Here is a 48,188-nt window from a genome sequence, read left to right as displayed (position 1 = left end):
GCGCCGCCATTCGACGTCGTCAGCCCTTGAAGGTGTCCTTGATCTTCTCCTTGGCCTGCCGGGCGTTGCCCTTGGTCTTCTCGGCGCGGCCCTCGGCGGTCAAGCGCTCGTTGCCGACCGCGCGGCCCGCGGTCTCCTTGAGCTTGCCCTTGGCCTGTTCGGCCTTGGCCCGGCTCTTCTCCTTGTCGGACACGAATGATCACTCCCTGGAGCTCGGGGTACGGATGCGTCGTACATCGCGTCGTACACCCCGCTTCTGACCGCGATCCCCGGTGGCAAACACGGCCCGCCCGATTCCACGGGGACCGAAATGACCGCCCGGACCCGCGGTGGGACGATGGGGTGGCCGGGGGTGGGGCCGGGAGAGGGCGAGAGGGTGAGTGCCACCGTGGCGGAGCTGGACGCGTTCACCGACGTACTCGACTACCCCGTGTACGTGGTGACGGCGGCGGCCGGGGAGCGGCGCGCCGGGTGTCTGGTGGGCTTCGCCTCCCAGTGCTCCATCGATCCGCCCCGGTTCATGGTGTGGCTCTCCAAGGCCAACCACACCTACACGGTCGCCCGGACCGCCTCCCACCTCGCGGTGCACGCCCTGAGGGAGGACCAGAAACGCACCGCCGAGCTCTTCGGCGGCCGGACCGGTGACGACACCGACAAGTTCGCGCACCTCGCGTGGCGGCGGTCGGCACACACCCCCGCGCCGATCCTGACGGACGCCGCCGCCTGGTTCGTCGGCCGGATCGAAGGGCGCACCGACGGCGGGGACCACACCGGATTCCTGCTCGCTCCGGTCGAGGCGGGGCCGCCCGGCCCGGAACGGCCGCCGCTGCTGCTCCTCAGCGACGTCGCGGACCTCACACCCGGCCACCCGGCCTGACGGCCCGGCCCGCACCGGCCGCGCAGGGCCCGGATCCGCGTCGATCCCGTACGGGCGTCCGAGCCGCACGTGCCCGGCTCCCCCCGGACCCGAACGAGGTCCCGTCGCCGTGCCCGCCGGGGGAGAAGCGCCCCGGACCGCCCGCACGCGCTCCGCCCGACCGCCGACTTCCGGACAGGTGCGGCGGTCACCTCGTCGCCCCTGGTTCCCCATTCGCCCGCGCGGGTGAAAATGGGGGTCGGCCACGGACGTGTGGGGGGCGGCATGCCGGTGTTGCTCGTACGGGAGAACGGCCGCGTGCGCGGCTGGCCGGCCTACGTGGGCGCGGTCGGCCTGGGCGCGGCGGCCCTGGCCCTGGCCTCGCTGTGGACCAGCGGGGCATGGGCCACGGGCATCGGCGCCGCCGTCACCACGTTCTCCGGGCTGGCCGCCGAACGCCTGCAGCCCCGGCGCCGCGCGGCGCCGGGCGGGAACGCCGCCGCGAGCGGAGCGGACGTGCTGCTGCGCACCGCGGCGGGCCGCATCCCCACCCTGCGCCGGCTGGACCGACCCGAGCCGGCCGGCGCCCACCACGCGGACGGGCATCCCGCCGACGGGAGCCGCACCCCGGCCGCGCCCCCGGCGTACATCCGCCGGGACGTGGAGCCGCAGTTGCGCGAGGCGCTCGGCCGGGGCGGATTCGTCCTGCTGGTGGGGGAGTCCACCGCGGGCAAGTCCCGGCTGGCGTACGAGACGGCCCGTGCGCTCTTCCCCCGCCACGCCTTCGTCCGCCCCCTGGGCAGGGGCGCGCTCCCGGAGGCGCTGCGTGTGGCGGGCCAGCGGCGCCGGGCCGTGCTCTGGCTCGACGACCTGGAGGAGTTCCTCGGCGCGGGAGGACTCACGGCCACCATGCTGGCCGCCCTGCCGGTGCCGGGACGCCGGGTGGTGCTGGCGACCATGCGCACCCAGGAGTTCCGCCGCTTCGACGCCCGCGAGGAGAGCCGGCTGACGGGCTCCGACCGCGACGCCTGGCGCACCCAGCGGGACGTCCTCCGACAGGCGGAAGTGGTGCGGCTGGCCCGGCACTGGTCGCCCGAGGAGCGGCGGCGGGCCGCCGCGCACGGACAGGACCCGCGGATCAGGGCGGCGCTGCGGGCGGGCGAACGCTTCGGCATCGCGGAAGTCCTGGCTGCTGGACCGGAGTTACTGGCTGCCTGGCACAACGCCTGGGCGCCCGGCACCAATCCGCGCGGTGCGGCCGTGGTAGCGGCTGCCGTCGACTGCCGGCGCGCCGGGCTGCGCACCCCGGTGAGCCGGGACCGGCTGCGCGAACTGCACCGGCCCTACCTGGTGGCGCGCGGAGGCGGTGATCTCCAGCCGGAACCCTTCGACGAGGCGATGAACTGGGCCTGCACGGCCGTCTACGCCACCAGTGGGCTGCTCATCGGCAACTACTCCCAGGGATACACGGCCTTCGACTACCTCCTCAACGCGCCCGGCCTGCCACCGGTGCCGGAACACCTGTGGCAGACCCTCGTCACCAGGGTCACGCCGGCCGAGTCCTACGACATCGGCCTGCTGGCCCACCAGGAGGGGAGGCCGCGCCGGGCCGCCGAAGCGCTGTCCCGGGCCCGCCTGGGCGCCGTCCCCGGAGCCGACTTCCTGCTCGCCATCACGGTCGGGGACGCGGGACGCCCCCGCCGGGCCGCGGCCGACCTCGCCGGGATCACCCGGCGGCGCGAGGACCGGCTGGGCCCGGACCATCCGGACACCCTGGCCGCCCGCCACCAGCTGGCCTTCTTCACCGGTGAGGCCGGCAACCCGCACGCCGCGGCCGGCCGGTTCGCCGCCCTGGCCGCCCACGCCGGGGCCGTCCTCGGCGCGGACCATCCGGACACCCTGGCCGCCCGTCACGAACTGGCCTACTTCACGGGCGAGTCGGGCGCCCCGGCCGAGGCGGCCCGGCAGCTGACCCGGCTGCTCGCCGACCGGCTCCGGGTGCAGGGCCCGGACGAGCCCCAGGTACTCGCCACCCGGCGCAGCCTGATCTGGTACCGGGCCGGCGAACCGGCCCGCACCGAAGCGGAGCTGGCCGAGCTGCTGACCGACGCGGAACGCTGCCTCGGCCCGGACGACCCGCACACCCTCGCCGTCCGCAGCAGCCGTGCCGCCTTCACGGCACGGGCCGGCCGGGCCGCCGAGGCCGCGGCCGCCTGGGAGTCGCTCGTGGCCGACCGCACCCGGGTCATGGGCCCCGATCACCCGCACACGATCTACGCCCGCCTGGAATGGGCCCGGGCCCTGGCCGCAACGGGCCGGCCCGAGCAGGCCCGCACGCTGCTCACCCGGACCCTCGGCGACGCCCGGACCCTGCTGGAGCCGGGCCACCGCCATCTGCGCCTGGCCCGGGAGCTGCTGGCCGGTCTCCCGCCGGCGGGGCGGCAGCAGGCGTAGCCCGCGGGCCGTCCGCGCCGGGGGAGGGGCGACTCAGGCGGCGGCCGGCTGCGTGCGCTGCGCGAGGCCGGTGGCTGCGAGGCGCCCGCTGCGGTGCAGCCAACGGACCACGGCGGCGCACAGGGCGCCCAGAGCGGCCAGGGACAGCCACGGCAGCGCCGGCGCACCCGAGGACCGGGCCGCGTCGAGGGCCGCACCGGTGAGCAGGTTGCCCACGGTGATGCCGATGCCGCAGACCGTGTTGTAGAGCCCGTAGTGGGTCGCGACGAGACGGTCCCCGGAGAGCCGGATGATGGTGTCCATCTCGAACGGGTAGGCGATCATCGTGCCGAGGGCGAGCAGCAGGGCCGCCGCCACCGGCGGCCCGGCGGCGAGCAGCCACCGTCCCGCACCCCCGTCCGGCACCGGCACGGCCGCCGCCAGGAGCAGCGGCAAGAACGCGCCGCCCATCACCAGCAGGCCCCGTGTCAGCGCCCGGCCGGGCTCCGTGTGCGCCCTGAACCAGGCGGTCACCCGCGTCTGGAACAGGACGGTGCTCAGCCCCGACACGGCGAACAGCCCGGCCGTCACGGCCCCCGAGAACGCCCCGTCGCCGCCGACCCGCCGGACCTCCAGCGGCAGTGCCAGGTACACCTGGAAGGTCAGCACGTACGAGCCGGTCATCGCGGCCGCGAACAGCAGGAACGGCCGATTGGCGAGGATCTGCCGCCATTGGGCCCGTACGCTTTCCGGTGCGCCGCCGGGCCCCGTGCCCGCCCGGTCCGCCCCGCGTGCGGGCAGGCCGCGGATCTGCACGAGGCTCAGTACGGCGAAGATCCCGGCCGCCGTCAGGCAGGTGACGCGGAAACCGGCCCCGGTCAGCACCATTCCCACCAGCGGCCCGAGCAGGATGCCGGCCTGATAGAAGACGTTGAACAGGGCGAACGCCTCCACCCGGCGGTCGGCCGCGTCCGCGGCCAGGTAGGCCCGGGACGCCGGGTTGAACAGGGCCCCCGCCAGGCCGGTGGCCGCCGAGGCCGCCAGCAGGGCGGGCACGGAGTCGACGACTCCGAGGGCGGCGAAGCCGACGACGCGCAGCAGCAGACCGGCGACGATCATGGGTTTGTAGCCGAGCCGGTCGGCCAGGGTGCCGCCGATCAGGAACATCCCCTGCTGGCTGAAGTTGCGTACGCCGAGGACCAGGCCGACGAGCCAGCCGGCCAGCCCCAGCGAGCCGGACAGGTGCGCGGCCAGGTACGGCATCAGCATGTAGAAGCCGAGGTTGATGGTGAACTGGTTCACCATCAACAGCCGGACGGAGCGGTCGTAGGAGCGGACCTGCGTGAGGAACCCCTTCACCGGCCGGACCCCTCCGCCCGCTCAGGTGACCGGGGGGCCCGCTCCTCGGCGGTCAGCGGATCGACCACGGCGGCGCACCGCGTCCACCGGGTGACCTCCTTCTCGTCGACGCGTCCCACGACCTCCGGTTCGGCGGCCGGCGGGCCGTCGAGGAGCCCGTGGGCGGCGCAGTAGTCGTCGTCGTAGACGGTGCCGAGGTAGCGCTGGGGTCCGTCGGGGAAGACCGCGGCGATACGGGTGTCCGCCGCCCGGGTCCGGGCCAGCCAGCCGGCGACCAGGGCCACCGCACCGACGCTCCAGCCGCCCGTGGCGTAGTGCGAGCCCGCGAGCTGCCGGCAGGCCCACACCGCTTCGGACGGGGCCACCCAGTGCACCTCGCCGAAGTCGCCGTAGGCGACGTTGCGGGGGTAGATGCTCGATCCCAGCCCGCGCATCAGGCGGGGCCGCGCGGGCTGGCCGAAGATGGTCGAGCCGATCGTGTCCACGCCGACCAGTTCCAGTTGCGGGTAGAGCTGGCGCAGCACGCGGGAGACGCCCGCGGAGTGCCCGCCGGTGCCCACGCTGCACACGAGGACGTCGATGTGCCCCAGTGCGGTGGCGAGTTCGAGGGCGAGCGGTGTGTAGGCGGCAGTGTTGTCGGGGTTGTTGTACTGATCGGGACACCAGGATCCGGGATGCCGGGCCATCAGCTGCCGTACCCGTTCGCGTCGGGCCTCCTGCCACCCGCCGGCGGGGTGCGGCTCGGCCACGACGTTGACCTGGGCTCCGTAGGCGGTCAGCAGTTTGGTCATGGACGGCTCCAGACCCGGGTCGGTGACCAGGGTGACCGGATGTCCGTGGACCATGCCGGCCAGGGCGAGCCCCAGGCCGAGGGTGCCGCTGGTGGACTCGATGATCCGGGCGCCGGGCAGCAGGTCGCCGCGGGCGCGGGCGCGTTCGACCATGTGCAGGCCCGGCCGGTCCTTGATGCCACCGGGATTGAAGCCCTCCAGCTTGGCCCAGAAGCCGTGGCCCTCGGGGGCGAAGGGTTCGGACACGCGCAGGAGAGGGGTGTTGCCGACGAGCCCGGACAGGGCGGCGCCGCGGGCGGGCGGGGTGGTCTGCGTGGACGGAGAGGACATCTTCCTCGGCTCTCGTTCGTAGACGGCTGTTTCCGTGCACATCTCGTCCGTCTCCGTCGCGCCGCGGTGTCGGCCCGCGGGTGACGGAGTCGGACGGCGGCCTTGGGTCAAGGCCGCACGAACGGCTGCTAGATCCGCCAGCAGCAGATCCGGTTCCTGGTTCTGCGTCCCGTGAGCGCGGTGCCGGGAGACGGAGAGGCGCCGCGCCGCGCCGGGCCGGGCGGCGCGGCGGCGAGCAGCGCGAGGAGTACCGCGAACAGCACCGGGAAGGCGGCCGGGCGCTGCACCGCGACGTCGGGTACGCCGCGGGGCGCGAGGTGGAGGACGCAGGGGTCGTCGGGGTGGGGCACTCCCGGGGAGTCGTCGGCGGCGCTCTCGTGGTGGTGGACCGGGGCGGACGGCGCCGAGGCCTGCCGCTGGGACGGCGCGCCCTCGTGGACGAGGCAGCCGACCAGCGCGGCGGTGAAGGCGGACAGCGCGAGCAGCGCGGACAGCACGAGCAGCGGCCGTACGAGGGCACCCGTGCGGCGGGCGGAGGGGGAAGGACGGAAGGACACGGCTCCTCCGGGAGGTGCGTCGGACCGTGGGCGGGGACGGGGGAGCCCGGTACGGGCAGGCGGGTGGTGCCGTGGGGTCATGCGGAGTGTTCCGCCGATGCCCGGGGCACCGGTTGGCGCGCCCCCTGAACACCCGGGAAGGGTGAACGCCCTGGGCCGCGTGGCCCAGCCGGCCCGTGGCGGCGTGGAGACGGTCGAGGAAGGGTTGCGCATGTGGCGCCGTCCGCCCTCGTACCGGGCGTACTCCGGTGATCCCGACAACGCGCGAGGGTGCGTGCAGGCGCCGCGCGGGACGTTCGCGACACGGCCTAGAGGCGCAGCACTCCGTGCGCGGGCGGGAGCGGGGCGCCACAGGTCCGCGGGGTCGTCTGCGGCGGCGCGGAAGCGTCTGCCCGCCGGGCGCGCGTGGCCGGGCCGGCGCTCGCCTGCGGGTGGCCCGCGGGAGCCGTACCGCGCTCGGAGCGGCCGGGCATGCACTGCTCGGCCGGATGCGCGGCGGTGTCCGCGCCGAACACGAGGGCCTGCGAGGGCACGGCGGAGGCGGAGACCGAACGGCCGTGGTGCAGGTCGCCGCTCCCCGCGCCGATCCCGTGCGCGTCGAGCAGCCCGAGCAGGAGCAGGGCCGACCACAGGAGCAGCAGCGGACTCCGGCTTCCCCGGGTCCGCGGCGCGCCGGAGGACGACCGAGCCGTGATCATGCCGTGATCCTAGCCACCCGTGCGTGGTCGGCGGCAAGCGTGTCCGCGTGAATGGCTCGAAAGGGGCGGGGGCTCCGGCGGCGCAGGGGCAGCCCAACGCGGCACACGCCGCCTTCGCCCGGCCGACGGCTCCCCGCCCCGCCGACCGCGCGCGAGCCCTCCCGAGGGCTGGGGGACAGCGCTCGGCGCCCGGAAAACGCGTGGACCGCCCCGGCGCCCATACGGGACACTCCGACTCCTGTCCTGCCGGTCCGACCACACAGGGTTGGGGATGGATTCACCGAAATCACCCGAGAACAAGCCGAGCCGGGGCTCGGTCCTCCTCGCACTTCGCTCCTACGGACGCGAGCTGGCGCGCCTGCGCGGGCTGACCGCTCCGGCCATGCTGCTCCCGGCGCTGGGCAACATCGGCATCTTCTACGTCGCGCCGCTGGTCGTCGCGAAACTCGTCGGCCGGGTCGCCGACGGAGGCTCCGCCGGAATCGACGCGATGCTGCCCTACGTCCTCGGCTTCGCCGGCGTCCTGCTGCTCGCCGAGGTGCTGTGGCGGATCGGACTGCACTGCCTCAACCGCCTTGACGCCCGCGGCATCGAGCACCTCTACGTCATCGGAATGGACGAGCTGTTCGCGAAGGACGCGGCGTTCTTCCACGACAACTTCGCCGGGTCGCTGACCAAGCGCGTCCTGAGCTTCGCCTCCCGCTTCGAGGAGTTCGTCGACACGCTGACGTTCTCCGTCATGGGCAGCTTCGTGCCGCTGCTCTTCGCTTCCGTGGTGCTCTGGCAGTACGAACCGATGCTCGTGGTCGGCCTCCTCGCGCTGATCGTTCTGACGGCGTTCTGTGTCACCCCCCTCATCCGCCGCCGCCAGACCCTCGTCGCCCAGCGCGAGGAGGCGATCGCCCGGGTCTCGGGCCACGTCGCCGACAGCCTGATGAACATGGACACGGTGCGGGCGTTCGCCGCCGAGGGCCGTGAGGCCGCCGAGCACCAGTCCCGCGTCGCGGAGTCGCGGCGGCTGACACTCCGCTCGTGGGACTACGGCAACCTGCGCATCGACACGCTGGTCGCGCCCCTGTCCGTGCTGACGAACGTGCTGGGACTGCTGATCGCCGTCGCCCTCGGCGCGGGCGAGCATGGCGTGGAGGCGATCATCGTCACCTTCACCTACTACGCCAACGCGACCCGCATCATGTTCGAGTTCAACCAGATCTACCGGCGCCTGGAGAGCTCGATGACGGAGGCGGCGCAGTTCACCGAACTGCTGCTGGAGCCGCCCACGGTGCTCGACCCGGCGGTGCCGGAGCCGCTGCGCTCCGAGAGCGCCGACGTCCGGTTCGAACGGGTGGACTTCTCCCACGGCGGAGCGCGGCCGCTCTTCGAGGGCCTCGACCTGGACGTGCCCAGCGGATCGAAGATCGGTCTCGTCGGCCGGTCCGGCGGCGGCAAGACCACGCTCACCCGGCTGCTGCTGCGGATGACGGACGTCGACGGCGGCCGGATCATGATCGGCGGCCAGGACATCAGCCGGCTGCGGCAGGCCGACCTGCGCAGCCGGCTCGCCTACGTGCCCCAGGACCCGGCGATGTTCCACCGGACACTGCGGGAGAACATCGCCTTCGCCCGGCCCGGCGCCACCGAGGCAGAGGTCCGCCGCGCCGCCGAGGCGGCGCACGTCACGGAGTTCGCCGACGCGCTGCCGGACGGTTTCGACACCATGGTCGGCGAACGCGGCGTCAAACTGTCCGGCGGACAGCGCCAGCGGGTCGCCCTCGCCCGAGCCATCCTGCGCGACGCGCCGATCCTGCTGCTCGACGAGGCGACCAGCGCCCTGGACTCCGAGAGCGAGATCCTGGTGCAGGAGGCACTATGGCGGCTCATGGAGGGCCGGACCGCCCTCGTGGTGGCCCACCGGCTGAGCACCGTGGCCACCATGGACCGGCTCGTCGTCCTGGACCGGGGCCGCATCGTGGAGCAGGGCTCGCACCGGGAACTCCTTGCCGCAGAGGGCGCTTACGCGCGGCTGTGGAAACACCAGTCGGGCGGCTTCCTCCACGACACCGTCCACGCCACCGACCCCGAAGCGCGCTCGGGGCTCGACTGAACCGGGGCCGTGTCCTGCGGAGCCGGCGAGTCGCAAGTGAATAGTTTGTCCTGATATGAGTGTCGAGGCTGAAGGTCGAGAGGTCCCGGGCCGGCGGCGGCTGGCCCGGGCGGTGCTGACGGGCGTGGCCGCCGTGGGGGCTGGGCTGGTGGCGGGCTCCGCCCGCGTGCCCATGGCCGCTCCGCCCGGGGGCGGGGCCGGATCGAGGCCCACCACCCCCGAGTCGGCGCTGCGTGAACTGGTGACGGGAAACGGGCGCTGGCGGACCTACCACGAGCGCCATCCCGACCAGACGCGCACCGTGCGGCGCACGCTGGTCGCCGGCCAGCACCCGTTCGCCGTCGTCCTCGGCTGCGTCGACTCCCGGGTCCCGCCGGAACTGGTCTTCGACCAGGGCCTCGGTGACCTGCTCACCGTGCGCTCGGCGGGCGAGGTCCTGGACGAGGCGGTCCTCGGGAGCATCGCCTACGGAGTCCTGGAGCTGCGCATCCCGCTGGTCGTCATCCTGGGACACCAGTCCTGCGGGGCCGTCGGCGCAGCGGTGCGGGCCGCCGAGGGCGGACCGCCGCTCCCGGGCCACATGCAGTATCTGGTCGATCAGATCCGCCCCGCCATCGACCGGGGGCTCCGCGGCGCCGCGCGGATCGACGCCGCGATCACCGCGAACGTGCGGCTGGTGCGGGGGCGGCTGGCCGCGGAGCCCGAGATGGCTGCCAGGATCTCCGCCGGGGCGCTTGCCGTCGTGGGCGCCCGCTACGAACTGACCAGCCAGCGCGTACGCCTGGTGCACTGAGCGCCCGCCGCCCGGCCCGTGCCCCGCCGCCCGGCCCGTGCCCCGTGCTGCCGGCGCCGGGCGCCCGGGGCGCACCGTTGGCGTGGCCCTACTGTGAGGGCTGTGAAAAGCCAACCCGATACCGACGCGCACACCACCTCCGACGACGGCACCGTCCTGTTCCACGTCGAGGGACGGACCGGCGTGGTCACCCTCAACCGCCCCGGGGCCCTCAACGCGCTCACCCACACGATGGTGTTGCGGATGGCCGAGGCCCTCGACGCCTGGGCGGACGACGACGCCGTCGGGCAGGTGCTGATCCGCGGAGCGGGCGAGCGCGGACTGTGCGCGGGAGGTGACATCCGGGCCATCCACGACGACGCCAGGGCGGGGACCACCGCCTCCGCCGGCTTCTGGCGCGACGAGTACCGGCTCAACGCCCGTATCGCCCGATACCCCAAGCCGTACGTCGCCCTCATGGACGGCATCGTCATGGGCGGCGGCGTCGGCGTCTCCTCCCACGGCAGCGTCCGCGTCGTCACCGAACGCTCCCGAGTCGCCATGCCCGAGACCGGCATCGGCTTCGTCCCGGACGTCGGCGGCACCTGGCTGCTGGGCCGCGCCCCGGGCCGGCTCGGTACCCATCTCGCCCTCACCGGTGCCGCCGTGGGCGCCGCCGACGCGCTGCTCTGCGGGCTCGCCGACCACTTCGTACCCGCTGCCCGACTCCCGGAGCTGACAGCCGCGCTCGCCACCGCCCCCGCGGGCGAGGTCCTGCCGCGGTACGCCGCCACACCCGCCCCCGGGGTACTCGCCGGACAGCGCTCCTGGATCGACCGCTGCTACGCGGCCGGGACCGTCGAGGAGATCGTCCAGCGGCTGACCGACCAGGGCGATCCGGCGGCGAAGGAGGCCGCGGAGACGATCCTCGCCAAGTCCCCGACCGCGCTGAAGGTCACCCTCGCCTCGGTGCGCCGGGCCGCCGACCTCGGCACACTGGAGCAGGCGCTGGCCCAGGAGTACCGGGTCTCCTGCAACGCGCTGGCCTCACCCGACCTGGTGGAGGGCATCCGGGCGCAGGTCGTCGACAAGGACCGCGCCCCGCGCTGGTCCCCGCCGACCCTGACCGCGGTCACCGAGGCCGACGTGGAGCGGTTCTTCGCCCCGCTCGCCGAAGACCACGGGTCGAGCCTGCCGTAGCCCTCGGCGGGTGGGGCGCGGGCGGGAGCAGCCGCGCAGGCCTACGCGTCGGCGCCGACGTACTCCCGGAGGTGCCGGGCGGTCAGCGTGTCCGCCCCGGCCACCAGGGCGGCCGGGGTGCCCTCGAAGACGACCCGGCCGCCGGAGTGCCCGCCGCCGGGGCCGATGTCGATCAGCCAGTCTGCGTGCGCCATCACGGCCTGGTGGTGCTCGATGACGATCACCGAGTTGCCGTCCTCGACCAGCCGGTCGAGCAGGGCCAGCAGCTTGTCGACGTCGGCCATGTGCAGCCCGGTCGTCGGCTCGTCCAGGATGTACGTCGAGGACTTCTCCGCCATGCTGATCGCCAGTTTCAGCCGCTGCCGCTCACCGCCGGACAGGGTGTTGAGCGGCTGGCCGAGCCGCACGTACGAGAGGCCCACGTCCACCAGCCGCCCCAGGACGGCCCGCGCCTGGCCGCTGGGGAAGAACGCGTACGCCTCCGCGACCGGCATGTTCAGCACCTCGCTGATGTTCTTGCCGCGCAGCCGGTACGTCAGCACCTCGGGGGTGAACCGCCTGCCCTCGCACTCCTCGCATACCGTGGCCACCCCGGCCATCATCGCCAGGTCCGTGTAGACGAGCCCGAGGCCGTTGCACTTGGGGCAGGCACCCTCCGAGTTCGCGCTGAACAGCGCGGCCTTGACGCCGTTGGCCTTGGCGAAGGCGGTCCGGATCGGCCCCAGCAGCCCGGTGTAGGTGGCCGGGTTGGACCGGCGCGAGCCGCGGATCGGGGACTGGTCGGCCACCACCACCCCCTCGCGCCCGGCCAGGTAGCCGTGGATCAGTGAGCTCTTCCCGGACCCCGCGACACCCGTCACCACCGTGAGGACGCCGAGCGGCACGTCCACGCTGACGTCCTTGAGGTTGTGCAGGTCGGCGCCCTTCACCGACAGGTGGCCGCGCGGGCTGCGCACCGACTCCCGCAGTCGTGTTCGGTGTCCGAGGTGGCGCCCGGTGAGAGTGCCGGAGGCGCGCAGCCCCGCGACGTCCCCGCTGTAGCAGAGCTGCCCGCCCGCCGTGCCGGCGCCCGGCCCGAGGTCCACGACGTGGTCGGCCACGGCGATGACCTCCGGCTTGTGCTCCACGACCAGGACGGTGTTGCCCTTGTCGCGCAGCCGCAGCAGCAGGCCGTTCATGCGCTGGATGTCGTGCGGGTGCAGGCCGGTGGTGGGCTCGTCGAAGACGTACGTGACGTCCGTGAGGGAGGATCCCAGGTGGCGGACCATCTTGACGCGTTGGGCCTCCCCGCCGGACAGCGTGCCCGAGGGGCGATCCAGGCTGAGGTAGCCCAGGCCGATCTCGACGAGGGAGTCGAGCAGGCCCCGGAGGTTGGACAGCATCGGCGCCACGGCGGGATCGTCGATCCGGCGCACGAAGCCGGCGAGTTCGCTGATCTGCATCGACGCGCACTCGGCGATGTTCACGCCGTGGATGCGCGAGGACCGGGCGGCCGCCGAGAGGCGGGTGCCTCCGCAGTCCGGGCAGGAGGTGAAGATCACCGCGCGCTCCACGAAGGCGCGGATGTGGGGCTGCATGGACTCGCGGTCCTTGGCGAGGTGGAGGCGGGTGATCTTGGTGATCAGGCCCTCGTAGGTGAAGCCGTTGGAGCCGGCCTTGACCTTCACCGCGCTCTTGTGGAGGAAGTCGGCCCACTCCTGTTCGGTGAAGTCCTTGAGTTTGGTGTCGGGGGAGTAGAAGCCGGAGTTCGCCATGTTCTGCCAGTACCAGGAGTCCACGGCGAAGCCGGGGGCGGTGATCGCGCCCTCGTTGAGCGAGAGTTCGCGGTCGACCAGCTGGTCCACGTCGATGTCGGAGACCTCGCCGACGCCCTCGCAGCGCGGGCACATCCCCTCGGGGTTGTTGAAGCTGAACGCGCTGGACGTGCCGATGTGGGGCGTGCCGACGCGGGAGTAGATGATGCGCAGCATGGTGTAGGCGTCGGTGGCGGTACCCACGGTGGAGCGGGAACCCGCGCCCATCCGCTCCTGGTCGACGACGATGGCGGCGCTCAGGTTGTGCAGTCCGTCCACGTCCGGCCGGCCGAGGCTCGGCATGAAGGACTGGATGAAGGCGGTGTACGTCTCGTTGATCATGCGCTGCGACTCGGCGGCGATGGTGCCGAAGACGAGGGAGGACTTCCCGGAGCCGGAAACGCCGGTGAAGACCGTGAGGCGGCGCTTGGGGATGTCGAGGGATATGTCGGCGAGATTGTTCTCGCGGGCCCCGCGGACCTGGATGACCTGGTGGTTGTCGGCGGCGATGTGCACGGAACTCCTCGAGGTGCGGGGTCTCGGCTGACTCACTGCGCTTTACTCTATACGGTGTATTCTGTACGGCGTAGTGAATTGATGGAGTGTGTGCGGAGGCCGGGACATGGTGCAGGATCGCAGCGGGGCGGGAGACCCCGTCCGCACGCTGGAGCTTTTGTGGCGCGCGTCCGGACAGCCCGCGCAGCCGGGTCGCCGCGGCCCGCGGCAGGGCCTCAGTGTCGACGCCGTCGTCCGCGCCGCGACCGTGCTCGCCGACGAGGAAGGGCTGGCCGCGCTGACCATGCGGGCGCTCGCGCAGCGGCTCGGTGTGACGCCGATGACGCTCTACACGTACGTCCCCGGCAAGGCCGAGCTCCTCGACCTGATGCTCGACGACGCCTACCTGCGGATGGAACGCCGTCCGGCGGACCCGAAGGAGCCCTGGCGGGCGCGGGTGACCCGGGTCGCCGAGGACAACCGGGACCTGATGCTCCGCCACCCCTGGATCACCGGCCTGGCCGTCACGCGTCCGCCGCTGGGCCCCGGGGTGATCGGGAAGTACGAGCACGAGCTGGCGGCCTTCGAGGGTATCGGGCTCACCGACACCGAGATGGATGCCGCCCTGACCCACCTGCTCGGCTTCGTGCACGCCAACGCGCTGGCCGCCGCCGACGACGCCGACCACAACAGCCGCCTGAGCCAGGAGGACTGGTGGGCCGTCAGCGCGCCGCTGCTGGAACGCGTCCTGGAGCCCGACCGCTACCCCCTGGCGGCCCGGGTCGGCACCGCGGTCGCCGGCTACCACCCCGGGACGATCTGGGCCTTCGGCCTCCGATGCGTCCTGGACGGCCTCGCCCACCGCCTGTCCTCCCGCGCCGCCCCGTGAGCCGTCGTCCGGCCCCCGGGGCGCCGGGGCGCCGACGGGCTGGTGGGGTGACCCGGTGAGCCTCCGCGGACGTAACGGCAAGATCCGAAAGAGACGGCCTAGCGGTAGCCGGTGGTGTCCGCAGGGTGGCCGGGATCCTGGACTTCGACCAGGTAGCGCCAGGCGTCGGGGCGGCTGCCGTCCAGGTCGGTGAAGCCGTAGACCCGTGCCAGCCGGCCGCTGGAGAGGGACTGGCCGTTCCAACGGGACACCTCCGGGTCCGCGGCGAGGGCCGCGACCGCGCGGCCCACGTACGCGGGGGTCTCGGAGATCGCGAAGTGCGGAACCTCGGCCAGCGCGTCCCGCCAGTTCTCCTCCCGCACCCCGAAGGCGTCGAGCATCATCTCCGAGCGCAGCCAGCCCGGTGTCAGGGCCACCGCCGTTGCCCCCCGTGGACCCAGCTCGTGCCCCAGGGCGAACGCCATCCGCAGCACGCAGGACTTGGCGATGTCGTAGAAGAAGGAGACCCGGTAACGGGTCGCGTTGTAGTCGGCGGTGCCGTCCGTCATCTCCACCACCAGGCCACCCGGCTCGCGCAGCAGCAGCGGCACCGCGAAATGGCTGGTGACGGCATGCGTCTCCACCGCCAGTCGCATCAGCCGAAGCCCCTTGTCCAGGTCGTGCTCCCACACCGTGCTGTCCCACTCGAAGAGCAGCTCCCCGCCCCAGATGTCGTTCACCAGCACGTCGAGGCGGCCCTGTTCGGCGTCGATCCGCCGCACCAGCGCCTCCACCTCACCGGGCACCAGATGGTCGGCGACCACCGCGATCCCCCGGCCGCCCGCCGCGGTGACCAGCTCGGCGGTCTCCTCGATCGTCTCGGGCCGGTCGTACTCCGAACGCCGGCCCGGGGTGCTGCGCCCCGACACGTACACCGTCGCGCCCCGCGCCCCCAGCTCGACCGCGATGCCCCGGCCCGCGCCCCGCGTGGCGCCCGCGACGAGGGCCACCCTGCCGTGGAGACCTCCGGTGCCTTCGAGAGCCATGCAACGACCCTACGGCGGCCGGCCCGCCCGTCACCCGCCCAACACGCGGGTTCCCGGCCGGGACGCCGGCGGACCACCCGCCGCAGCGCCCGCCGCACCGGCCGTGAGCCCGGCCCTTCACCACCCCCTCTCCCTCACCGAGACCGGCCGCCTGCACGGGCCGGGTACCGACTTGTCCAACCAGCCTTCGGGGCAGCACTGTTGACCGAGTCCCGTCCACCAGGTCAGGAGAACCGGTTTGTCCTCCCACGCCGCACCCGTCCCGCAGACTCCGTCCGGCCCGGACGCCCCGTACGTGATCGACCCGGCCGGAGGCTGCCCGCACGCCCTCAACGCCCGGCTGCGCGCCGAGCACGGGGCCGTCGCGCAGGTCGTGCTCCCCGGCGGAGTGCCCGGAGCGGTCGTCCTGGGCCATCACGCGCTGAAGGAGTTCCTCGCCCACCCCGAAGTGGCCAAGGATGCACGGCACTTCCCCGCCCTGCACGACGGCAGCATCCCCCGCGACTGGCCACTGCGGGCCTTCGCCGACGCCCGGGGCATGCACACCGCCGACGAGGACGACCACCGCCGTCTCCGCGCCCTGGTCGGCAGGGCTTTCACGGCGCGCCAGGTGGAACGCCTGCGCCCGCGCGTCGAGGAACTCACCGCCGAACTCCTCGACGACCTGGACCGGGCCGCCGCGGAATCGCCCGATGGGGTCGCCGACCTGCGCGAACACTTCGCACTCCCGCTCCCGATGAGCGTGATCTGCGAACTGCTCGGCGTGGACCCCGGGCACCGGGCACGCCTCCACCACCTGTCCAACAAAGTGATCATCGCGACCGACACCACCCCGGCCGAGGCGATGGCCGCCGTACGGGAGCTCGTCGAACTCATGGGCACGATCGCCGCGACCCGCCGGGCGGAGCCGGGCGAGGACCTCACCAGCGCCCTGATCGCGGCCCGCGAGGACGACGGCGACCGGCTCAGCGAGGCCGAACTCGGCGGCACCATGCGGCTGATGCTCGTCGCGGGTCACGAGACCACCCTCAACCTCATCAGCAACGCCGTCCGCGCTCTGTGCACCCACCGCGACCAGCTCGCGCTCGTCCTGGAGGGCGGGGCGACCTGGTCGGACGTCGTGGACGAGACGCTGCGCTGGGACGGCCCCGTCAGCTGGTTCCCCTTCCGCTACCCCACCCGGGACCTGACCGTCGGCGGCACCGTGATCCCGCAGGGCACCCCGGTCCTCGCCGGCTATACCGCGGCCGGCCGCGACGAGGACGTCCACGGTCCGGACGCCGACCGATTCGACATCACCCGCCCCACGGCCGCCCGCAGCCTCTCCTTCGGGCACGGCGCACACTACTGCGTGGGCGCCCCGCTGGCCCGGCTGGAGGCCACCATCGCGCTTGAGCGGCTGTTCACGCGCTTCCCCGACCTCGACCTCGCCACCGCCGAGGTCGAACTGCCCCACCAGCGCAGCTTCATCGGCAACAGCGTCGAGGCCCTGCCGGTGCGCCTGCACCGTCGCTGACCCGCCGCTGTCCGCCGGGACCGGCCCCGGCGGACAGCGGGTCGGTGGGTCAGCCCAGGGACAGGGGGCGCTCCGGGGCCAAATGGGCGGCGATCGCCTGGAGCACGTTCGAGCTGGCGTTCCGGACGGTGCTGCCGCGACCCTGGGTCGCCACCGTGGCGATGGCGAGCTTCCGGGACGGCAGGTAGGCGACCGTACCCGCGTAGCCCGCGAAGGACGGGTTCTGCAGGATCCAGGTGTTCTCCACGGGCAGCCCCAGGGCGAACCAGGCGTTCCCCTTGATCTTGACGACCGGAGTCAGCTGGGCCTTGTGCGACTGGGGGGTGAGCAGCTTCCCCTCGCCGATCGCGGTGAAGGACTTCGCCATGTCCTCCAGTGTCGAGGTCATCACTGCCCCCTCCGCCACGGTCCACGACGGGTCCCAGTAGGTGGAGTCCTCGAACACCCCCCGCTCGTTGTCGAAGCCGTGCAGCACCGGCGGGGGGATCTCGGCCCTGGACGAGATGTCGGTCTGGGTCAGGCCCATCGGCTCAAGGACCTTCTCGCGCATCACCTCCCCCAGAGGCCTCTCCTCTACCCGGGCGATGATGTCTCCCAGGAGCACCCAGTCGGCGTGCGAGTAGGCGAAGCCCGAACCGGGCGGCCGGGCCATGGGCCTGGACATCGCGATCCGGACCAGCTCCTCTCCGGTCCAGTGCCGGAAGGGGTTCTCGTAGAGGGCGTCGATGAAGGCGTCGTCCGTGACGTAGTCCGCGTATCCGGCGGAGGCGGACGCCAGCATCCTCAGCGTGACCTCGTCCGCGTGCGGCAGGTCGGGGCGCCAGCGGGAGAGCTTGTCGTCGAGCGTCACCCTGCCCTCGTCGACCAGCCTGAGCAGCTCGGTCGTCATCAGGGGGATCGCGACCGACCCGATGCGGAACCGCATGTCCGTCGTCGCGGGGAAGCCCGTCATCGTCTCCCCGGCCGCGGCGGCCGACACCCGCTCGCCGTCGACCCACACCCCGGCCATCGCGGCGGTGAGCCGGTAGGTCTTCAGCGCGTCCGCGACCTGCCGCTCGACGAACGCCTCCGTGTCGGCCGGCAGGCACGTGCCGCCCCGCGAGACCTGGCCCGCCGGGCACTGCCGGGCGGCGCTCTCGGCGCGACCGGCCGGGTAGCCGCCCGCCAGGGCCGCGCCGAGCATGAGAGCTCCCACACAGGCGAGGGTGAAGGTCCTGGAATGTCGCACGGCGTGCCCCCCTTGCGGGTCGAAGACGAAGGTCCCCCGCCTCGCGATTGCAGGCCTCGTCCCGGCAGGCTAACCGGCGGCCCCACCCGCCGCACGCGGGAGGCGTTCCGCGAGTGACGTCCGCCGGTGACGTCCGCCGGTGACGCGGACGGCGGTCCTCCGGGGCGCCGGCCGGGCCCGGGCGCGAGGCGGTCAGCCGGGGTCCGCGACGCGGACCTGCACCGCGTGCCAGCCCGTTGCCCCGTCCGGCACGGTTCCGCCGCGCACCCCGGTCTGGACGGCGCCCGTACCGTCCGTCGCCCGGACCTCCAGGGTGTGCGGTCCGGCCGTCGCCTCCCACGGCCACACCCACTGCCGCCAGGTGTCCACGCCGTCCGCCGCGCCGAGCCGCGCCTCCTGCCAGGGGCCGCCGTCCACCCGTACCTCGACCCGGCGGATCCCGCGGTGCTGCGCCCACGCCACCCCCGCCACCGCCACCCGGCCCGGCCGCACGGCCGCGTAGGGGCGCGGGGTGTCGATCCTCGACTGGGTCTTCACCGGGGCCCGCTGCGCCCAGGACCTGCGGACCCAGTACGCGTCGTACGCCGCGAAGGTGGTCAGCCGCAGCTCGGTCAGCCACTTGCAGGCGGAGACGTACCCGTACAGGCCCGGTACGACCATCCGGACGGGGAAGCCGTGCGCGAAGGGCAGCGGCTCGCCGTTCATCCCCACGGCCAGCAGCGCCTCCCGGCCGTCCATCACCGTCTCGACGGGCGTGCCCAGCGTCATGCCGTCGACGGAACGGGCCACGAGCTGGTCGGCGGGGCCGCCCCGGGAGGGGGGCCGCACCCCGGCCTCGCGGAGCAGGTCCGCGAGCCGTACGCCCAGCCAGCGCGCGTTGCCCGCGTAAGGTCCGCCGACCTCGTTCGACACGCAGGTGAGGGTGATGTCGTGCTCGACCAGGGGTCGGGCGAGCAACTCCCGCAGGCCGACGGTGAGGGGACGCGGGACCCCCTCGCCGCGGATGCTCAGCCGCCAGGTGTCGGCGTCCACGCGGGGCACGACCAGAGCCGTGTCCACCCGGTAGAAGTCCCGGGCGGGGGTGAGGAAGGGGCCGACGCCGGGCACCCGCAGGTCCGCACCGGCCGGCACCGGCGGCGCGGGCACGGCAGGCGGGGGAAGGACCAGATCGGCCCTGGAGGCGGTCGCCCCCGCCGAGCCGTGGGCGCCAAGCCGCCGTCCGGCGAGGCCGGCCGCGCCCGCCGCGGCCAGGACGCCGACGACCAGTCGCCCGAAGCCGCGCCGGTCCATCGCCCAGGCACCGCCGGGCGGCGCCCCGCGCGGCCGGGGCCGGGTGGCCGCGGTGATCAGCACCCACAGCACACCGGCCGCGGCCAGTCCGCCGACGAGAGAGGGCAGGGCGTCCTTCCAGGAGGCCGCCGGCCGGCTGAGCGCGGCCGCCGCCCCCAGGAGCCCGAAACCGCCGGCGACCGCGATCCCGGCGGGCAGGCTGCGCAGGGCGAGCAGCCCGGCCCCGGCCGCGATCGCGGTGAGCGCGGCGACGACACCCGCCGTCAGGACCGTCTTGTCGGCGGTGCCGAACGCGGCGATGGCCCACTCCCTGACGGCGGCGGGCGTCAGATCGACGACCGCGGAGCCCACCGCGGTCACCGGGAAGGACTCCGGCCGGACCACCGCCGCGACCGGCTCCGCCACCGCGAGGCCCGCGAACGCGGCGACGACGCCGCAGACGGCGCCCGCCGCCCACCGCCTCCCGGAACCGCTCCGTCGTGCCCTCACACCGCCAGTCTGCCCCGGGGCCCGGCGCGGCGCGTCGCATCCGCGGGGGAGCGGCGCGCGTCAGTGCACGGGCGCCGGCGGCACCCAGCGCCCGGTGCGCGGCGCCTTCACCCCGTAGTCGTCCTTCAGCTCCGCGGGAATGGCGTGGTGCATCACCCTGCCCCGGGTCAGGGAGGCCAGCTCGAAGCCGGAGAGCAGCGAGCCGGCCCTGTCGAGCGCCCATTCCGCGTACGGGCTGCTGTCCTCGATGGTCTCCAGCAGCCCGAGGAACACCGGAACCGCCTTCGCCGCCGTGTCCCAGGCGGTGCGCGGGATCTCCAGCCAGTCGCCGATGGTGTCACCGACGAGGAACCGTACGGTGGCGGGGACCATCGGGTCGAAGAAGGTCCCCGGGACCACGTCCTCGTACATGCGCATCAACTGGGCGTTGAGGCGGACCCCTTCGGGCGAGGGGCCGAGGTTGCGCAGGAGGTAGAGGTCGCAGTAGTCGCGGGCCTCGGCGAGGGTCTCCGGCACCGCCGACATGTCGCAGCCGAGCATGGCGCCGACGACCCGCCACGCGTAGAAGTAGGCCTCGGCGCCGTCCTCGCTCATGTGGATGCCGAGCCGGTGCATGGCGTCGAGGACCAGCAGCGAGAAGCAGATCTGCCCGCCGATCATGTCCTCTTGGCAGATGGGCACGCCGTCCTTCTCGACGTCCCAGTGGCCACCGTGGCGCAGGTGGTGGCGGACCGCCGCGTGCAGCAGCCGTACTTTCTGCGCGGCGGGGATGAACCTGCTGCCCTCCGCGAAGGAGTTGGTCTGCATCAGGTAGGTGACGAACTGCCCGGTGTTGGCCATCCGGCGCGAGGGGTACGCCATGGAGTGCGTCGAGGCCAGCAGCCGGGAGAGCCGCGGGACGGCGTAGGTCGCGGGCATGGCCGCGAAGGACAGGCCGGTGTTGATGTGGGCCGCGTTGTCCATGAAGAACAGCCTGGCCTGCTCCATCACGTCCCAGTCCACCCAGGACGGGGGCATGGCGGTCGCCTCGAAGTAGGCGCGTGCGGAGGCCGGGAGTTGCTCGGGAAGCTTGTCGCCGGCGGTGGTGAAGAACCGCATGAGGGTGTTGAGGTCGCCGACCTCCTTGCGGCGGAACATCTCGGCGACGGTCTCGTCGGCGAGCGGATCACCCTGCGTGCTCAGGGCGTCGAGGGCGGCGTGGTCGTAACGGGGCCGCGTCGGCGCGGTCTTGGATGCGTTGGCGTTCACGTCGGTCGTCCTTGTCGTGTCATCGGGCGCGGCGGGCGGGAGGCGGGGCGACACGCCCTACAGGGCGCGGTCGGCGGCGGTCGCGGCCAGCCCGCCCAGAGCGGACCGGGCCTCCGCGGGCATCGGGGCGAGGTCCAGCGCGGCCCCGGCCCGGCCGATGCGCTCGCGGATCATGTCCTCCACCTGCTGCTTGGCCCCGCACCGCTCCATCAGCTCGCGCACCGAGGAGGCCTCTTCCTCGCCCAGTTCCGGATGGCCGACGAGCTTCGCGAGCATGCGGCGGTCGTCGGGCCCGACGGCCGCCACGGTCAGCGCGAGCAGCGCCGTGGGTTTGGCGTCCCGCAGGTCGTCCAGGTTGGACTTGCCCGTCCGGGCGGGGTCGCCGAACGTCCCCAGCAGGTCGTCGCGCAGCTGGAAGGCCTCGCCGAGCGGTAGGCCGTAGCCGGAGAAGGCGTCCAGCAGGGCGCCGGAGCCGCCGCCGAGGGTGGCACCGAGGTGCAGCGGCCGCTCCACCGTGTACTTGGCCGTCTTGAAGCGGGCCACCTCCAAGGACTCCGCCACCCGCGGTTCCCGGCCGTCTCGCGCCGCGGTGCGCAGCACCTCCAGGAACTCGCCCGCCATCGTCTCGCGGAGCAGGGCGGACCAGAGCGGGACGGTCCGGGCCAGGTACGCGCCGGGCAGCCCGCAGCAGGTGAAGACGTGTCCGGCGTACCCCATCAGCAGGTCGCCGAGGATCATCGCGAGGGCGGTGGAGCGCTGCCCGTTCGCGGCGAAGGCGGCGTGCGCGGTGGGCTGGCCGTGCCGTATGCGGCTGTCGTCGATGATGTCGTCGTGGGTGCAGGCCGCCGCGTGGACGAGCTCCATGGCGGCCGCGGCCCGGATCACCCCTTCGCAGTCGGGCTGGCCCGCCGCCCGCCACCCCCAGTACAGGAAGGCGGCCCGGATGCGCTTGCCCTGTGCCAGTGAGCGGCGTAACTGCTGGGAGAGCGGCGTGAGTTCGGCGTGCAGTCCGAGCAGGGCCCGCTCCTCCTCGTCGGCCAGCCGCCCGAGCACCCCGTCGATGCGCTCCTTGAATCCGGTGTGGTCATGCACAGGGGCGACCCTCGGAAGTGCCCTGCTGCGCGACCCGCCGGGCCATGGTCTCCAGGTAGTTCTCGCTGCCCATTCCTGCCCGACGGGTGGCCAGTTCACCGCGCTTGCGCAGTTCCACCACACCGTCGGTGAGCAGTTCGCGCAGGTCGGCCCGGCGCAGCGCGCCCTGTGCGCGGTCGGCTGTCTGCCGCAACTGGTCGAGGGCCAGGTCGGCCACCCCTGCGGCGAGCAGCGTGAGCAGTTCCAGGGACGAGGCGGCGGAGCCGGTGCCCGTGGGCCGCTCCTGCTGCCGGCGGTCCTGTTCCCGCTGGTAGGCGCTTGGGTCGTGTTCGGTCTGGGACATGCTCGGGTGCCCTCCTGGTCGCGTCGCGCCGCGTGGCATCGGAAGGGGCGGCCACCGGATCGCTCCGGCGGCCGCCCCTGCTCTTCTCCGGGCCAGTCAACCGAGTGCCGTGCCGGTGCGGCCTACCGCTGCCGACGATCTCCCTCGCACGAGCGCCGACTTTCCTCCTGGCGGGTGATCGTCCTCGCATCGGGCCGTCGTCGCCGCGGCAGATGGGGTAGGCCGCTGGGGTAGGCCGCGCCCCGCTCGGCCGGCGGCCGCCGGCGGGAGGGCCGCCGCGACCGCGGCCGCCAGCCGGTACGGGTCCCCGCTCGGCCGGTCCGGATGCCGGGTGGTCCGCCGGGCCCACTCCTCCTCGAAGGCGTGCCAGTCGATCTCCCGTGGCGCCGCCCCGTGCACCAGCGCCTCGTCCGGCGTCGCGAAGTAGGCCGTCCACCGCCGCGCGTACAGCTCCGAGATCAGGCCGTTCCATTCGCGGTTGGCGTAGTCGTGGTGATCGCGCCGGTGGTGCCGGACACCGTGAAGGTGTCAGGCTCGGCCGCGGGCCCGGGCACCAGGGTGAACTGCCGTGCGTGCCGTGGGAGCAGCGGCTGCGGTTCCGGCTGGGGCCCCGGTTCGGGCCGAGGCCGTGGTTTCGCGTGGCTCATGCGGGGGTCCGGGCCTCAGACCGGCAGGGACCAGGCCTGGTCGACCCGGTGGTCGCCGCAGGGCGCCAGCCGCAGCCGCTCCGCGGGTGCGTCGGGAGTGGTGGCGGCTTGCGGCGCGGTCAGGCACAGGCCGCTGACCTCCTCCACCAGGGCTCCGTCCCGGCGGTGGAACCAGCTCTGGCCGGGTTGGGCGTGCTGTCGGGGCGCGCAGTCGGCCAGTTCCACGGAGCCGTTCTCGCCTGCCGAGAGGCATTCGCCGGCGAGCCGCAGGCGGGCGTCGTCGCCCAGGAACCACCGCTGGTCGGGGGCTCCGGTGCAGGCCCCCATCACGACCGCGCCGACCCCGGTGGTGTTCGCTCCGTCGGCGCAGCGGGCGCCGTCACCGACGATCTGCCCGGTCGGCACGGCCTCGGCGCAGCCGCGCGGGGTGAGCCGCCACACGGCGGTGTCATGACCGGCCAGTTTCCCGGTCAGCGCGTCGGACACCTCGCTGCGCGCACCGCTCCACAGGTCCTGGGCGTCAGCCGTGCAGGAGGGCAGGCCGATCTCGTCGAGCGGGACGCGGATGTCGCGGGTATTGGCGGAGCGGTTGAGTACGGCCACCGCACGGTCGCCGTTCGCGAGCGGGCGGACCAGGATCTCGAAGGTGGCGTTGGAGGAGACCACGGCGCCCTGAAGGCCCATCGGGTCCTGGTCCAGTGCGATCATCCGGGTGTTGCCGAGGGCGGCGAGCCCTTCCGGGGTCAGCTCGGAGACGTCGGAGGACAGGATGAACGGGGCGGCCATCATGGCCCAGAGGGCGACCTGGCTGCGGCCCTCGGCGGCCGTGAGGCCGGGGGCGCCGGCGAGCAGGAAGTCGGGGTCGTTCCAGTTGCCCGGGCCCGCGTACCGGCCGAGCCAGCGGTTGTAGCCGTAGTTGCCCAGCACCGAGTTCCACCGGGAGGTGGTGGGCGCGGCCGGGTTGTAGACCTTGATGTCCTTGCCCTCGCGCCACAACTGGCCGGTCTCGCCGACCCAGCCGAGCACCTTGTGCCAGTCGGAGCCGCCCCACTCGCCCTGCTGGAAGTAGGCGGGTGCGGAGGCGGACAGGACCATGTCCCGGCCGCTCTCGCGCAGGGCCTTCGCGACGCCGTTGTAGGCGTCCCGGTAGGCCTGTTCCTTGGTGCGCCCCGGAGGCACCCACAGGTTGCAGCCGTCCATCTTGACGTAGTCCACCTTCCAGGAGGCGAACTGCCGTGCGTCCCGGGCGTAGTGGTCGGGGCCGCCGCCCTGAGGGGCGCCGCTGCCCGGGTACTTCTCGCAGGTGAGGGAGCCGGCGTCCTGGTAGATGCCGAACTTCAGTCCTCTGGCGTGCAGGTACTCTCCGAGCCAGGCCATGCCGTGCGGGAACTTGGCGGTGTCGACGACCAGGTTCCCCCGGGCGTCGCGGCTCTTCGTCATCCAGCAGTCGTCGACGGTCACCGTGTCGTAGCCCTTGGCGGCCAGCCCCGTGGACACGAGCGCGTCGGCGTTGGCGACCACCGTGGCCTCGTCGATGTCGCACATGTAGTGCGCCCAGTTGTTCCAGCCCATGGGAGGCGTGAGCGCGAGCGGGGTGTCCGAGGTCGCCCGCGGCTCGGCCGCCGCAGGGGCGGGGGAGAGCGCGAGGGCGAGGAGAGCGGCCGCGGTCAGACAGGGGAGCGTTGCGCGCAGGCGAGGCGGCACGGGGTCTCCTTGACGTGGGGGCAGTCGTGGGCCCAGTGCAGCGAGCAGGCCACCCGGTGTCAACGTATGTCGGTGCTTGTCGGCCGATGACCAGCAATATGGCTGCGATTGATGTCACACGAAAGAGGCGATACACCGTATGATACGTTGTATCAATGCCGAGGAGATCCGACGCCCTGGACCGCGCGACCCCCGAGGCCATTGCCGTGGCCGCCCTTCGGATCCTCGACGAAGAGGGGCCGCAGCGGCTCAGCTTCCGCACCCTTGCCGACCGCCTCGACGTCTCCCACGCCACCGTGCAGCGCCGCTGCGCGGACCTGGCCGGACTGCTCGACCTGTGCACCGAACACCTGGCCGCGCAGCTCCCCGAGATCCCCGCCGGCACCGACTGGGCGCAGGCCGCCGAGCAGCGGTTCCGCGCGCTGTACCTGCTGCTCACCGCGCACCCCGGGCTCCTCGTGCTGCGCGGCGGCCGGCCCTGGCTCGGTCGGCAGCTGCTGGCCCGGCTGGTCGAGCCGGCCCTCGCCGACAGCATCGCCGCGGGGATGACCGTCACCGAGGCGATCACCGCATACCGCCGCATGTACCTGCTCACGCTGGGCAGTGCGGCCTTCGTGGACCACCGCGATCCGGCCACGGCCACCTCCGCCTCGCGCGCCGCCCTGGCCGCGCTCGATCCCGAGGACTTCCCCGTGCTCAGCGGCGGACTGTCCGACGTGCTGCCGGCCCTGACGGACCACGAGGTGTACTACGGCGCCCTGCGCCAGCTGATCGAGGCCGCCCGGCCCACCACCTGATGGGGAGACCGACCATGGAACGTTCGCAGCACCTCGACCACGCCGCCGTGCGCGCCGCCGCCGCGCGGATCGAGGGCGAGGTACGGCCCGTCACCGTGGCGCCCGCGGCCGACGGCCTCTGGTACGCGCTGGAGTACCTCCAGCACACCGGCAGCTTCAAGGCGCGCGGCGCCCGCAACTTCCTCGCCGCCCACCACGACGCCGGCACTCTCCCGGCCGCCGGCGTCACCATCGCCTCCGGCGGCAACGCCGGACTGGCCTGCGCCTGGGCGGCCCGTGCGCTGTCCGTGCCCGCGACGGTCTTCCTGCCCGCCAACGCCCCGCGCGTGAAGGTGGAACGGCTTCGGGGCTACGGGGCCGACGTCCGGCTCGTCGGTGACCGGTACGCCGAGGCACTCGCCGCCTGCCAGGAGTTCGCCGCCGCCAGCGGGGCGCTGAGCAGCCACGCGTACGACCACCCGCTCATCGCCGCCGGGGCCGGGACGCTCTTGGAGGAGATCCGCGACGCCCTGCCCGGGCTGGACACCGTGGTCGTCGCGGTGGGTGGCGGCGGACTGTTCGCCGGCGTGGCCACCGCCGCGCGCGAACACGGTGTACGGGTCGTCGCGGCCGAACCGGAGAACTGCCGTGCGTTGAACGCGGCCCTGCAGGCGGGCCGGCCCGTCGACGTGGCCGTGGACTCCGTGGCGGCCGACTCCCTGGGAGCCACCCGGGTCTCGGCCGACGCGATGGCGGCCGCGCAGGAGGAGAACGTGACGTCGGTCCTGGTGTCCGACGAGGCGATCACGGCGGCCCGGCGCGCCGTATGGGAGGACTACCGGATCGTCGTCGAGGCGGGCGCGGCCACCGCCCTGGCAGCGGTGCGCGAAGCACCGCAGCCGCTGGGCAAGACGGTGGCCGTCGTCCTGTGCGGGGCCAACACCGACCCGCGGGACCTGACGGACCTGACGGACCTGACGGACCCGGCGGCCTGACGCGCCGGGCTCGGGAGCCGGGGCGGCGCGGGACGGTCAGGCGTCGCCCCCGTCCCCGCTCGCGCGGACGACCACCACGGTGCTTGCGGAGTGCTGTACGACCTGCTGGCTCACCGATCCCAGCAGCGCGCCCTTGAAGCCCCCGTAGCCGCGAGTCCCGACCACCGTCAGGTCCGCCTCCTTCGACGCGTCCACCAGGACTTGTGCCGGCGGGCCCTGCTCGACGCGGCGGAAGACCGGCACCCCGGGAGAGGCGCCCACGGCCGCGGTGACGGTGTCCGCCAGCTTCCGGCGGGCCGCCTCCTCGGCCGTCACCGCCTCCTGCTCCGCGAACTGGGCCTGTGCCATGCCGACGGCGAAGGGGTTGCGGTTCCACTCCCAGGCCATGACGGCGTGCACCCGGCCGCCGGTGAGCCGGGCCTGCTCCACGGCCCAGCGCACGGCCTCCCCGGAGTGGGAGGAACCGTCCACGCCGACGACGATCAGAGGCTCGGTGGTGTGCTCACTCACGATGGTTCCTCTCGTTCCGCCCGGAAGGTCGATCTTCTCCCTGTATACACGGAGCGGTCGGCCGACCTCGAACGACGATCGTCGCGGCGGACGGCGACTTTCGAGGACAGCGCGCGGCCCCCCGCCCTTGCGAGGGTGTGAGCGTCCAGGCGATCACCGCCGGACGCGAAGCGACTTGGAGGAACGGGCGTGGCTCAGCGCAAGGGTTGTCTGATCGGCTGCGGCGTGGCGCTGGTGCTGGGTATCGGCGCCGTCGTCGCGGTGGTCTTCGGCGTGGCGAAGATCGCCGACGTGGCCGACAAGAGCCTGGTCGACCCCGTGGTCTACGAGGGTGTGAAGACCGGTGACGCGGAGGGCGACGTCCGTGCGAAGCTCCCGTCGGGCGAGAGCTTCGTCAAGAGCGCCCTCAAGGACGGCGGGCCGGTCGAGCCCGAAGGCAGCACCTGCGCCTGGTACCTCTCCACCGCTGACGCCGAGGCGGGCCAGGAGACGGTGCTCCGCTTCTGCTTCAAGGACGGGAAGCTCGCGGAGAAGACCAAGTACCCGCTGAAGTAGCGGGTCAGGCGCCGCCCGGGGCGGCGGGCGCGGCGAGGGGGGCCGCGTTGCGGATGTCACGGGGTGCCCGACCGTCCCAGCGCCGCACCGCCCGGCGCAGCGCCCGCATGTCGCTGTACCCGACCCGGGCCGCGATCACCTGAAGCGGTAGATCGGTGGTCCGCAGCAGCTCCATGGTCCGCTCCTCGCGCACGGATTCGACCTCCTCGCGCCAGGTCGTGCCGAGCTCCCGCAGACGCCGTTGCAGCGTGCGTGGGCTCATCGCCAGCCGGCCCGCCACGTGCTCAAGGCTCACGGTGTCCTCCCGGAAGGCCCCGGCGAGAACCATCCTGAAGCTGTCCTGCCAGAGCACGACCGGCTGGGCGGCCGCCAGGGTCAGCTGGGCCTGCTGCACCAGGAGGCGGTCCAGACCCGGTTGCGCCTTGGGCAACGGCGCCCGCACGTCGTCGTCGTGGAAGGTGATGGAGTTGTACGGCGCCCCGAAGTCGATGCGGGCGGTGCCGAAGAGCTCCGCCAGGCGGCGGTGGCCGGCGGGCGCGCCGTGCGACACGGACACGCGCAGCGGGACGAGGGGCCGCCCGGTGGCGGCCCGCGCCCGGGTCAGGAACATGGCCAGGGCGAACCAGTCGATCGCCTCCACCACGTCCGGCCCCCAGCTTCCCGTCGCGTGACGGATGGTGAAGCGGCACCCGTCCTCTTCGATGAGGAGCCTCTCGTGGGCCGGGTCGCCGATGACGGCGCTGTACTCCACCACCTGCTTCAGGGACTCCCGGAGGCTGGGCCCGCTGGTGATCAGATAGTCCCACAGGCCGAACGTGCCGATCGGTGCCTCTTCGGTGAGCAGCGCGCCGACCGTGATCCCCGGCTCGGTGAGCGTCAGCTCCTCCCACACGGCCAGCGCCGACGGGGTCGAGACCCGGGCCAGGTCGTTGCCCAGCACCTCGGGGCCGAGGTCGTGGAACCGGGCGAACCTGCCCATGTCCCCGCCCGACCGGCGCAGGGCGTCGACGATGAACCTCGCGAGATGTACGGATACGGTGCCGTGGGCGGGAGTGGGCTGCATAGGGCGGGTGACACTACCAGTCGGGCCCGCGCAACTCCGTGCAGAACCAGCAGCCCGGCGCTCCGGCCTCCCCGCCCGGCCTGAAACGCGCCCCCGGCGCCCCACCGCGGCTTCTGGGTGGCGCCGTGGGTCCCCTCACTGACGCGCGCGGGTCCTTACGGGCGCCGGGGGGACCTGCCTACGGTGGCGGCGATCACGGGGACGCGGATCGACGCCCGGCCCCGCACGTGCCGTGATCCCCACCAGACTCCGAGTTGAAGGGTCCGACGTGACGTTCTCACCTGCCCACTGGCAGAGCCGCCTCGACGCGTTGCGCACCGCCCACCGTGTTCCCGGCGCCACCCTGGCCGTGTTCGCCGACGGGCGCATCCACGAGCTGGCGAGCGGCCTGCTGCACCGTGGGACAGGGGTGGAGGCCACCACCGACTCGGTGTTCCAGCTCGGCTCGATCGCCAAGATCTACACCGCGACGCTGGTCATGCAGCTCGTCGACGCCGGCCGGCTGGACCTGGACACGCCCGTCGCGGACATCCTCCCGGAGTTCAGCCCGGCCGCCGCCCCCGGGGCGGGCAAGGAGATCACCGTACGCCGGCTCCTCAGCCACACCGCCGGCCTCACCCGCGATTTCACCTACGACAGCGGGCGCGGCGACGACTGCCTGGCCTTGTACGTGCGGGCCGCCCGGAACGTGGCACTCGACTGCCCGCCCGGCAGCGCCGTCTCCTACAGCAGCGTCGGCTACGGCATCCTCGGCCGCATCGTCGAGGTGGTCACCGGACGCACCTGGGACCAGGCCCTGAAGGAACGGATCGTCGCCCCCCTGGGCCTGACCCACACCATGACCCTGCCCGAGGAGGCCCTGGCCTTCCGCACGGCGATGGGTCACCTTCCCGGCGACGGGCCGGAGCCCGAACCGGCGCCGGCCTGGGACATGATGCCCCGCTCGGCCGGACCGCACGGGCGTGTCCTGGCGAGCGCCGCCGACGTGCTGCGCCTGGCCAAGATGCACCTCGACGGCGGCGCCACCACGGACGGCACCCAGGTCCTGGGCGCCCGCGCCGTCGCGGCGATGCAGCGGTGGGAGGTCGACGTCCCCGACCGGTGGACGGTCGGCGCGGACGGCTGGGGGCTGGGCTGGTCGCTCTACGACTGGAACGGAGTCCCCGGGTACGGTCACGACGGCGCCGCCCTCGGGCAGTACGCCTGTCTGCGCGTCGTGCCCGGCGCAGACGTCGTCGTCGTCCTGCTCACCAACGGCTCCGCGGGCCGCCGCCTGTGCGCCGACCTCCTGCGCGAACTCCTCGCGGACGTCGCCGAGGTCCGCATGCCGCCCCCCTTCATGCCGCCCGCGCACCCGCCTGCCGTCGACATGACCCCGCTGCTCGGCACCTACCGGCGCGAGGGCGTCGTCATCACGGTCGGCCTCGCCCCCGGCGGCACCCCGCACCTGCGCTACGAGTTCGCCGACGGCATGCGGGACTTCTCGCCGGCCCTGGAGATGGACCTCTTCCCGCTCAGCGCGACCGTCTTCGCCGCACCCGGCACCGATCCCTCCTTCGGCGAGGGCTGGGTGCCCGTCGTCTTCGCCGCCCTCGTCGACGGCACCCCCTGCTGCTACATCGGCATGCGCTGCGCCCCCAGGACGGCCTTCGGCTAACGCCGTGCGGACCGGGCGTGCGGGGCGAGGCGGGTGAGTGCGCGCCGGGAGGAGAGGGGCGACATAGAGTCAACACCGGCGTCCGCGCTGCCCCCCGCTCGAACCGGCACCGGCATCGGCGGGCCGTGCGCTGAAGCGCATCAGTGCAGTTCGGGGGTATGGAAATGCAGTAGGCCTGCGCTCCCTCCGCCACGCAGCGGGATACGGTACCCGTCGTCCTCGGCCAGCGCCGACCGGGCCTCGTTGACGAGGACTTCCTTTCCCGCGACGGTGGGCACCGCCTCCGGCGACGCGGCCGGACTTCTGCGAAGGCGGCGACGATGACCCGTTCGAATCCGACCCGTGCGGCTGTGGCCGCACTGGTGGCCGGCGCCCTCCTCTCGACCGGCGCGTGCGGTCTCGGCGGCGCCGGGAACGGCAAGGAGGCGCAGAGAACGGGCCGGGTCGCCGGTGAGATCACCTTCCGGACCCTCCAGCTGAAGCCCGCCTTCACCGGCTACGTACAGGCCGTCATCGACGCCTTCGAGAAGGAGCACCCCGGCGTCCAGGTCACGTGGGAGGACGTGCCGGGCGACGGCTACAACGAGAAGCTCGTCGCCGACGCCCAGGCCGGCGCCCTTCCGGACGTGATCAACCTGTCCACCGACTCCTTCCAGCTTCTTGGCGACCGGGGCCTGCTCGCCGACGTCGCCAAGCTCGACGGGGACTCGGCCCGGGAGTACGTACCGGGCGCCTGGGAGCAGTTCAAACTGCCGGGAAAGGGCGACAGCGTCTACGCCTACCCCTGGTACGTCACTCCGGAGATCCTCACCTACAACCGGGAGCTCTTCGAGCGTTCCGGCCTGGACCCGGCCGCACCGCCGACCAGCGTGGAGCAGTTCTTCGACTACGCCGAACAGATCGCCGCCCGGTCCGCAGGCCGCTACTCGGCCTTCATGGCCGATCCCAAGGGGCGGCTGCCCGGCGACTGGCAGAAGATGGGCGTCCCCCTGCTCAGCCCCCGGAAGGACCGGTTCACCTTCGACACCGGCAAGGCCGTCGAATGGGTGGAGCGGATGAAGGACCTCTACGCCAAAGGCGCGATGCCCAGGGAGTCGCTGCTGACGTCCGACGACATCAACCAGCTCTACGGCAGCGGCAAACTCGTCTTCGGCCCGGGTTCTCCGGGATTCGTCAAGGACATCAAGCAGAACGCCCCGCAGGTCTACGCCAAGACGCACGTCTCCGGAGCCATCACCGGCCGGCTCGGCCACATCGGCATCTACGCCCAGTCGCTCGGCATCAGAAAGGACACCGAGCACCCCGACGCGGCGGCCGAGTTCGCGAAATGGGTGACCAATGGACCCAACCAGGTGGAGTTCTCCAGGAGGGCCACCATCTACCCCTCCAACGCCCAGGGCCTCGCGGACCCGTTCTTCTCCGACCGGGGTGACGGCGATGACGCCGAGACCCTCGCCCGCGCGGTCGGAGCCGAGCAGCTGAGGACCGCCGCCCTCGACGCCAACACCCCGGTCCAGTGGACCAACCAGGTCGGGGACACCGTCGTACGGGAGGTGCAGAAGGCGATCCTGGGCGAGCAGGACGCCCGGACGGCGGTGAAGAAGGCAGAGGACGCGGCGAATCGGCTCCTCGCGGACGCGGCCCGCACGTGACGTCCGTCGGTACCCGCCCGCCCGAGGCGGACCCGCGCCGCGGCCGAGCACCGCTGCGGTCCACGGAGGCCGACAGCGGTCTGCCGCACCGCAGCCGGTGGACCCCGTACCTCTTCCTCGCGCCCGGTCTGGCGATGGTGCTGCTGTTCAGCCTCTGGCCGTTCGTCAACACCGTCGTCCTCTCCTTCACCGATGCCCGGATCCTGCGCGGTGGCGGTTTCGTCGGCCTCGACAACTACCGGCGGGCCCTCGCCGACCCCGACTTCTGGGTGGCGACCGGCAACAGCGTCCTCTACCTCCTGGTGGTCGTGCCCTGCCTGGTCGTCCTGCCGCTGGCCCTCGCCGTACTCGTCGAGGCCCGGATCCCCGGGATCGGCTTCTTCCGCTCCGCCTTCTACACCCCGGTGATCGCCTCCGCCGTGGTCGTCGGGCTGATGTGGCAGTGGGTCCTGCGCAGCGACGGCCTCGTCAACACCGTCTTCCAGCGGCTCCGCCTGGTCTCCGAGCCGGTCCCGTTCCTGACGGACAGCACGATGCTGCTGTTCTCCGCAATGATGGTGACCGTGTGGAAGGGCCTCGGCTACTACATGGTTTTCTACCTGGCCGCCCTCGGGAACGTTCCCGCCTCCCTCCACGAGGCCGCCGCGATCGACGGCGCCGGTCCCGTCCGCCGCTTCTTCAGCATCACGGTCCCGCAGGTGAAGCCGATGATGCTGCTGGTCGGCACCCTCTCCGCCATCTCCGCCCTGCGCGTCTTCACCGAGATCTACATCCTCGGCGGCGAGAGCGGAGGGCCCGGCGGCGGGGCCCGCACCCTGCCCTTCCTCATCCGCCAGGTGGGCCTCGGCTTCTCCGGCGAGACCGGCTACGCCAGCGCCGTCTCGATCCTGCTGTTCCTCCTCACCCTGGTCTTCAGTCTGCTGGGCCGCCGTCTGACGAAGGGGGACGAGGGATGAGCCCGGCATCCTCCGGCCGCGCCCGCCCGTCCTCCGGCCGCGCCCGCCGCCGGCTCGGCCCGGCCGCCCGCTACGGCACCCTGCTGCTCGTGCTCGTGGTCATGCTGGGCCCGATCGTCTGGCAGTTCCTGACCTCGATCCGCGGCCGTACCGAGAACGTGTACGACGGCGTGCTGCCCACGCAGCCCACCCTCGACAACTACGTCCGCGTCGCGGAGTCCTTCCCCCTGCTGCAGTACGTCGGCAACACCCTCGTCGTCGCGGTCCTCGCGGTCACCTCGAACATGCTCTTCGCCGCGATGGGCGGGTACGCCCTCTCCCGCGCCGGCTGGAAGGGCCGCGAGGTCGTCTTCACCGTCCTCGTCGCGACCCTGATGTTCCCCTTCGAGTCCGTGATGATCTCGATGTTCCTCACGATCCGCGAGATGGGCCTGATCGACACCCTCGTGGGCGTCTGGCTGCCCGGAGCGGTCTCCGTGCTCAACATCATGATCATGCGGGCGGCCTTCCTCGCCGTGCCCAGGGAGGTCGAGGAGGCCGCCGTGCTGGACGGGGCGGGCGAGTGGACCCGCTTCACCCGGGTGTTCGTCCCCTCCGCCAGAGGAGCCCTGGCGGTCGTCTGCATCACCAGCTTCATGGGCGCCTGGGACGACTTCCTGTGGCCCCTGCTGGTCCTCACCGACAGCGACCACTACACCCTCCAGCTCGGCCTGAAGACCCTGGCCGGCGCCACCACCGTCAACGACCAGCGGCTCATCGCCGCCGGCGCGATGGCCGCGCTGCTTCCCATGGTGCTCCTCTTCTTCGCCCTCCAGCGTTTCTTCTTCAAGGGCGTGGGCGAGGGAGCCGTCAAGCTCTGAACCGGACCCTCCGACGAACCAGCAGGCCCGACGCACCGACTGCGGGCCCCCGTACCGACCGACCACCACCTCCGGGAGCAGCTGCCATGCATGACGACCGCGGCATCACCGAACACCGCCTCCGCCGGGTGCTCCACGAGCGCATCAAGCCCGCCGTCCACTCCAGCTCGCTCCCGCTGACCGTCGAGCGCTGGGACGCCCCGGGCGAGCCCGTCCCCGTCGCCGAGGGCCTGGCGGCGCCCTACCAGCCCTGCGCGCCCGGCGACGCGTGGGGCCCGGCCTGGGGCACCACCTGGTTCAAGGTCACCGGAACCGTCCCCGCCGGCTGGGCGGGCCGAACCGTGGAGGCCGTCCTCGACCTCGGCTTCGACCGGATGATGCCCGGCTTCCAGTGCGAGGGCCTGGTCCACCGGGCCGACGGCGGCGAGATCAAGGCCCTTAACCCGTACAACGACTGGGTGCGCGTGGCTGACCGCGCCGAGGGCGGCGAGCGGATCGAATGGTACGTCGAGGCCGCCTCCAACCCCGTCCTCGTCGAGCACCGACCCTCCTACGAGGGGGACGCGCGCACCAGTGACGACCGGCCCCTCTACCGCCTCACCCGGATGGACCTCACCCTCTTCGAGACCGAGGTCTGGGAACTGGTCCAGGACCTGGACGTGCTCTACGAGTTGATGATGCAGCTGTCCGTCGACGACACCCGCCGCCACACGATCCTGCACGCTCTCGGAGACGCCCTGGACGCGGTCGACCTGACCGACGTGCCCGGCACCGCGGCCGCCGCCCGCGCCCGCCTGGCCGGAGTCCTCGCCGCCCCCGCCCACGCCTCCGCGCACCGCATCAGCGCGGTCGGCCATGCGCACATCGACTCCGCGTGGCTGTGGCCGCTGCGCGAGACGGTCCGCAAGGTCGCCCGCACCACGTCCAACATGGTCAACCTCATGGACGAACACCCCGGTTTCGTCTTCGCGATGTCGCAGGCGCAGCAGCTCGACTGGATCAAGACCCACCGGCCCGAGCTGTTCGAGCGGGTCAAGAAGAAGGTCGCGGACGGGCAGTTCGTGCCGGTCGGCGGCATGTGGGTGGAGTCCGACACCAACATGGTCGGCGGCGAGGCGATGGCCCGCCAGTTCCTCTACGGCAAGAAGTTCTTCCTCGACGAGTTCGGCATCGACACGCACAACGTCTGGTTGCCGGACTCCTTCGGCTACACCGCCGCCCTGCCGCAGATCGTCAAGCTCTCCGGCTCCCGGTGGTTCCTGACCCAGAAGATCTGCTGGTCGCAGGTGAACCGGTTCCCCCACCACACCTTCTGGTGGGAGGGAATCGACGGCAGCCGCGTCTTCACGCACTTCCCGCCCGTCGACACCTACAACTCCGATCTCGGCGGCGCCCAGATGGCCCACGCCGCCCGCAACTACCGTGAGAAGGGCCGGGGTTCACGCTCCCTGGCACCCTTCGGCTGGGGCGACGGCGGCGGCGGCCCCACCCGCGAGCACCTCGCCCGCGCCCGGCGCCAGCGCGACCTGGAAGGCTCCCCGCGCATCGAGATCGAACGGCCGGACGTCTTCTTCGAGAAGGCCCGCGCCGAGTACGCGGACGCACCCGTCTGGGCCGGCGAGCTCTACCTGGAGCTGCACCGCGGCACCTACACCTCCCAGGCCAAGACCAAGCAGGGCAACCGGCGCAGCGAATCCCTGCTGCGCGAGGCCGAGCTGTGGGCGGCGACCGCCGCCGTACGAGTGGCCGGGTACGCCTACCCGTACGAGGACCTGGAGCGGATCTGGAAGACGGTGCTGCTCCACCAGTTCCACGACATCCTGCCGGGCTCCTCCATCGCCTGGGTGCACCGCGAGGCCCGCGAGACGTACGTTCGGGTGGCCGAGGAGCTCCGGGGGATCACCCTCGGCGCGCAGCGGGCGCTGGCGGGGGAGGGCGCCGAGGAACTGGTCTTCAACTGCGCCCCCTACGCCCGCCGCGGTGTTCCGGCGGGCGGGGCGGCCCACCCGGCGCCGCAGCCGCCGGAACCGGTCACCGTGGAGGAGCGGCACGGCGGCGGGCACGTCCTGGCCAACGGCCGGCTGCTGGTGGAGATGGACGGCCGGGGCCTGATCGTCTCCGTCTACGACCTGGAGGCGCGTCGCGAGACCGTCGCCCCGGGGGCTGCCGCGAACCTGCTCCAGATCCACCCCGACTTCCCCAACATGTGGGACGCCTGGGACGTCGACGCCTTCTACCGCAACAATGTCACCGACCTCGTCGGGCTGGACGGCCTGGACGTCGCCGAGAGCGGACCGCGGTCGGCGACCGTGCGGGTGACCCGCTCCTTCGGGCGGTCCCGAGTGGTCCAGCGGATCACCCTGCGGGCCGGCGCCAAGACGGTCGACATCGTCACGGACGTCGACTGGCACGAGACGGAGGCGTTCCTGAAGGCGGCCTTCCCCCTGGACGTGAAGGCCGACCGGACCGCGTCCGAGACCCAGTTCGGGCACGTGTACCGGGCCACGCACACCAACACCTCCTGGGAGGCGGCCAAGTTCGAGATCTGCGCCCACCGCTGGATCCATGCGGAGGAGCCCGGCTGGGGGGTCGCCCTGCTCAACGACTCCACCTACGGGCACGACGTGACCCGGGACGTACGGGCCGATGGCGGCCAGACCACCACCGTACGGCTCTCCCTCCTGCGCGCCCCGCGCTATCCGGACCCGGAGACCGACCAGGGTGCCCACACCCTGCGGTTCTCCCTCGCGCCCGGCGCGGGGATCGGGGACGCGGTCCGCGAGGGCCACGCGCTGAACCTGCCCGAGCGCACCGTGCACGGCGCCGGACCGGTCGCCCCGCTGCTGGCGGTCGACGAGGACGCGGTGGTGGTCGAGGCGGTCAAACTCGCCGAGGACCGCGGCGGCGACGTGATCGTCCGCCTCTACGAATCCCGCGGCGGCCGTGCCACGGCCACCCTGACGGCGGGCTTCCCGATTGCGGAGGCGGTCGAGAGCGACCTGCTGGAACGGCCCCTCGCGGGCACGGCCGTCTCGCCCCCGGCGCCGGACGGCACGGTCACCCTGAGCCTGCGCCCCTTCCAGATCCTGACGCTCCGCCTCCGCCGCGCCTGACCGGCTGCCGGTGCGGTGCGCAGCAGGGCGCCCGGCGGCGTGAGGTCCGCCACAGACGCGTGCGTCCCGGGCCCGACGGTCCGGGAAAGCCGGGCCCGACGGCCCGCGCCTGTTTATGCACCTAGTTGCAAAACGTGCGCGCCCTCGCTAGAACAGGTTCATCACCCCGCGCGAGGAGGCCACCCCGATGAATCCGCAGAGTTCCCAGAGCCGGTACCCGCACCTGCTGAGCCCCCTGGACCTCGGCTTCACCACCCTGCCCAACCGCGTGATCATGGGGTCGATGCACACCGGCCTCGAAGAGCACGAGGGCGGCTTCGAGCGCCTCGCCGCCTTCTACGCCGAGCGCGCCCGCGGCGGCGCCGGCCTCATCGTCACCGGCGGCATCGCACCGAACGACGCCGGACGCCCCTTCGAGGGCGGATCCCGCCTCACCACCGAGGAGGAGGCCGCCGAGCACCGCGTGATCACCGACGCCGTGCACGCCGAGGGCGGGAAAATCGCGATGCAGATTCTCCACTTCGGCCGGTACGCCTACCACAAGGACCTGGTCGCGCCCAGCGCCGTCCAGGCCCCCATCAGCCCCTTCGTCCCGAACGAGCTCTCCGACGCCGAGGTCGAGCAGACGGTGGACGACTTCGTCCGCGCCGCGCGCCTCGCCCGGCTCGCCGGCTACGACGGCGTCGAGATCATGGGATCCGAGGGCTACCTGATCAACGAGTTCATCGCCGCCGCCACCAACCGGCGCACCGACCGCTGGGGCGGGTCCTACGAGAACCGGGTCCGCTTCCCGCTGGAGATCGTCCGCCGTACCCGCGAGGCGGTCGGCGAGGACTTCATCCTGGTCTACCGCCTCTCCATGCTCGACCTGATCCCGGGCGGCTCCACCCTCGACGAGGTGGTCCACCTGGCCAAGGAGATCGAGGCGGCGGGCGCCACCATCATCAACACCGGGATCGGCTGGCACGAGGCGCGCATCCCCACCATCGCTACCTCCGTGCCCCGCGGCGCCTACACCTGGGTCACGAAGCGGCTGATGGGCGCGGTCTCCGTCCCGCTCGTGACCAGCAATCGCATCAACACCCCCGAGAAGGCGGAGGAGATCCTCGCCGACGGCCGCGCCGACCTCGTCTCCCTCGCCCGCCCCTTCCTGGCCGACGCAGACTTCGTCGCCAAGGCCGAGGCCGGCCGCCCCGAGGCGATCAACACCTGCATCGGCTGCAACCAGGCCTGTCTGGACCACACCTTCAGCGGCAAGATCACCACCTGCCTCGTCAACCCGCGAGCCTGCCACGAGACCGAGCTCGTGCTGTCGCCCACGCAGCTGAAGAAGCGCGTCGCCGTCGTCGGCGCCGGCCCGGCCGGCCTCGCCTGCGCCGTCTCCGCCGCCGAACGCGGCCACGCCGTCACCCTTTTCGAGTCCTCCGCCCACATCGGCGGCCAGCTCGACATCGCCCGCCGCATCCCGGGCAAGGAGGAGTTCGAGGAGACCATCCGCTACTTCGCCAACCGGCTCGACGCCCACGACATCGACGTCCGGCTGGAGACCCGCGCCGACGTCGAGACCCTCCAGGGCTACGACGAGGTCGTCGTCGCCACCGGCGTCACCCCCCGTACCCCCGACATCGAGGGCGTGGACCACGCCAACGTCGTCAGCTACCTCGACGTGCTGCGCGACGGCGCCCCCGTCGGCGAGCGCGTCGCCGTCGTCGGAGCCGGCGGCATCGGCTTCGACGTCGCCGAGTACCTCACCGACAGCGGCGAGGGAGCCTCCCAGGACCCGGACGTCTACTTCCGCCACTGGGGCGTCGACACCGCGTACACCGGACCCGGCGGGCTCACGGCCCCCGAGCGCCCCGCCCCGCCGCGCCAGGTCCACCTGCTCCAGCGCAAGGCCACCAAGGTCGGCGCCGGCCTCGGCACCACCACCGGCTGGATCCACCGCGCCGAGCTCAAGCACCGCGGGGTCGTCTCCGTCGCAGGTGCCTCCTACGACCGCATCGACGACGAGGGCCTGCACATCACCGTCGGCGGCGAGCAGCGCCTCGTACCCGCCGACACGGTCGTCCTGTGCACCGGCCAGGAGCCGCGGCGCGACCTGTACGAGGCCCTGCGCGCGGCCGGCGTCGAGGCCCACCTGATCGGGGGCGCCGACGTGGCGGCCGAGCTCGACGCCAAGCGGGCCATCCGCCAGGGAACCGAACTGGCCGCGAAGCTCTGACCGAAAGGGGATTGTGGCGGTCCGGCCGGGCCGCCACAATCTCCCGGTGACGTTCTCTCCCGCAGACGCAGACAAGATCCTCACCGACAACTTCGCGCCCTGGGTGCTGGCCCTCGGGCTGACCGTCCAGGAGACCGGCGAGCGGCACGCCGTCCTGCGGCTGCCCTGGTCCGCCGCCCTCGCGCGGGACGGCGGCGCCCTCTGCGGGCAGGCCATGATGGCCGCAGCCGACACCGCCACCGTCCTCGCGATCTGCGCCGCACGCGGCGGATACGGCCCGATGACCACCGTCCAGCAGTCGACGAGCTTTCAGCGCCCGGTGATCGACGCCGACGTGCTGATCCACGTGCGGGTCACCAAGCTCGGCAAGCGCATGGCCTTCGCCGACATCACCCTGACCCCGGAGGGCGCCGACGAGCCGGCCGCCACCGCCTCCACGGTCCACGCCCTCCTGGGCTGAACCGCGGCGGTGCGCACACCGCGGGGCCGGGGCATCGGGGCACTCGGCGCGCGCGCCGCCCGCGGGTCTGGGAGCATGGCACGGGTAGTCGCACCGAGGAGCGGACATGTCCGGACAGTTCGAGGCGAGCATAGAGATCGACCGGCCGGTCGAGCAGGTCTTCACCTACCTCGCCGACGGACGCAACGACCCCGACTTCAGTCCGCGCGTGCAGCAGATCACCAAGACCCCCGACGGCCCCACCGCGCTCGGCACCGTCTTCCGCAGCACGGTCAAGGATGCCGGGATGAAGACGGCCCGTGAGTTCCGCATCACCGGTTTCGACCCGCCGTATCTGATCCGCTGGACGGAGCAGAGCCGCAACCTGATCACCGCGGAGGGCGGCTACGACCTCGCGTCCCTGCCCGGCGGGCGCACCCGGGTCCGGATCTTCAACACGCTGGAGGGCCACGGCCTCGGCAAGCTCCTGGTCGGCATCGCGGCGGGCGCGGCCCGCAAGGACGCCCCCGACTTCGGCCGCCGCATCAAGGCTGCCGCGGAGGCGTCCCTTACGAGCTGAACCTCGGGGCCGGGTCAGAACCGCCCGGGCAGCCGGGGGAGAGGCAGCGGCTTCGCCGGAGCGGTTCCGCGGCGCTCGGCGGCGGCTTCCGCCGGGTTCTCGCAGGTCACGTCCTGGGCGGGCAGCCTCCCCGTGGCCAGGTAGGCATGGACCGGGGCGTTGGCGCATGACGCGGCGTCGAAGAGGTACACGCCGTGGCCCTCACCGCCCTTGGCCAGCACCATCCGCGAGCCCTTGAGCGCCCTGTGCAGGCCCTCGCCGCTGGTGAGCGGGGTCTGCGAGTCCCACTCGTTCTGCACCGTCAGCACGTTCGCCCGCTTGCGCATCGGGGTGGCCGACTCCACCGGCCGGTCCCAGAAGGCACACGGCTTGATGTTGGACGCGAAGTCCCCGTACAGCGGGTACCTCGCCTTGTCCTTCGCCGCGTCCCGCTCGTACTGCTCGGTGTACCGGGGCCAGGTGCCGGTGTCCCCGCAGACCACGGCCCAGAAGACGGCCGTGCTGTTGTCCGAGGCCGGCTCCTCGGCCGTCCGGCCGAGGAGCCGCAGCTTCAGTTCCCGGGTGTCCGTGCCCGCCGCCGGCGCCCTGCCCTCGGAGGCGGCCTTCAGGGCCGCGACCAGCGGTGTGGCCTGCGCCGGGTAGAAGAACACCCCGCGCGCGGACCGGATCATGTCGCCGGTGACCTTCGAGCCCTCGAAGTCGATGGGCTCCCGGTCGGCGCGCTCCACCAGCCCCCAGAAGGTGGCGGAGACCGCCTTCGGGTCGTCGCCCAGCCCGAACTGCTCGGACCGTTCCGCCGCCCACTGCGTCCACCGCGCGAACGCGGGTTCGGCCTCGGTGGCCCACACCTGGATCATCCCGCGCCAGATGCGCTGCGGGTCCACCCCGCTGTCGAGCACGAAGCGGTCGGTGCGCTCCGGGTACATCTGCGAGTACACCGCGCCGAGGTAAGTCCCGTACGAGTAGCCCAGGTACGAGATCCGGCCCTCGCCGAGCACCGCGCGGATGGTGTCCATGTCGCGGGCCGTGTTGCGGGTGGTGATGTGCGGCAGCACGGCGCCGGCCTTCTCGCGGCACTTGTCGGCGACGGTGCGGGCCCATGCCACGTCGGAGGGGAAGGTCTCCGGACGGTAGGCGCGGTCGAAGGGCTGCTCGGCGTCGTTCAGCCCGCAGGTGATGGGGCTGCTGGCGCCGACCCCGCGTGGGTCGAAACCGATCAGGTCGTAGGTGTCCCGCACCTCCTGGGGCATCGCCGAGCTCATCAGCAGCGGCAGGTCGAGCCCCTCACCACCGGGGCCACCGGGGTTCAGCAGCAGGACGCCGTGCCGCTTGGCGGGGTTCTCGCTCTTCATCCTGGATATCGCGATGTCGATCGTGCGGCCGTCGGGACGCCGGTAGTCGAGCGGGACCTTCAGCGTGGCGCACTCGTACGAGGCAGGCCGGTCGGGGCTGCACCGCTGCCATGCGGGCTTCTGCCGCAGATGGTCGGCCGCGGGAGCCGCGGCGGCCTGCGGTGCGGTCAGCAGGGGCACACCGGTGGCGATGAGACCGGCGGCGGCGAGCAGCGGTGCGAGGCGTTTCAGGCGCACGGAGCCGTTCCTTTCGGTGAAGTCGCGTACGAGTCCACCTTGTTGCACCCGGTACCCCGGCCGAATCATCCCCGGAGGGGAGGTCCTTGTGCTCCTCGCGAATGAGCCCACATCAGGACACTGGCCGACACGCCGCCTCCGCGCGGACCCGACTCAACCGCCCGCGGCGGGAGTCGAGTGGCCCGAGTGCTCGGAGGGGCCAGTGTGTTCGGAGGGGCCAGTGTGTGCGGCCCCGGAGGGCATGCCTGCGGAGGGGGCCGCGCTCCCCTCCGGGGCCGCGTCGGGCGCGGAGGGCCCCGTGCTCCCGGAGGCCGGCGTGTGGTGCGCGGTGCCCGTCTCGACGGAGCCGCCGAGCCGTTCGCGGAGCGCGTTCAGGGCGTCCGCGGACTGGGTGGTGACGACCCACCGGTCGCCCACCAGGTAGATCCCGCCGTACGCCCGGGCCTCGTCCAGCCACGCGCGCGCACCGTCCCGGGCGGCGAAGGTGGCCATGCGGTAGGCGCCCTGCCCGGTCTCACAGCCCCCCTGCCGCAACTCTTCCGCCTCCACGCTGACTTCGGCGGTGCACCCGATGGCCCTCGCGATCTCCTCGATCGAGGTGCCGGGCGTGCCCGCCTCCGCGGAGGCGGGCACGCCCGCGTGCCCCGCGCACCCTCCGGACAGCAGAACGGTGACGCACACCGCGGCGACGGCGGCGGACGGGCGGATCCGGGGAGCGGGGCGGTCGGTGGTCGGCATGCGGACCTCACGGACTGATCGGGAAAAGGGGTCGTGGCGCCCGGGAGGGGAGGGGCCCGGGCACCACGCGTTCAGGGGGTGTCGTGCTGTTCGGTGCTGTGCGGCGCGGAAAGTCCTTTGGGGGCGGGCTTCACGGCCTCATCCGGTGGCCGTCACCTTCTTGCCCTTGTCGGAGACCGCGAACCAGACGCCCTGCTTGCCCTGTCCGTTGATGTCGCCGGCTTCCTTGTCCCCGGTGAAGGTGTACACCGGCCAGCAGTCGATCGTCAGCTGTTCGGTGCCGTCAGGCCGCTTGAACGTTCCCACCAATTCCGCGGGAATTCCCTTCACCAATTCCTTGTCGACGGCCTTGGCGGGCTTCCACGTGTTCAGGCAGGCGCCGAGGCAGTTGGTCTTCATCGGCCAGGCGCTGTCCTTGTCGAACCGGTACAGGGTGCGGCCCTCCGCGTCCGTGAGGATGGCACCGAGCTTCGTGTTCCGGTTGACCCCGACCGGATCGGCCTGCGCCTCGTTCTGGCCGCCGGCCTCACCCGCGGGCGCGCCCGCTCCGCCGCCCGCGCTCGGGTCGGCGCCGGACCCGCCGCCCGCCTTGGCCGGCTTGCCGTCGGGCGCCAGCACGTGCCAGGTCCCGCCGACGCCTTCGCCGAGCGTGTCGCCCGGCTTCGTGTCCTTGGCGTAGCGGTACACCGGCCAGCCCGCCAGGGTCAGCTGCTTGGTCCCGTCGGCCCGTTCGACCGATCCGAGCAGGCTCTTGTCCATGCCCTCGCCCGCCGAGGCGTCATCCGCGGAGACCGCCGGCCAGACCGCAGCGCAGTCCCCCTCACAGTTGGACTTCGGGGGCTTGGGAGTGTCCTTGTCGAACCGGTAGAGCGTGAAGCCCGCACTGTCGGTGACGGTCGACCCCAGTTGCGCGTTGGCCTCCACCTTGAGCTCTCCGGCCGGGCCGTTCTTGACCGTGTCGGCGGCCGGTACGGCGCCCGAGCCGCCACCGTATCCGTCATAACCGGAGCCCGCCTGTTTGCTGTCGCCGACCGGCTGGACCGAATCCTGCTTTCCCGCGGAATTCTCGCCGCTGCCACAAGCGGCGGTCAGCATCAATACCGCGACGGCCGACCCGGCGAATACTCCACGACGCATCTTCTTCACGATCTCTCCTTCAGGTCAGGATTCGCGTTCTCGTGCCCTGGGTAATTTCTACGGGGCCGCTGTCGGAGAATGTCAATCTCCCTGGGAATTTGTCAGATCGCGCCAACATTGAACCCGGTGCAGTTGGTTCAGTCCTGGATGCGCAGCGCCAGCGCGGGGCAGCGCCGCACCGCGCGCTGGGCCTTCTGCCGCAACTGCGCCGGTACCGGCATGGACGCCTGGGACGGGTAGCCGTCCGCGTCGAGCCGTACGACGTCGGGGAGGATGTCCACGCACAGTCCGTGTCCCCTGCACAGGGTCCAGTCCACCACCAGCCGTTCCTCCGGGGTCTCGTCCTCGGGAAGGGGCAGCGCCCCCACCACTCGCCGGCCGCAGCCGCTGCCGAGGGCGTGGTCGCGGAACTCGTCCGGGAACGCCGCGAGCGCCGAGGCGACGAACGCCGCGGTGCCGTCGGGATGGCTGCACGCACCACGGCGCCGCACCACCTTCATCCGGGCCTCGATCGTTTCCAGCGCGGTTCTGCCCCCGCCCCTCACCGCGTCCTCCATCACGTCGGCCAGCGCGGGCAGCCCCCGGAAGCAGGGGCCGCACTGCCCGGCCGTCTCGTTCGCCATCCAGCGGGTCACCCGTGCCACCTCGCCCGCCGGGCAGGTGTCCTCCGGCAGGGGCAGTACCGCCCCCGCCCCCAGCACCGCGTCGAAGGCCGCGAGGGAACCGCGGGACAGGTCGGCGATACGGGCGGACCCCGGGTCCAGCCACTTGCCGTGGTACCCGCCCACCAGGACACCCTGGCCGGGATCCAGCCCGCACAGCTCCAGGACGTACGCCAGCGGGGTCCCCAGCGGCGCCTCGACGACCGTGCGGCCGGCGATGGTCAGCATCACGGTGCCGGGCTCGGAGGGCAGGCCGACCGCCCGGAAGTCCAGCGCGCCGATCCGTGCCGCCACGGCGAGCTGGGCGTAGGTCTCGGTGTTCGAGAACAGGGTGGGCATGCCGCCCAGGCCCCGCTCGCTGGTCCGGATCTTCTGCCCCGAAGGCAGCGTCGGCCCCCCGTTCAGGCCGTTGACCATGGAGGTGCTCTCACCCGTCACGAAGCGTTCGGGCAGCGCCTGTACCCGCACCTGACGGCCGGCGGGACCGCGTTCCGCCACGGCCGCGCGGAGCGACTGCTCCACGTCCGGCCGGGTGACGCCGATGACGACGTCCTCGGCGCCGACCGCGGCGGCGGCCAGCAGGGCCCCGTCCAGCACCAGGTGCGGGACGTGCAGCAGCAGAGCCTTGTCCTTGAGGCAACTCGGTTCGCCCTCACTGGCGTTGACGACCACCGCGGTTCCCGTGTCGCGGCCCTCGGCCGCGCGCATGACAGCACGCAGTTTCCGGGCGAAGGGGAACCCGGCCCCGCCGCGTCCCCGCAAGTCGATGTTCTCGGCGAGGTCGACGAGCTCGTCCGGCCGGTAGCGCGGTAGCTGGCCGTGCGTGGTCAGATGGGCGACGCGGTCGAGCCGGGGGGCCTGATCGAGCCCGGCCAGCAGTCTGGGGGCGCCCACGCAGCCGAGGCTGGGGCGCGTGAAGCCGCTCACAGCCGCCACTCGCGGGTGGCGAACTGGTCCCCGTCCATGCCAGCGGTGCCCATGCCCAAGCCGGCGTCCATGGAGGAGCCGGCCGGGTCGGCCGCGTACACGGCCGTCAGAGCGGGTTGGTCGTCCGTGGGCGGCGCGGCCGGCCCGGTGAACTTCTCCCGCGCGCCCGACGCCCGGGCGCGCGACTCCCGTCGCTGCCGGGGGACCGCGGCCACGACGGGCAGTTGCTGCGTACTCGCCGTTCCGGGGGGCCTGGTCGGTGACTCACTCGTCCTGGACCTGATCCGGAAGGCCAACATGCCGGCGACGCCGAGCAGGCACAGCGCGTACGACACCGTTACATAGAGGTCGGCGGCGCGGCCCGCCTTCAGCCCGTGCACCAGCGAGGCACCCCAGGCCGGATAGGCGGCGAAGTGCAGGGCGCGCCACCATAGGGAGCGGCCCTTGGTGGCGAACGCGCTGCGCACCGCGCCGGAGACGGCGACCGCGACGAAGAGGTATCCGGCCAGGCTGCCGAGACCGATCAGCACGGGCTGTCCGATGTCGGTGAAGGGCACCGCCGCCGCCGAGGCGGTCGTCCGCTGCCCCGCGATCTTGACCCAGATGTGCAGGGCCAGGAAGCCGAGCCCGGACACGGCCAGGCCGCGGTGCACGCCCTGGGCCAGCAGCCGGTGCCCCGATTTCAGCAGCAGTCGGTCGGTGGAGATCAGCCCCCACAGCACGGTGGAGGTGAGCGAGACGAGCGAGAGCACGCCTGCCCCGAAGTCGAGGAAGTCCCAGAACTGGGTGAAGGCGCCCGCGCGGGCGGCCACGGTGATGGAGACGATGGCCGCGCCGACGGCGCAGAGCGCGCCCGGACTCATCCGTCCGGGGGTCGGCAAAAGGGAGGGCCGCCGGGCGGCCCTCCGTCCCGCTGCCGGAGCCGATGCCGCGTGTCGGCTTTTACGGCGGGCCCTGTGCGGGCGAGGCATGTGCGGCTGGGGCAAGGGCATCCAGGTCTCCTGTGCGCCTGGGTACCGAGCACTCCACCTGGCGCTCGGAACCCGGGGGTCGTTGTCGTCTCTGCCCGGCCGCGCTGTGAAACTCCGCGCCGGCCGAGGGAACTTGGGGCCGGAGTGCAGCAGCATCGTGGAGCGTCACATCAGCTCCACAGGATTTATCGAAACGTGATAATTTCTCGCAGCCCGTCTCCGGCGCATCGAACAACACCGGAAGATTCCCCTCCAGCGGAGGTTGCAACAGGCCACCGCGCCGCCCGCCACCTACGCGTCCCGGACAGCAAAAAGAAGGCAAAGTCCCGGGACGATAGGCGGCCGGACCTCTCCAGGAGGGAGTACGAGGGCCGCAACTCCCGTGTCATGCAACGATGTTGACGCGGGGGGCAACCTCGGCGGGCTTGCCGCTCTTCCCCGGGCAAGCCTCACCCCGGCACGAACGAGGAAAACGATGTGCGAACTTCTGAACCGCATCTGGTCCCGCCCCCGAGGCGAGTGGACGCGCGTCCTGCGCAGGGAACTCCCCGCGCTGGCTGCCGAGATAGTGGAGGAGCTTCTGCATGGAATTCCGGAATTTTCCGCACTTGTCGATGACAACGATGCCATTGACGCAGAGTTGTTCCGGCAACTGGTGGAAGAGGCACTCCTCACCACGCTCGGCTACCAGGAACGATCCCGGGAACAAGCACCGGACGACTGCCAGGACCAGGCAGAGAACCAGGACGAATCCGAGGCCGAAACCGAGGCCGAAACCCAGGCCGAAACCGAGGCCGCACGCGCCGGCCGCGGCAGGGCCGTCAGCAGGGAGGCGACATACACGGACGAGTGCGAGATCACGCACGAGGGCCGGCGCGGCGACATCCGCGAGGAGGTCCGTCCCGGGTCCCGCGAAGGGATCCGTCAGCCGGTCCTCAAACGCGTCCGGGACAACACCCGGATGGGAACCGAGGAGGAGAACGGTGAAGAAGCCCGTCCGGGCGAACGGGCCCGCCAGGAGCTCTTCAGGACCCTCACCGACGACCGCGTCGCGTCCGACAGCTCCCTCACCGAGCTCGCCGAGGCGGCCGGATGGCCCCTCCCGCTGGCCGTGCGGGCCATCGTTCCGGCCACGCCCGGCGAGGCGCAGCAACTGGCGGGCGTCCTGGAGGACGCCCTCGTCGGGATGTTCGCGGGCCGGCCGTGCCTGCTGGTCCCGAGCCCTGAGCAGGATGACCGCGGACCGCTGGAGCATCTGCTGCGCGGCCGGTTCGCTGCAGTGGGACACACCGTCCCGATCCGGGACACGGCCTCTTCCCTGCGCTGGGCGCTGCGCCTGGCCGGTCTGACCCCCAGCCGACCCGGCATGGAACCCAGGGCCGTCTTCGTCGACGACCACCTCTCGACGCTGCTCCTGCTCCAGGACGAACCCCTGGCCCACGCCCTGGCCGCCCGCTGGCTGCGACCCCTCGCGGACTTGACCCCGCGGCAGAGCGAGCGGCTGGAGGTGACCCTGCTCGCCTGGCTCGAGGGCGGAGGTGCGCCCGAAGCGGCCAAGGCCCTCAGCGTGCACCCGCAGACCGTGCGGTACCGCATGCGCCAGCTGGAGAAGCTCTTCGGAACCGGACTGCGTGACCCGCGGACCCGGTTCGAACTGGAGATGGCCCTGCGCAGCCGCCGCCTGATGGCACAGGTGCGGCGTCAGCACTCCCGCGTGACCCGCAGGACGGCCCGGGTCATCCAAGCGGACTTCACCCCCCTCGTCGTCGGCCGCATGGCCCGCGTCAACGGACTCTGAACCCCCGAACCCCCAAACCCCCGTACAACCTCACCCCTGAACCCCCGAACCCACACCCCCTCTGAACAACCCCCGACCCGAACTCCGCACCACACCGGCCCGGCCCGGCCCCGGACCCACGGGGCCGGGC

At 72.7% G+C, this 48,188-nt stretch carries 39 protein-coding genes and 1 pseudogene; 19 read left to right on the top strand and 21 right to left on the bottom strand.

The window, feature by feature from the left end:
- Positions 1-19: 19 nt before the first annotated feature.
- Positions 20-193 (bottom strand): CsbD family protein, encoded by a 174-nt coding sequence (locus ACFW2G_RS25955; protein WP_078555841.1) that lies wholly within the window; start codon positions 191-193, stop codon positions 20-22.
- A 195-nt stretch (positions 194-388) separates the two neighbouring features.
- On the opposite strand from ACFW2G_RS25955, the gene ACFW2G_RS25950 reads away from it, so the two are divergent.
- Entirely contained in the window at positions 389-877 is a 489-nt protein-coding gene (locus ACFW2G_RS25950; RefSeq protein WP_384584388.1) for a flavin reductase family protein, read from the top strand.
- Positions 878-1,141: 264 nt separating this feature from the next.
- Entirely contained in the window at positions 1,142-3,310 is a 2,169-nt protein-coding gene (locus ACFW2G_RS25945; protein WP_384445355.1) for a tetratricopeptide repeat protein, read from the top strand.
- Positions 3,311-3,343: 33 nt separating this feature from the next.
- Here the strand turns inward: ACFW2G_RS25945 and ACFW2G_RS25940 are convergent, their stop codons facing one another.
- The 4 genes from ACFW2G_RS25940 to ACFW2G_RS25925 form a co-directional block, all read right to left on the bottom strand.
- The gene (locus ACFW2G_RS25940) at positions 3,344-4,648 is read right to left on the bottom strand and encodes an MFS transporter (protein ID WP_384445353.1); all 1,305 of its coding nucleotides are present in this window, start codon (positions 4,646-4,648) and stop codon (positions 3,344-3,346) included.
- Positions 4,645-5,769 carry a PLP-dependent cysteine synthase family protein gene (locus ACFW2G_RS25935; protein WP_384445376.1) on the bottom strand — a complete coding sequence of 375 codons (1,125 nt, stop codon included), beginning with the start codon at positions 5,767-5,769 and terminating at the stop codon, positions 4,645-4,647. Before ACFW2G_RS25935 ends, ACFW2G_RS25940 begins: the two co-directional genes overlap by 4 nt.
- A 128-nt stretch (positions 5,770-5,897) precedes the next feature.
- The gene (locus ACFW2G_RS25930; RefSeq protein ID WP_384445351.1) at positions 5,898-6,326 is read right to left on the bottom strand and encodes a hypothetical protein; all 429 of its coding nucleotides are present in this window, start codon (positions 6,324-6,326) and stop codon (positions 5,898-5,900) included.
- A gap of 308 nt (positions 6,327-6,634) precedes the next feature.
- Positions 6,635-7,024: a hypothetical protein gene (locus ACFW2G_RS25925; RefSeq protein ID WP_384445350.1), complete on the bottom strand. Its 390-nt coding sequence runs from the start codon at positions 7,022-7,024 to the stop codon at positions 6,635-6,637.
- A gap of 271 nt (positions 7,025-7,295) precedes the next feature.
- Here ACFW2G_RS25925 and ACFW2G_RS25920 point away from each other — a divergent pair, with 271 nt between their 5' ends.
- From ACFW2G_RS25920 to ACFW2G_RS25910, 3 genes are all read left to right on the top strand, one after another.
- The gene (locus ACFW2G_RS25920) at positions 7,296-9,128 is read left to right on the top strand and encodes an ABC transporter ATP-binding protein (RefSeq protein WP_078555843.1); all 1,833 of its coding nucleotides are present in this window, start codon (positions 7,296-7,298) and stop codon (positions 9,126-9,128) included.
- 55 nt (positions 9,129-9,183) lie between these two features.
- Entirely contained in the window at positions 9,184-9,921 is a 738-nt protein-coding gene (locus ACFW2G_RS25915; RefSeq protein ID WP_384445348.1) for a carbonic anhydrase, read from the top strand.
- 102 nt (positions 9,922-10,023) lie between these two features.
- Positions 10,024-11,100, top strand: a complete 1,077-nt coding sequence (locus ACFW2G_RS25910; protein ID WP_384445346.1) for an enoyl-CoA hydratase/isomerase family protein — start codon at positions 10,024-10,026, stop codon at positions 11,098-11,100.
- Between the two features lie 41 nt (positions 11,101-11,141).
- Here the strand turns inward: ACFW2G_RS25910 and ACFW2G_RS25905 are convergent, their stop codons facing one another.
- Positions 11,142-13,409, bottom strand: a complete 2,268-nt coding sequence (locus ACFW2G_RS25905; protein WP_384445344.1) for an ATP-binding cassette domain-containing protein — start codon at positions 13,407-13,409, stop codon at positions 11,142-11,144.
- 106 nt (positions 13,410-13,515) lie between these two features.
- On the opposite strand from ACFW2G_RS25905, the gene ACFW2G_RS25900 reads away from it, so the two are divergent.
- Positions 13,516-14,277: a TetR/AcrR family transcriptional regulator gene (locus ACFW2G_RS25900; protein WP_384584385.1), complete on the top strand. Its 762-nt coding sequence runs from the start codon at positions 13,516-13,518 to the stop codon at positions 14,275-14,277.
- Positions 14,278-14,375: 98 nt separating this feature from the next.
- On the opposite strand, the gene ACFW2G_RS25895 is transcribed toward ACFW2G_RS25900, so the two are convergent.
- Positions 14,376-15,302, bottom strand: a complete 927-nt coding sequence (locus ACFW2G_RS25895) for an SDR family oxidoreductase (protein ID WP_384584383.1) — start codon at positions 15,300-15,302, stop codon at positions 14,376-14,378.
- Positions 15,303-15,540: 238 nt separating this feature from the next.
- Here ACFW2G_RS25895 and ACFW2G_RS25890 point away from each other — a divergent pair, with 238 nt between their 5' ends.
- A complete protein-coding gene (locus tag ACFW2G_RS25890) occupies positions 15,541-16,818 on the top strand; it encodes a cytochrome P450 (protein ID WP_384445338.1) in 1,278 nt (425 codons plus the stop codon).
- A gap of 49 nt (positions 16,819-16,867) precedes the next feature.
- On the opposite strand, the gene ACFW2G_RS25885 is transcribed toward ACFW2G_RS25890, so the two are convergent.
- From ACFW2G_RS25885 to ACFW2G_RS25855, 7 genes and pseudogenes are all read right to left on the bottom strand, one after another.
- Positions 16,868-18,046, bottom strand: coding sequence for a serine hydrolase domain-containing protein (locus ACFW2G_RS25885; protein WP_384584380.1), 1,179 nt, complete (start codon positions 18,044-18,046; stop codon positions 16,868-16,870).
- A gap of 192 nt (positions 18,047-18,238) precedes the next feature.
- The gene (locus ACFW2G_RS25880) at positions 18,239-19,825 is read right to left on the bottom strand and encodes a molybdopterin-dependent oxidoreductase (protein WP_384584377.1); all 1,587 of its coding nucleotides are present in this window, start codon (positions 19,823-19,825) and stop codon (positions 18,239-18,241) included.
- Between the two features lie 60 nt (positions 19,826-19,885).
- The gene (locus tag ACFW2G_RS25875; protein ID WP_384445332.1) at positions 19,886-21,073 is read right to left on the bottom strand and encodes an oxygenase MpaB family protein; all 1,188 of its coding nucleotides are present in this window, start codon (positions 21,071-21,073) and stop codon (positions 19,886-19,888) included.
- Positions 21,074-21,130: 57 nt separating this feature from the next.
- A complete protein-coding gene (locus ACFW2G_RS25870; RefSeq protein ID WP_384584373.1) occupies positions 21,131-22,165 on the bottom strand; it encodes a polyprenyl synthetase family protein in 1,035 nt (344 codons plus the stop codon).
- Positions 22,158-22,508: a hypothetical protein gene (locus tag ACFW2G_RS25865; protein WP_052030055.1), complete on the bottom strand. Its 351-nt coding sequence runs from the start codon at positions 22,506-22,508 to the stop codon at positions 22,158-22,160. The genes ACFW2G_RS25870 and ACFW2G_RS25865 overlap by 8 nt, the downstream gene beginning before the upstream one ends.
- A gap of 96 nt (positions 22,509-22,604) precedes the next feature.
- Positions 22,605-22,997: pseudogene (locus ACFW2G_RS25860) on the bottom strand (alpha-N-acetylglucosaminidase C-terminal domain-containing protein); the annotation flags it as partial.
- 173 nt (positions 22,998-23,170) lie between these two features.
- Complete coding sequence (locus ACFW2G_RS25855; RefSeq protein ID WP_384584370.1) at positions 23,171-24,859, bottom strand: ricin-type beta-trefoil lectin domain protein; 1,689 nt, start codon at positions 24,857-24,859, stop codon at positions 23,171-23,173.
- A gap of 155 nt (positions 24,860-25,014) precedes the next feature.
- Between ACFW2G_RS25855 and ACFW2G_RS25850 the strand changes: the two genes are divergently transcribed.
- Complete coding sequence (locus ACFW2G_RS25850; RefSeq protein WP_037916327.1) at positions 25,015-25,656, top strand: TetR/AcrR family transcriptional regulator; 642 nt, start codon at positions 25,015-25,017, stop codon at positions 25,654-25,656.
- Between the two features lie 14 nt (positions 25,657-25,670).
- Positions 25,671-26,630, top strand: coding sequence for a serine/threonine dehydratase (locus ACFW2G_RS25845; RefSeq protein ID WP_384584367.1), 960 nt, complete (start codon positions 25,671-25,673; stop codon positions 26,628-26,630).
- Positions 26,631-26,666: 36 nt separating this feature from the next.
- Here the strand turns inward: ACFW2G_RS25845 and ACFW2G_RS25840 are convergent, their stop codons facing one another.
- Complete coding sequence (locus ACFW2G_RS25840; protein ID WP_384445326.1) at positions 26,667-27,140, bottom strand: universal stress protein; 474 nt, start codon at positions 27,138-27,140, stop codon at positions 26,667-26,669.
- 189 nt (positions 27,141-27,329) lie between these two features.
- Here ACFW2G_RS25840 and ACFW2G_RS25835 point away from each other — a divergent pair, with 189 nt between their 5' ends.
- On the top strand, positions 27,330-27,695 hold the full coding sequence (locus ACFW2G_RS25835; protein ID WP_037916336.1) for a hypothetical protein: 366 nt from the start codon (positions 27,330-27,332) through the stop codon (positions 27,693-27,695).
- A gap of 4 nt (positions 27,696-27,699) precedes the next feature.
- Here the strand turns inward: ACFW2G_RS25835 and ACFW2G_RS25830 are convergent, their stop codons facing one another.
- Positions 27,700-28,758 carry an AraC family transcriptional regulator ligand-binding domain-containing protein gene (locus ACFW2G_RS25830; protein WP_384584365.1) on the bottom strand — a complete coding sequence of 353 codons (1,059 nt, stop codon included), beginning with the start codon at positions 28,756-28,758 and terminating at the stop codon, positions 27,700-27,702.
- Between the two features lie 268 nt (positions 28,759-29,026).
- Between ACFW2G_RS25830 and ACFW2G_RS25825 the strand changes: the two genes are divergently transcribed.
- The 8 genes from ACFW2G_RS25825 (at position 29,027) to ACFW2G_RS25790 (ending at position 40,236) form a co-directional block, all read left to right on the top strand.
- Positions 29,027-30,415 (top strand): serine hydrolase domain-containing protein, encoded by a 1,389-nt coding sequence (locus ACFW2G_RS25825; protein ID WP_384445322.1) that lies wholly within the window; start codon positions 29,027-29,029, stop codon positions 30,413-30,415.
- Positions 30,416-30,735: 320 nt separating this feature from the next.
- A complete protein-coding gene (locus ACFW2G_RS25820; RefSeq protein ID WP_384584362.1) occupies positions 30,736-32,067 on the top strand; it encodes an ABC transporter substrate-binding protein in 1,332 nt (443 codons plus the stop codon).
- Positions 32,068-32,147: 80 nt separating this feature from the next.
- Entirely contained in the window at positions 32,148-33,023 is an 876-nt protein-coding gene (locus ACFW2G_RS25815) for a carbohydrate ABC transporter permease (RefSeq protein WP_052030216.1), read from the top strand.
- Positions 33,020-33,883 (top strand): carbohydrate ABC transporter permease, encoded by an 864-nt coding sequence (locus ACFW2G_RS25810; protein WP_384445318.1) that lies wholly within the window; start codon positions 33,020-33,022, stop codon positions 33,881-33,883. The genes ACFW2G_RS25815 and ACFW2G_RS25810 overlap by 4 nt, the downstream gene beginning before the upstream one ends.
- Before the next feature lie 86 nt (positions 33,884-33,969).
- The gene (locus ACFW2G_RS25805; protein ID WP_384584359.1) at positions 33,970-36,996 is read left to right on the top strand and encodes an alpha-mannosidase; all 3,027 of its coding nucleotides are present in this window, start codon (positions 33,970-33,972) and stop codon (positions 36,994-36,996) included.
- 187 nt (positions 36,997-37,183) lie between these two features.
- Positions 37,184-39,217: an FAD-dependent oxidoreductase gene (locus ACFW2G_RS25800; protein ID WP_384445314.1), complete on the top strand. Its 2,034-nt coding sequence runs from the start codon at positions 37,184-37,186 to the stop codon at positions 39,215-39,217.
- 46 nt (positions 39,218-39,263) lie between these two features.
- The gene (locus tag ACFW2G_RS25795; protein ID WP_384445312.1) at positions 39,264-39,677 is read left to right on the top strand and encodes a PaaI family thioesterase; all 414 of its coding nucleotides are present in this window, start codon (positions 39,264-39,266) and stop codon (positions 39,675-39,677) included.
- A gap of 106 nt (positions 39,678-39,783) precedes the next feature.
- Positions 39,784-40,236 carry an SRPBCC family protein gene (locus tag ACFW2G_RS25790; protein ID WP_037916349.1) on the top strand — a complete coding sequence of 151 codons (453 nt, stop codon included), beginning with the start codon at positions 39,784-39,786 and terminating at the stop codon, positions 40,234-40,236.
- A 14-nt stretch (positions 40,237-40,250) separates the two neighbouring features.
- Here the strand turns inward: ACFW2G_RS25790 and ACFW2G_RS25785 are convergent, their stop codons facing one another.
- From ACFW2G_RS25785 to ACFW2G_RS25765, 5 genes are all read right to left on the bottom strand, one after another.
- On the bottom strand, positions 40,251-41,825 hold the full coding sequence (locus ACFW2G_RS25785) for an alpha/beta fold hydrolase (RefSeq protein ID WP_384445310.1): 1,575 nt from the start codon (positions 41,823-41,825) through the stop codon (positions 40,251-40,253).
- A 153-nt stretch (positions 41,826-41,978) separates the two neighbouring features.
- Positions 41,979-42,563: a hypothetical protein gene (locus tag ACFW2G_RS25780; protein ID WP_384681066.1), complete on the bottom strand. Its 585-nt coding sequence runs from the start codon at positions 42,561-42,563 to the stop codon at positions 41,979-41,981.
- A 138-nt stretch (positions 42,564-42,701) separates the two neighbouring features.
- Positions 42,702-43,700 carry an SCO0930 family lipoprotein gene (locus ACFW2G_RS25775; RefSeq protein WP_384445374.1) on the bottom strand — a complete coding sequence of 333 codons (999 nt, stop codon included), beginning with the start codon at positions 43,698-43,700 and terminating at the stop codon, positions 42,702-42,704.
- A 137-nt stretch (positions 43,701-43,837) separates the two neighbouring features.
- Positions 43,838-45,256: an NADH-quinone oxidoreductase subunit NuoF family protein gene (locus ACFW2G_RS25770; RefSeq protein WP_236647459.1), complete on the bottom strand. Its 1,419-nt coding sequence runs from the start codon at positions 45,254-45,256 to the stop codon at positions 43,838-43,840.
- Between the two features lie 29 nt (positions 45,257-45,285).
- Positions 45,286-46,152 (bottom strand): hypothetical protein, encoded by an 867-nt coding sequence (locus ACFW2G_RS25765; RefSeq protein WP_384445305.1) that lies wholly within the window; start codon positions 46,150-46,152, stop codon positions 45,286-45,288.
- Between the two features lie 583 nt (positions 46,153-46,735).
- On the opposite strand from ACFW2G_RS25765, the gene ACFW2G_RS25760 reads away from it, so the two are divergent.
- Positions 46,736-48,058 carry a PucR family transcriptional regulator gene (locus ACFW2G_RS25760; RefSeq protein WP_384584353.1) on the top strand — a complete coding sequence of 441 codons (1,323 nt, stop codon included), beginning with the start codon at positions 46,736-46,738 and terminating at the stop codon, positions 48,056-48,058.
- Positions 48,059-48,188 lie beyond the last annotated feature (130 nt).

This window comes from Streptomyces sp. NPDC058880 (assembly GCF_042742535.1).
In the GTDB taxonomy this organism is placed as follows: domain Bacteria; phylum Actinomycetota; class Actinomycetes; order Streptomycetales; family Streptomycetaceae; genus Streptomyces.
Note: the sequence above shows the minus strand (reverse complement) of the source record. Positions and strands in the feature narration are given on the sequence as shown.

Excerpts from the sequence above, each read along its gene's own strand:
- ACFW2G_RS25945 (WP_384445355.1), top strand. The coding sequence starts at position 1,142 with ATGCCGGTGTTGCTCGTACGGGAGAACGGCCGCGTGCGCGGCTGGCCG.
- ACFW2G_RS25935 (WP_384445376.1), bottom strand. The coding sequence starts at position 5,769 with ATGTCCTCTCCGTCCACGCAGACCACCCCGCCCGCCCGCGGCGCCGCC.
- ACFW2G_RS25925 (WP_384445350.1), bottom strand. The coding sequence starts at position 7,024 with ATGATCACGGCTCGGTCGTCCTCCGGCGCGCCGCGGACCCGGGGAAGC.
- ACFW2G_RS25920 (WP_078555843.1), top strand. The coding sequence starts at position 7,296 with ATGGATTCACCGAAATCACCCGAGAACAAGCCGAGCCGGGGCTCGGTC.
- ACFW2G_RS25915 (WP_384445348.1), top strand. The coding sequence starts at position 9,184 with ATGAGTGTCGAGGCTGAAGGTCGAGAGGTCCCGGGCCGGCGGCGGCTG.
- ACFW2G_RS25900 (WP_384584385.1), top strand. The coding sequence starts at position 13,516 with ATGGTGCAGGATCGCAGCGGGGCGGGAGACCCCGTCCGCACGCTGGAG.
- ACFW2G_RS25895 (WP_384584383.1), bottom strand. The coding sequence starts at position 15,302 with ATGGCTCTCGAAGGCACCGGAGGTCTCCACGGCAGGGTGGCCCTCGTC.
- ACFW2G_RS25865 (WP_052030055.1), bottom strand. The coding sequence starts at position 22,508 with ATGTCCCAGACCGAACACGACCCAAGCGCCTACCAGCGGGAACAGGAC.
- ACFW2G_RS25850 (WP_037916327.1), top strand. The coding sequence starts at position 25,015 with ATGCCGAGGAGATCCGACGCCCTGGACCGCGCGACCCCCGAGGCCATT.
- ACFW2G_RS25845 (WP_384584367.1), top strand. The coding sequence starts at position 25,671 with ATGGAACGTTCGCAGCACCTCGACCACGCCGCCGTGCGCGCCGCCGCC.
- ACFW2G_RS25830 (WP_384584365.1), bottom strand. The coding sequence starts at position 28,758 with ATGCAGCCCACTCCCGCCCACGGCACCGTATCCGTACATCTCGCGAGG.
- ACFW2G_RS25820 (WP_384584362.1), top strand. The coding sequence starts at position 30,736 with ATGACCCGTTCGAATCCGACCCGTGCGGCTGTGGCCGCACTGGTGGCC.
- ACFW2G_RS25810 (WP_384445318.1), top strand. The coding sequence starts at position 33,020 with ATGAGCCCGGCATCCTCCGGCCGCGCCCGCCCGTCCTCCGGCCGCGCC.
- ACFW2G_RS25805 (WP_384584359.1), top strand. The coding sequence starts at position 33,970 with ATGCATGACGACCGCGGCATCACCGAACACCGCCTCCGCCGGGTGCTC.
- ACFW2G_RS25800 (WP_384445314.1), top strand. The coding sequence starts at position 37,184 with ATGAATCCGCAGAGTTCCCAGAGCCGGTACCCGCACCTGCTGAGCCCC.
- ACFW2G_RS25790 (WP_037916349.1), top strand. The coding sequence starts at position 39,784 with ATGTCCGGACAGTTCGAGGCGAGCATAGAGATCGACCGGCCGGTCGAG.
- ACFW2G_RS25780 (WP_384681066.1), bottom strand. The coding sequence starts at position 42,563 with ATGCCGACCACCGACCGCCCCGCTCCCCGGATCCGCCCGTCCGCCGCC.
- ACFW2G_RS25775 (WP_384445374.1), bottom strand. The coding sequence starts at position 43,700 with ATGCGTCGTGGAGTATTCGCCGGGTCGGCCGTCGCGGTATTGATGCTG.
- ACFW2G_RS25765 (WP_384445305.1), bottom strand. The coding sequence starts at position 46,152 with ATGAGTCCGGGCGCGCTCTGCGCCGTCGGCGCGGCCATCGTCTCCATC.
- ACFW2G_RS25760 (WP_384584353.1), top strand. The coding sequence starts at position 46,736 with ATGTGCGAACTTCTGAACCGCATCTGGTCCCGCCCCCGAGGCGAGTGG.